General features: G+C 63.6%; 42 protein-coding genes, 2 tRNA genes and 1 riboswitch (1 of these 45 running past the window's edge). Of the genes, 11 read left to right on the top strand and 33 right to left on the bottom strand.

What is annotated here, in order from left to right; genetic code table 11:
• Positions 1–632: IS1634 family transposase (locus IEX97_RS02960; RefSeq protein WP_188881036.1), on the bottom strand; the 632-nt coding region annotated here is incomplete at its 3' end.
• Positions 633–766: 134 nt separating this feature from the next.
• Between IEX97_RS02960 and IEX97_RS13990 the strand changes: the two genes are divergently transcribed.
• Both IEX97_RS13990 and IEX97_RS02950 read left to right on the top strand, forming a co-directional pair.
• A complete protein-coding gene (locus tag IEX97_RS13990; RefSeq protein ID WP_188881035.1) occupies positions 767–1,129 on the top strand; it encodes a hypothetical protein in 363 nt (120 codons plus the stop codon).
• Complete coding sequence (locus IEX97_RS02950) at positions 1,126–2,637, top strand: glycosyltransferase family 4 protein (protein WP_229776298.1); 1,512 nt, start codon at positions 1,126–1,128, stop codon at positions 2,635–2,637. Before IEX97_RS13990 ends, IEX97_RS02950 begins: the two co-directional genes overlap by 4 nt.
• On the opposite strand, the gene IEX97_RS02945 is transcribed toward IEX97_RS02950, so the two are convergent.
• From IEX97_RS02945 to IEX97_RS02920, 7 genes are all read right to left on the bottom strand, one after another.
• Entirely contained in the window at positions 2,618–3,478 is an 861-nt protein-coding gene (locus IEX97_RS02945) for an undecaprenyl-diphosphate phosphatase (protein ID WP_188881034.1), read from the bottom strand. The genes IEX97_RS02950 and IEX97_RS02945 overlap by 20 nt on opposite strands.
• Positions 3,479–3,911: 433 nt before the next feature.
• Positions 3,912–3,998: transfer RNA gene (locus IEX97_RS02940), tRNA-Leu, on the bottom strand.
• A gap of 286 nt (positions 3,999–4,284) precedes the next feature.
• Positions 4,285–5,229 carry a cysteine synthase A gene (gene cysK / locus IEX97_RS02935; protein ID WP_188881033.1) on the bottom strand — a complete coding sequence of 315 codons (945 nt, stop codon included), beginning with the start codon at positions 5,227–5,229 and terminating at the stop codon, positions 4,285–4,287.
• A gap of 126 nt (positions 5,230–5,355) precedes the next feature.
• Positions 5,356–5,652, bottom strand: coding sequence for a type II toxin-antitoxin system HicB family antitoxin (locus IEX97_RS02930; RefSeq protein ID WP_188881032.1), 297 nt, complete (start codon positions 5,650–5,652; stop codon positions 5,356–5,358).
• Between the two features lie 32 nt (positions 5,653–5,684).
• Positions 5,685–5,762, bottom strand: a complete 78-nt coding sequence (locus tag IEX97_RS13985) for a type II toxin-antitoxin system HicA family toxin (RefSeq protein ID WP_373289381.1) — start codon at positions 5,760–5,762, stop codon at positions 5,685–5,687.
• A gap of 145 nt (positions 5,763–5,907) precedes the next feature.
• Complete coding sequence (locus IEX97_RS02925) at positions 5,908–6,939, bottom strand: zinc-dependent alcohol dehydrogenase family protein (protein ID WP_188881031.1); 1,032 nt, start codon at positions 6,937–6,939, stop codon at positions 5,908–5,910.
• Positions 6,940–6,956: 17 nt separating this feature from the next.
• On the bottom strand, positions 6,957–7,526 hold the full coding sequence (locus tag IEX97_RS02920) for an FAD-dependent oxidoreductase (RefSeq protein WP_188881030.1): 570 nt from the start codon (positions 7,524–7,526) through the stop codon (positions 6,957–6,959).
• A gap of 213 nt (positions 7,527–7,739) precedes the next feature.
• Here IEX97_RS02920 and IEX97_RS02915 point away from each other — a divergent pair, with 213 nt between their 5' ends.
• A complete protein-coding gene (locus IEX97_RS02915; RefSeq protein WP_188881029.1) occupies positions 7,740–8,543 on the top strand; it encodes a TrmH family RNA methyltransferase in 804 nt (267 codons plus the stop codon).
• A gap of 194 nt (positions 8,544–8,737) precedes the next feature.
• Here IEX97_RS02915 and IEX97_RS02910 read toward each other — a convergent pair whose 3' ends face one another.
• From IEX97_RS02910 to IEX97_RS02890, 5 genes are all read right to left on the bottom strand, one after another.
• On the bottom strand, positions 8,738–9,094 hold the full coding sequence (locus IEX97_RS02910; protein ID WP_188881028.1) for a cytochrome o ubiquinol oxidase subunit IV: 357 nt from the start codon (positions 9,092–9,094) through the stop codon (positions 8,738–8,740).
• A gap of 1 nt (position 9,095) precedes the next feature.
• Entirely contained in the window at positions 9,096–9,728 is a 633-nt protein-coding gene (locus IEX97_RS02905; RefSeq protein WP_373289380.1) for a cytochrome (ubi)quinol oxidase subunit III, read from the bottom strand.
• A gap of 3 nt (positions 9,729–9,731) precedes the next feature.
• On the bottom strand, positions 9,732–11,702 hold the full coding sequence (gene qoxB, locus IEX97_RS02900; RefSeq protein ID WP_188881027.1) for a cytochrome aa3 quinol oxidase subunit I: 1,971 nt from the start codon (positions 11,700–11,702) through the stop codon (positions 9,732–9,734).
• A gap of 19 nt (positions 11,703–11,721) precedes the next feature.
• Positions 11,722–12,711, bottom strand: a complete 990-nt coding sequence (locus IEX97_RS02895; protein ID WP_188881044.1) for a ubiquinol oxidase subunit II — start codon at positions 12,709–12,711, stop codon at positions 11,722–11,724.
• A 248-nt stretch (positions 12,712–12,959) separates the two neighbouring features.
• Complete coding sequence (locus IEX97_RS02890; protein WP_188881026.1) at positions 12,960–13,646, bottom strand: MgtC/SapB family protein; 687 nt, start codon at positions 13,644–13,646, stop codon at positions 12,960–12,962.
• A 464-nt stretch (positions 13,647–14,110) separates the two neighbouring features.
• On the opposite strand from IEX97_RS02890, the gene IEX97_RS02885 reads away from it, so the two are divergent.
• Positions 14,111–14,557, top strand: coding sequence for an acyl-CoA thioesterase (locus IEX97_RS02885; RefSeq protein ID WP_188881025.1), 447 nt, complete (start codon positions 14,111–14,113; stop codon positions 14,555–14,557).
• 78 nt (positions 14,558–14,635) lie between these two features.
• A tRNA-Val gene (locus tag IEX97_RS02880) sits at positions 14,636–14,710 on the top strand.
• Between the two features lie 150 nt (positions 14,711–14,860).
• Here IEX97_RS02880 and IEX97_RS02875 read toward each other — a convergent pair.
• Positions 14,861–15,949 carry an alpha/beta hydrolase gene (locus IEX97_RS02875; protein ID WP_188881023.1) on the bottom strand — a complete coding sequence of 363 codons (1,089 nt, stop codon included), beginning with the start codon at positions 15,947–15,949 and terminating at the stop codon, positions 14,861–14,863.
• A gap of 141 nt (positions 15,950–16,090) precedes the next feature.
• Here IEX97_RS02875 and tpx point away from each other — a divergent pair, with 141 nt between their 5' ends.
• Entirely contained in the window at positions 16,091–16,615 is a 525-nt protein-coding gene (tpx, locus tag IEX97_RS02870; protein ID WP_188881022.1) for a thiol peroxidase, read from the top strand.
• Positions 16,616–16,663: 48 nt separating this feature from the next.
• Here the strand turns inward: tpx and IEX97_RS02865 are convergent, their stop codons facing one another.
• The 7 genes from IEX97_RS02865 to IEX97_RS02835 form a co-directional block, all read right to left on the bottom strand.
• Positions 16,664–17,329: an SCO family protein gene (locus IEX97_RS02865; protein WP_188881021.1), complete on the bottom strand. Its 666-nt coding sequence runs from the start codon at positions 17,327–17,329 to the stop codon at positions 16,664–16,666.
• 184 nt (positions 17,330–17,513) lie between these two features.
• Positions 17,514–20,057: a beta-mannosidase gene (locus IEX97_RS02860; RefSeq protein ID WP_188881020.1), complete on the bottom strand. Its 2,544-nt coding sequence runs from the start codon at positions 20,055–20,057 to the stop codon at positions 17,514–17,516.
• A gap of 268 nt (positions 20,058–20,325) precedes the next feature.
• Positions 20,326–23,544, bottom strand: a complete 3,219-nt coding sequence (locus IEX97_RS02855; RefSeq protein ID WP_188881019.1) for an MMPL family transporter — start codon at positions 23,542–23,544, stop codon at positions 20,326–20,328.
• Positions 23,537–24,025 (bottom strand): MarR family winged helix-turn-helix transcriptional regulator, encoded by a 489-nt coding sequence (locus IEX97_RS02850; protein WP_188881018.1) that lies wholly within the window; start codon positions 24,023–24,025, stop codon positions 23,537–23,539. Before IEX97_RS02850 ends, IEX97_RS02855 begins: the two co-directional genes overlap by 8 nt.
• Positions 24,026–24,091: 66 nt before the next feature.
• Entirely contained in the window at positions 24,092–24,979 is an 888-nt protein-coding gene (locus IEX97_RS02845) for a YitT family protein (protein ID WP_188881017.1), read from the bottom strand.
• 85 nt (positions 24,980–25,064) lie between these two features.
• Positions 25,065–26,138: a Gfo/Idh/MocA family protein gene (locus tag IEX97_RS02840; RefSeq protein ID WP_229776296.1), complete on the bottom strand. Its 1,074-nt coding sequence runs from the start codon at positions 26,136–26,138 to the stop codon at positions 25,065–25,067.
• 14 nt (positions 26,139–26,152) lie between these two features.
• Positions 26,153–26,899, bottom strand: a complete 747-nt coding sequence (locus IEX97_RS02835) for a sigma-70 family RNA polymerase sigma factor (RefSeq protein ID WP_229776295.1) — start codon at positions 26,897–26,899, stop codon at positions 26,153–26,155.
• A gap of 281 nt (positions 26,900–27,180) precedes the next feature.
• Positions 27,181–27,270, bottom strand: a riboswitch (cyclic di-GMP riboswitch).
• Positions 27,271–27,368: 98 nt separating this feature from the next.
• On the opposite strand from IEX97_RS02835, the gene IEX97_RS02830 reads away from it, so the two are divergent.
• Positions 27,369–28,100: a YoaK family protein gene (locus IEX97_RS02830; protein WP_188881015.1), complete on the top strand. Its 732-nt coding sequence runs from the start codon at positions 27,369–27,371 to the stop codon at positions 28,098–28,100.
• Here IEX97_RS02830 and IEX97_RS02825 read toward each other — a convergent pair.
• From IEX97_RS02825 to IEX97_RS02795, 7 genes are all read right to left on the bottom strand, one after another.
• Positions 28,088–29,143 (bottom strand): anthranilate phosphoribosyltransferase, encoded by a 1,056-nt coding sequence (locus tag IEX97_RS02825; RefSeq protein WP_188881013.1) that lies wholly within the window; start codon positions 29,141–29,143, stop codon positions 28,088–28,090. The two genes, IEX97_RS02830 and IEX97_RS02825, sit on opposite strands and share 13 nt — an antisense overlap.
• 63 nt (positions 29,144–29,206) lie before the next feature.
• Positions 29,207–30,046 carry a carbohydrate ABC transporter permease gene (locus tag IEX97_RS02820; protein ID WP_229776294.1) on the bottom strand — a complete coding sequence of 280 codons (840 nt, stop codon included), beginning with the start codon at positions 30,044–30,046 and terminating at the stop codon, positions 29,207–29,209.
• A gap of 12 nt (positions 30,047–30,058) precedes the next feature.
• Positions 30,059–30,979 carry a carbohydrate ABC transporter permease gene (locus IEX97_RS02815; RefSeq protein WP_229776293.1) on the bottom strand — a complete coding sequence of 307 codons (921 nt, stop codon included), beginning with the start codon at positions 30,977–30,979 and terminating at the stop codon, positions 30,059–30,061.
• Between the two features lie 88 nt (positions 30,980–31,067).
• On the bottom strand, positions 31,068–32,330 hold the full coding sequence (locus IEX97_RS02810) for an ABC transporter substrate-binding protein (protein WP_188881012.1): 1,263 nt from the start codon (positions 32,328–32,330) through the stop codon (positions 31,068–31,070).
• Between the two features lie 108 nt (positions 32,331–32,438).
• A complete protein-coding gene (locus tag IEX97_RS02805) occupies positions 32,439–34,718 on the bottom strand; it encodes an amylo-alpha-1,6-glucosidase (protein WP_229776292.1) in 2,280 nt (759 codons plus the stop codon).
• Between the two features lie 164 nt (positions 34,719–34,882).
• Positions 34,883–35,887: a LacI family DNA-binding transcriptional regulator gene (locus IEX97_RS02800; protein ID WP_188881011.1), complete on the bottom strand. Its 1,005-nt coding sequence runs from the start codon at positions 35,885–35,887 to the stop codon at positions 34,883–34,885.
• Between the two features lie 187 nt (positions 35,888–36,074).
• Positions 36,075–36,629 (bottom strand): DJ-1/PfpI family protein, encoded by a 555-nt coding sequence (locus tag IEX97_RS02795; RefSeq protein ID WP_188881010.1) that lies wholly within the window; start codon positions 36,627–36,629, stop codon positions 36,075–36,077.
• Between the two features lie 246 nt (positions 36,630–36,875).
• Here IEX97_RS02795 and IEX97_RS02790 point away from each other — a divergent pair, with 246 nt between their 5' ends.
• The 3 genes from IEX97_RS02790 to IEX97_RS02780 all read left to right on the top strand — a co-directional run bounded on the left by IEX97_RS02790 (position 36,876) and on the right by IEX97_RS02780 (position 38,562).
• Positions 36,876–37,685: a DUF2935 domain-containing protein gene (locus IEX97_RS02790; protein WP_188881009.1), complete on the top strand. Its 810-nt coding sequence runs from the start codon at positions 36,876–36,878 to the stop codon at positions 37,683–37,685.
• Between the two features lie 104 nt (positions 37,686–37,789).
• A complete protein-coding gene (locus tag IEX97_RS02785; RefSeq protein ID WP_188881008.1) occupies positions 37,790–38,116 on the top strand; it encodes a YtrH family sporulation protein in 327 nt (108 codons plus the stop codon).
• Positions 38,113–38,562 carry a sporulation membrane protein YtrI gene (locus IEX97_RS02780; RefSeq protein ID WP_188881007.1) on the top strand — a complete coding sequence of 150 codons (450 nt, stop codon included), beginning with the start codon at positions 38,113–38,115 and terminating at the stop codon, positions 38,560–38,562. The genes IEX97_RS02785 and IEX97_RS02780 overlap by 4 nt, the downstream gene beginning before the upstream one ends.
• Before the next feature lie 30 nt (positions 38,563–38,592).
• On the opposite strand, the gene IEX97_RS02775 is transcribed toward IEX97_RS02780, so the two are convergent.
• Together IEX97_RS02775 and IEX97_RS02770 are read right to left on the bottom strand one after the other, a co-directional pair.
• Positions 38,593–39,870: an aminopeptidase P family protein gene (locus IEX97_RS02775; RefSeq protein WP_188881006.1), complete on the bottom strand. Its 1,278-nt coding sequence runs from the start codon at positions 39,868–39,870 to the stop codon at positions 38,593–38,595.
• 5 nt (positions 39,871–39,875) lie between these two features.
• A complete protein-coding gene (locus IEX97_RS02770; protein ID WP_188881004.1) occupies positions 39,876–40,997 on the bottom strand; it encodes a YheC/YheD family protein in 1,122 nt (373 codons plus the stop codon).
• A gap of 214 nt (positions 40,998–41,211) precedes the next feature.
• On the opposite strand from IEX97_RS02770, the gene IEX97_RS02765 reads away from it, so the two are divergent.
• A complete protein-coding gene (locus IEX97_RS02765) occupies positions 41,212–42,333 on the top strand; it encodes a glycosyltransferase family 4 protein (RefSeq protein WP_188881003.1) in 1,122 nt (373 codons plus the stop codon).
• Between the two features lie 53 nt (positions 42,334–42,386).
• On the opposite strand, the gene IEX97_RS02760 is transcribed toward IEX97_RS02765, so the two are convergent.
• From IEX97_RS02760 to IEX97_RS02750, 3 genes are all read right to left on the bottom strand, one after another.
• Positions 42,387–43,328, bottom strand: a complete 942-nt coding sequence (locus tag IEX97_RS02760; RefSeq protein ID WP_188881002.1) for a 4-hydroxy-3-methylbut-2-enyl diphosphate reductase — start codon at positions 43,326–43,328, stop codon at positions 42,387–42,389.
• A 28-nt stretch (positions 43,329–43,356) separates the two neighbouring features.
• Positions 43,357–44,910 carry a nicotinate phosphoribosyltransferase gene (locus IEX97_RS02755; RefSeq protein WP_188881001.1) on the bottom strand — a complete coding sequence of 518 codons (1,554 nt, stop codon included), beginning with the start codon at positions 44,908–44,910 and terminating at the stop codon, positions 43,357–43,359.
• Positions 44,911–44,990: 80 nt separating this feature from the next.
• Positions 44,991–45,613, bottom strand: partial view of an inositol monophosphatase family protein gene (locus IEX97_RS02750; protein WP_188881000.1) — the 3' portion only. 304 nt of this gene lie beyond the right edge of the window; 623 of the gene's 927 nt are visible here — the last part of the coding sequence; its start codon lies off the right edge, out of view — the gene reads right to left on this strand; its stop codon occupies positions 44,991–44,993.

Genomic DNA, 45,613 nt, shown 5'->3' with positions numbered 1-45,613 from the left:
ATGTATATGGCGTCTTTCAATCGCTCAGCGTCGTACAGCTCCATCATCTTCGCCAGGGTCTTGGCGTTCCAAGTCTTGTCGCTGAGGTTTCCATCCTCGATACTGCCAAACACGGGCAGGCCGCGGCAGGTCCCCAGCCCGAAAATGAACTGCTTCAGGTCGGGCCGCCGATCCTTGGAGAAGCCGTAGGTGATGTGAAGTTGGTCGGCGTCCTCGTATGCGCCGTACACAGAAATCGACGTCGTGTCAAAATGCAGGCAATCCAAAGGGATTTGGCAGTAGTCCAATGCGGTCAAGGACAACTCTGCGAAGACACGGTCCACGCCCGCTTTGTCCAGCGCGTCCAAGGCTCTGCCCAACGCGTCGTCATTCAACGCGTCCGCGGTCACCCCAGGACCAAGAAGCAGTTCAACATCCTGCCGTTCGTAGAATCGTTGCACGTGATACAGGGCCTTCCGATCCGTGAGAATGTTAATGAGCAGCGCCTTCACACGAAGGCCGACGGATAGGCGACAATCCTCCGGTCTGACCGGGACCATGCGATCAATTCGCTCCACCCAGCCCAAACGACGGATGAGTTCAGCAAATACGGGCGCGGCTTTTACAACGAACTGGGACACAGGCTCAATCAACTGGAAATCCTCCGCTTGAAATCCGTCAGTCACGAAAGATTTCGCTGTGCACAGGTTGGATTCCTGTCGAAATTCGTCCCCTGCCCGAAGATCAGGCGCGGAATCTGTGGAACGACGTACGGCACAGCCCGGCCGTGGCGCTCGCCCACTACCTGCGTCACCGCGGCGCCCGCGTCCGGGCGTTCGATCCGACCGTGCCCATTCAGTTTCCGTATCAGACCGAAACCCTCGCCGCCTGCCTGGACGGCGCCGACGCCGTGGCGGTCGCCGCGTGGCAGCCGGCGTTCGACGGCGTCGCATGGCGCGAAGCGCTTGCGCACGCTTGTGCACCGCTGGTGCTGCTGGATCCCAAGCACCGGCTACAGTCCCGCCTCTCGCCTTGCGGGGCCGGCGTGGACGCCGCATCGACCGGATCCTGCATGATCTTGGCCGATCCAGCCTCCGCCACGGTCCAACACGCAGGTCATACCGCGCCCGGCGGGAGGGTTGCCCGATGACACAGCCCCCGCGCAAGCCGAAGCACGTCCTCTTGGTCAGCCACGATTTTCCGCCGGTCGGCGGGATTGGCGTGCAACGTGCACTCAAGTTTGCGCAGTACCTTGGAACGTTCGGGTGGCAGGTGACGGTGCTCACCGCCAAAGACGTCTACAGCGCCACGATGGACCCGTCATTGGCCGCGCTGATCCCGGAGGACGTCCCAGTCCTCCGCGTCAGCGATCCGGTCTCGAAATGGCTGGGCCGTTGGCAACACCGTTTGGCCGGTGACCGAGGCGCAAACGTCGTCCACGGGACAAAGGGCCGGCGCAGCGACGACGGCGCCACCGGCGCCGCCGGCGACGACCGTGCCAGCGGCGGGATGACAACCATGACACGTACACCCAACGGGCAAACCGGCTCTCTCCTGCGCACCCTGCTCGCGCGCCGCGCCCTCCGGTTGTGGAAGTGGGCCAAGGCGCGGCTGCTCATCCCGGACGAAGCGATGGTGTGGGCCTTGCGCGCGGCCTTGGCGGGCAACGTCCTCATCCGCCAGCGCGGGGTGGATTGCATCTACACCACGTCCGGCCCGCACAGCACCCACCTGGCAGGGCTCATCATGAAAGCAGCCACCGGTGTGCCGTGGGTGGCCGACTTTCGGGACCCGTGGACCGACAACCTCCACTTCCATCACAGCGGACTGCGCGCGCGGATAGAACGGCATCTCGAACGGATGGTGTTGCAGCGTGCGGATGCGGTGGTCACGGTGACAGACGGGTTTCGGCGGTTGTTCGAGCAAAAGGATCCGGGACTGCGGGAAAAGCTCCATCTCATCCGCAACGGCGTCGATGAAGCCGACTTTCCCACCCCTTTGTACCGCGAACCCCAAGACGCGGCCCGCGCCCGCGAAGGAAAGCCGCGGTTTGTCTTGTTCTACGCCGGGATCCTCTACCCTGGCCGGTCGCCGGCCGCCTTCCTGCAAGCGGTGCATGACTTGATTCAATCCGGCCGGGTGGCACGCCAAGACCTCCTCATTCAGTTCGCAGGCGTGTTCGACTATCCGGGCCACGACGACAACCGGCGGTTGGTTGCCGAGCTTGGGCTCACGGACGTGACGGAGGTGCTCGGATACATTCCCCGTGTGGAAGCCTTGGCGCGGATGATGACCGCGGACGTCCTCTTGCTCTTCGGCGACCTGTCGCAACAAGCGGGGGATTACGTGCCGGGGAAGCTGTACGAATATCTGTACGCAGGCCGGCCTATCCTCGCCCTGCTGCCGGAAGGCGAAGCGGCGGACATCGTCCGCCGCGAGAAGGCCGGTATCGTCGTGGACCCGCGTGATCCCGCCGCCATCGCGGACGGGCTGCTGCGCATCCTCGATCTGGCCGCGCACGGCGGTTCGACGCCGCCGCGCCGGAAGCTGGCGGACGTCTACACCCGCCGCGGCCAAGCGGCGGCGCTCGCCGCCTGTATGGACGCCCTGTTGAACGTGCGGGCCGTGCCCGCACAGTTCAGAAGTGCCATCCCATGAGCGCCAACACGAACACAACCGCGCCGACCGCAAGACAATAATACGCGAACGGCCGCAGCGCCCGCACTTCGTGGGTCTTGAAGTGGCGCATGAGGAATGCGGTGGCGAGGTACGCAAACACGCCCGCCACCAAACCGCCCAACACGCCGTATGCAAGCATGGTATGCGCGTGATCGTGCACGGCTTTCGGGACTTCGAGCACGGCCGCACCGAGGATGATGGGCGTGGCGAGCAAGAAGCTGAAACGGGCCGCCTCCTCGTAGGACAGCCCGGTGGCCAGGCCGGCCGTCATCGTGATGCCGGAACGGGAGATGCCCGGAATGAGCGCGAGCGCCTGTAACAACCCGATGAGAAAGCTTTGCGCGTAGGACATCCGGTCGATCTCGCCCCGGCCGCTCCGGCCCTGTCCGCTCCGGCGGCGCAACCGGTCCGCGAAGAGCAGGATGACGCCGTTCAACATGAGGAACAGACTGGCCGAGACGGCAGAGGGGAATAGTTGCCGCAACTTGTGCTCGAGGAGCTTGCCGAGAATCGCCGCCGGAATGGTGGCGACGACGATGAGCGCAAACAAGCGCCGGTTGGCGCGACGCACGCCGCTTGGTTGCCCGCCCAAGCCCAGCACCGCGCCAATCAGCTCAATCCAGTCGCGGCGGAAGTACCAGAGGAGCGCGATGGCGGTGCCAAGGTGCAACAACACGACGAACGGAAGAAATTGATCCGATGCGGTGAGGTTGGTCCACCCCAACAGATACGGCATGATGACCGCGTGTCCGACGCTGCTGACCGGGAACATCTCGGTGATGCCCTGCACCAACGCAGTGAACAGAACTTGGACGACCATGCGAAGCCCCCTTCTCCGTGCGTGATTTCCGCTTGCGTGTCCACCTGCGCTGCCAGCCGCGAGCATTCCACTTCTACTGCCGCGTGCATTCCACTCCATTATAGTTGGAGTTTCCAAGATGGACGAGTTTCATTGGATAGAAGTCTACGCGAACCCCGTAAAGAAAGCGTGACGGTTTTGTAAAGATGAGGTAAGAAAGAAGATCAAAGAGATCCGGGAGAATCCGTGTCCAGAAGTTTTCGGAATGGTTGATGGAGCGGGTCTGGAATCCGTGATCGAGGATGACCGAAACGGGTGGCCAAAGGTTTCCGCACTGTGCGTGCAGCCGCGTGAGGCCGGGGTGGGAGGTCCGTGTTCACCGTCGGCACAAGCGCAGACCCCACCCTGTATAGAGGGCAAAGGGCGGGGGCTGGTCGCCCCCGCCTGCGCCATGTGGTGCCGGGAACGGGACTCGAACCCGTACGGGCTTTCGCCCAGAGGATTTTAAGTCCCCTGCGTCTGCCGGTTCCGCCATCCCGGCGTGAGAAAAACGGGGCGACGAGAGGGGATGTTCTCCATGAAGGGGCCGTGCATCGCCAAGTTTGCGGCGCTTCGGATTTGTCCCAACCATCGCTTGGTTCACTTTTGCGCTCAGGAGCAGTGTAACACCCCGGATGAAGGGCCGTCAACGAGGGGCTGTGCAGGAGGTGCCGTGGATATGGCTGTGGACAGGACCAGATGCCCGCGGCGTGAACGCGGGGCCACCCCATGGGTAACCCCGTGTCGTGCCCGAGAGGACAAACGCCGTGGGTTAAGGATAGGGTACTTCACTCGGTTTGGAACAACGGGGTCGACAGGTAACGCTCGCCGGTATCCGGCAGGATGACGACCATGGTCTTGCCGCGGTTCTCCGGCCGGTTCGCCACCACGGACGCTGCGTGCAGCGCCGCACCGGACGAGATGCCGACGACAATGCCTTCCTCCCGCGCCAGTTTCCTGGCCGCTGCGAACGCGTCTTCGTTCGACACCTGCACCACTTCATCATAGATGGATGTGTTGAGCACATCCGGGACGAATCCGGCGCCAATGCCCTGGATCTTGTGGGGGCCAGGTTTGCCGCCGGAAAGCACCGGGGAATCGGCAGGTTCCACCGCGATGGCTTGAAAGCTCGGCTTACGCGCCTTGATGACCTCGGCGACGCCGGTGATGGTGCCACCCGTGCCGACGCCGCTGATCAGAATGTCCACCCGGCCGTCGGTGTCTTCCCAGATCTCTTCCGCCGTCGTTTGGCGATGGATCTCCGGATTGGCGGGATTTTTGAACTGTTGCGGCATGAACGCGTTCGGGATGGTTTCCAGGAGTTCTTGCGCCTTTTCAATGGCGCCGCGCATGCCTTTGGCTCCGTCCGTCAGCACCAACTCTGCACCCAGTGCCGAAAGCAGCTTCCGGCGCTCGATGCTCATGGTCTCCGGCATGCAGAGGATGCAACGGTATCCTTTGGCAGCGCAGACGAACGCGAGCGCGATCCCGGTGTTGCCGCTGGTGGGTTCGATGATGACCGACCCTGCGCGGATGAGCCCTTGTTGTTCCGCGGCTTCAATCATCGCGAGTCCAATGCGGTCTTTCACGCTGCCGAGCGGGTTGAAGTACTCGAGCTTCCCCAATACCTCGACGCCGCTTTGGTCGCTCAGGCGTTGGAGCCGGACCAGCGGCGTACGTCCGATGAGCTCCGTGATGTTATTGGCGATTTTGGGTCTTGGTGCATACGGCATCTGAACACATCCTTTCGCCCAGTCTTGATGACCTCCGAAGTGCCCTTGACCATTCAGCACCCACGTGCCTCTTCCAGTATAATGGGCTCAGCCATAAGTTCCAATATACCAATCGGACTAGTATATTTAGCGCCTTCGTCCAGGCACACTACGATATGGTGGCATCCAAGCTTCGACGAAAACGACGCGCTCGTTGTCCTCAAGCGGGAACTTAGCATCCAGCGACGGTGCAGGTATCTCATCGCCTTCTTCTTCCGAAACCGCCAAGTAACCAGCCAAAGCGTCACGGGCCATGCGGTACGCTTCCTCGACGGTGTTACCGCAAGTGATACATCCTGGTAGATCCGGAAAGTATACTGAAATCCCATCGTCGTCGAACCGAAACACAGCCGGATACAAGTAACGGTCAGGCAGTTTGCCCATCCCGATGGGGCCTCCTTTCGCAACAGACAGGATCATTTCAATCCAGCCTGCTTCAGTATGCTGTTGACCACGAAAGCGGGCAGGTTTTTGACCGGGTGCGGTACTGTCACCTTGCCCGGATCTTTATATCACGAATCATCTATTACGTAAAATTCAGATTGAATCAAACATGCTCATGGTCGGCAAATCTTATAGCGCGCCCCAGAGCCTTAGGGGCGCGCCATGTGGGTCATGGAGATGCTGATTCGCTTGGCCTCAATCCCAAGTCAATACCACCTTGCCGCACTTGCCGCTGGCAAACGTCTTGTAAGCCTGATCCGCTTCCGTCAGCGCAAACCTGTGCGTGACGATGTCCTCGGGATGCAACCCTTTCCGCACCAGATGCTCCGCGAGCTCTTCCATCTCGGCCAGTCCGCACACCCAAGACCCGTACAGCGTGAGCCGTTTATGCAAAAGGAGGGGGCTGGGCTCGAACGTGACCGTTCCGCCCTCCCCCAAATACACCACGCGTCCCCGTTCGCGTGCGGCTTGCAAACACAGCAGTCGGCCTTGCGGGCTTCCTGAGCAGTCGATGGCCACTTCGGTGCCTTTGCCGCGCGTCAGTGCCATGATCTGTTCCAACGTCTGGCCGTCCGCCGGCAACGTGTGTTGGGCCCCGATGCGCCGGGCCAGCGCCAGCCTCTCGGGCACCAAATCGACCGCAATCACTTCGGCCCCGCTCGCCATCGACAACATGACCGCAGCCAGTCCGAGGGGGCCAAGGCCCACGACGAGGACGCGATCGCGCCCGGAAATTCCCGCACGAAGCACACCTTGATACGCGGTACCAAAGCCGCACGCAATCAAAGCCCCGTCCACGTAACTCAGCTCATCAGGCAGACGAATGAGCGTGCGCGCTTCCGCCAACAGGTAATCGGCATGTCCGCCATCCCGCTGCCAGCCATATGCAGCGCGTTCCGGCGAGGAGCAGCTGATCATGTGTCCGCGCCGGCATTCGCGGCAATACCCGCACCCCGCAATGTGATACACGATCACTCTGTCCCCGCGTCGGAAGCCGGTCACACCCGGACCCACTTCCTCAATCTGCCCCGACGGCTCATGCCCCGCGATGACGTTCTGATAACGTTCCGCACCAACACCCACATGCTCACGATAGATGGCTCGCAGGTCGCTGCCACACAGTCCTGAAGCCTTCATCTTGACCAGAACTTGACCGACTCCGGGTTGCGGGACGTCGAATTCCCGAATTTCGACGCGCTCATGGCCAGGCAGAACGACTCCGTACACTGGGCGCACCTCGTTCCTCAGTTTCCTGGCTTGTACACATCGTGATCGACATGACGGGTCCCGTTCAGCTCACTGATGACGTTGACGGCCACCTTCGCGCCGTCCCCCGCGGTGATGATGGTATGCACGCTCACGCCGGCGATGGTCCCGGCGGCCCAGATGCCGGGGATGTTGGTGCGGCCTTGGTTGTCCACCTCGACGATGGTCTTGATGCGCGGCTCCGTGCCTGGTTTTGTCCTCAGGCCAATCTTCTCCGCCAGGTCCGTGTACGCGCCGGTCGCGATGATCACATGGCGCGCGGTGAACGTCCCTTGGTCGGTTTCAATCTGGAGGCCTTCGGGCGTTTGGCTGACATGGGTCGCCTGTGCCTTGATGATCTCGGCGCCAAACTTCTGTGCCTGTTTTTTTCCGGTCTCGACGAGATCCGGCCCGCTGATTTGCGGGATGCCATAGTGGTTTTCAATCCAGGCACGGCGGGTGATGCTCTGGTCGTTGTCGATGACCAACGTCCGCTTGCCCGCCTTGGCGCAAAAGATGGCGGCACTCGCACCGGCGGGGCCGGCTCCGATGATGGCGACGTCGTACATGCGGATTCCTCCTCGTGTGTCGAAGCGAACATCGGGTGCCGCTCGACGTGGATGGGCACTCCATCTGTTGATTATACATCCATCCGTTTGCAAGCATCCCGGCAAGCATAGTACAGTCTCATCGTGGCAGGTCAGCATCCTGCGTGCTGGCCGCGCCCGCAGACACCGGGCGCCTTTGTGCAGTGTGGACGCGATTCGGAAAGGAGATGGCACATGCGCGGCAGCGCTACCCCGCCGCCATCGTGTCCTGCGGGACGGGACGCCTGGTGGTGGCAGCTCGTGGAACTCGGCTTGTTGCGTGCAGAGGAGCATTGGCTGGTCGAGATGTTCCGCCCGGAGCGGGTGATGCGGATGGTCGAGGTATTACGGCACCGCACGCGATACATCTCCGTCCTGCTGGAGGCGGTGGACGACGGGCACAACCAAGCGGCAGTCCTGCGCTCCGCCGATGCGTTTGGCGTGCAGAACGTCACGGTGGTGGCGGGTCAGCAACCGTTTGCACCGAACAAAAAGGTCACGCAAGGCGCGCACAAGTGGCTCACCATCCGCCAGGAGCCAAGCATCGCCACAGCCGTGCAACATCTCAAGGCGCAAGGATACCGCATCTGCGCCACGTACCTCGGAGAAGGCGCGGTACCCATCGACGAGATGGACCTCTCGCAACCCACCGTGCTCGTCTTTGGCAATGAACACCGCGGCATTTCCGAGGCAGCGGCAAACCTGGCCGACGGCAAATTCTTCATCCCGATGTACGGCTTTGTGCAGAGCTTCAACATCTCGGTCGCCGCAGCCCTGGCCTTGCACGACGCCACGCGGCGAGCGCGGCAGACAGCGGGAGACCGGTACTTCCTCACACCTGCGGAACGACGGAGCGTCTTCCTGCAATGGGTGATGCGCAACCTGCGGGGAGAACTTCGGGAATACGCGGCGAAGCACCTGTCGGCTGCCGATGGCGGCATGGACGCGCAACCCGTGATGGACGCGGAACCTGTATGGGAAGACGAGGAAGACCTTTGACCCATGACCTCCGACCCTGCAGAACACCGCCGAAACCCACGCTGACCCGGCACAGCACCAGCATGAACCACCCCCACTCGAGCCGGTCGGCACCCGCTTCGCCGTCGTGTGCAGACTCGGAAACAAACCACAGGCGGACGCGATGCTTTTGCGCACCACGTCCGCCTGCATGCCCTTGACGTTTCCTTTGCCCGTTACTGCACCTGATAGTGGAACGACATAATCCACATCGACATCAGTGCAATGGCGAAGGTGAAGATGAGCCCGAGCAACAACGCCATGGAGTGCCACGGCGGACCGTCGCCCTCCGTCACGTGCATGAAGAAGAACAGTTGCACCACAATTTGCAACCCCGCCAAGATGATGAGCACGAGCATCAGCGGCCCGAGCGGCATCGCCCGCGTGAGCGCGAGCCAAAACGAAATTGCCGTCAGCACCAAGGACAGGATGTAGCCGGCGATGTACAAGCCCGCCCCGTGCTTGTGCTCCTCTTCGCCGTGCGCACCCGGCCCGGGGCCGAAAGCGGTGTGTTGTCCTGAAGCGTTCGCCACGTTACATCACCACCCCGGAGAGGTAGACGATGGTGAAGATGAACACCCACACCACGTCGAGGAAATGCCAGTAGAGATTCACAATGAACACCTTGCGCGCCGTGATGGGCGTGATGCCGCGGCGCAAGACCTGAAGCAGCGTCAGGAACATCCACACAATACCGACCGACACGTGGCTGCCGTGCGTTCCGACCAAGGTGAAGAACGAGGACAGGAAGGCGCTGCGCTGCATGGTCGCGCCTTCCAGGGCGTCCTTCACGAACTCCTGGGCTTCCAGCGCGACGAACGAGAGCCCAAGCAACATGGTGACGGCGAGCCAGCCGATGAGTTGCCCTTTCTTGCCGTTGCGCATCGCCAGCGTGGCCAAGCCGCCCGTGAAGCTGCTGGTGAGCAGGATGAACGTCTCCGCCGTGAACCCGGGGACATCGAACAATTCCCGCGGCGTCGGGCCCCCGTCCGTATGGGTCCGCAGGACCAAATAGGTGGCGAACAAGCACGCGAACAGCAGCATGTCGGTCGCCAGGAACAGCCAAAATCCCAAGATCCGCAACGACTGATGAACATCCCGGTACTCCATCGGGAGGTGCCGGCGGGCACCGGACGCCTCATGCAGGTGATGCTCCATCACAGCCATGGCTCACAACCTCCCCAGCGCCGCTTCCGTATGCTGAACCTCTTCCACCGGGATGTGGTACTCGTCGTCGTACTCGAACGCCCGCGCCACCATGCAGGCCACCACACCGAGCAGCCCCAGCACCGCCAGCACGTACCAGTTGAAGACAAACCCGATGCCGGCGACGAAGAACGCCACGCCCATCAGGAACGGGCGGCCGGAGTTTTTCGGCATGTGGATGGGCTGGATCTCTTCCGGACGCGGCCGCAGTTCCTGGGTCCGGCCTTGCTGCTTGAGCACCCACCAGTAGTCGCGGTCTTCCACCGTCGGGATGACGGCGAAGTTGTAGTGCGGCACCGGCGACGGCAGCGACCACTCGAGCGTGCGGCCGTCCCACGGGTCGCCCGTCAGGTCCCGCTGTCCATAGCGGATGCTGTAGATGATCTGCGCCACCATGAACAAGAACCCGATGCCCATCAAATAGGCGCCGATGGTCGAGATGAAGTTGAGCGTGCCCCAACCGAGATCGGCCGGGTAGGTGTACATGCGGCGCTGCATGCCCATGAACCCGAGCGCGTACTGCGGCATGAAGCAGACGTAAAACCCGATGTTGAAGAACCAGAACGCCCACCGGCCGAGCCGTTCATCGAGCAGGAAGCCGAACATCTTCGGCCACCAGTAGTACATGCCGGCGAGCATGCCGAACACCGTCCCGCCGATGAGCACCTGGTGGAAATGGGCAATCAGGAAGTAGCTGTTGTGATACTGGTAGTCGGCGGGCGCCACCGCCAACATCACGCCCGTCGCGCCCCCGATGGCGAAACACGGCACAAAGGCGACGGTCCACAGCATCGGCAGCGACATCCGGATGCGGCCGCGGTACATGGTGAACAGCCAGTTGAACACCTTCACGCCCGTCGGGATACCCACGGCCATGGTCGCGACGGCGAAGAACGTGTTCACGTCCGCTCCGGCGCCCATGGTGAAGAAGTGGTGCACCCAGACGAAGAAGCTGATGACGCTGATGGCCATCAACGCGACGACCATCGAACCGTACCCGAAGATGCGCTTGCGCGCGAACGTGGCCACCACTTCCGAGAACACGCCGAACGCCGGCAGGATGACGATGTAAACCTCCGGATGCCCCCAGATCCAGAACAGGTTGATGAACATCATCGGGTTGCCGCCGTGTAGGATGGTGAAAAAGTGCGTCCCGACGATGCGGTCGAGCAAAAGCAGGGCCAGCGCCACCGTCAAGGCAGGGAACGCGAAGATGATGACCACGCACGCCGCCAACACCGACCAAGTGAACAGCGGCATCCGCATCAGGGTCATCCCGGGCGCCCGCATCTTGAGGATGGTCGCCATGAAGTTGATGCCGGTGGCAATGCTGCCGATACCGGAGATCTGCAAGCCTAAGAGATAGAAGTTCTCCCCCGGCCCTTTGTCAAACGCGAGCTCGGACAAAGGCGGATAACTGGTCCACCCCGCGTCCGGCGACCCGCCGAACACGAAGGAGATGTTGAACAACAGTGCCCCGAAGAAGAACAGCCAGAAGCTGATGGCGTTCAAGTACGGGAACGCCACGTCGCGGGCGCCAATCTGCAGCGGCACCGCGATGTTGAACAAGGCGAAGATGAACGGCATCGCCATGAACAAGATCATGATGGTGCCGTGCGTGGTGAAGATCTGGTCGTAGTGCTCCGCGTCGAGAAAGTGGTTGTTCGGCAGCGCCAGCTGCGTCCGCATGAGGAGCGCATCCACACCGCCGCGGAAAAACATCAGCAGTGCACAGATCAGGTACATGATGCCGATCTTCTTGTGGTCGACGGTGGTCAACCACTCGTCCCACAGCCACTTCCACTTCTTGAAGTACGTCAATACGGCCACGATCCCGATGGACGTGAGCAAGATGAGCACATCCGACATCCAGATGAGCGGTCCCTCGTTCCACATCAGGTACGTGTCCGCGAAGTGGCGAAATCCTTCCCACATGTCCACTCGCCCCCTTGCGTCACTCGCCGTGGCCCATGGCCATCTTCATTCCGGCCGCCGCATGCTGCGAAGCGGACGACTGCCCGGCCGGGTGCGCTCCCGCCGCCGTACCGCCCGTCGCGGCACCGCCTTCTGGTTCGGTCGACTCGGACATGCCGGGCATATCGAGCATTCCGTCCATGTAACGGCCGCCCTCCGCCCAAATGGTCGCGTTGAACAAGCCTTTCGGGAACGACGAGTACGCCGCCCGACCCATGACACTCGGCTGCTTCAGGCGCTGATAGCCCGCCTTTGTCAGCGGCGGCGCCGTCTGTTTCACCCGCGCCACCCACTGGTCAAACTTGTTCTGCGAGGTTGCAATCACGTGGAACTGCATGTGCGCAAATCCCTTGCCCGTGAAATTGGCGCCATGACCATAGTAGGTTCCCGGGCGATCCGCCTGCAGCCACAGCCGCATCGCCATGCCGGGCATGGTGTACTCCTGACCGCCGAGCTGCGGTACCCAGAACGAATTCATCGGCGCGTCCGACGTCAGGACGAACTGGACGGGGACCCCGGTCGGGATCTCGCAATAATTCACCGTCGCAATCCCTTGATCCGGATACTCGAACAGCCATTTCCAGTCGAGTGAGGTCACGTCGATGGTCAACGGCTTGACGTCGCTTTCCGGAGGTTTCGTCAACGCGAACGTCGTCTGTCCGGTGTAAAAGCCGAGGATGCCGATGATGACAATCGGCACACCCCACCACACGACTTCGAGCCACTTGCTCTCCGACCACTCCGGCTTGTACGGCGCGTGATTATCCGGTTTATCCCGATAACGCCAGACAATGTAAAACAACAACACCAAGACAGGAATGACCACGATGCCAATGAGAATCGCTGAGAGAATGATGAGACGCAATTCGGTCCGGCCGACCGGTCCGGCTGGATGCAGGACCTGGTATTCCGGCCCGCAGCCGGTCACAAGGACGAGTGCAGCCAGCAGCAGCCAACGCCATCGCCGCATGCCCGTCCATTGTCCTCGCGTCACGCTGGCACACCCCTTTCCCAACCGTGGCCGCCGGATGGCACAAATCGACCATCGACGGCGCTCCAGCCGATCTGAGCGTACTGCGCCGGTCGGGGTGCGGGCAGACACAAACCACTCATTGGCCATAGTCCATTCGGACCAGTACATGAGACGGAATCTTGCAAGAAAGGTGAGATTTCCTCACTCGTCATGCCGGACGGGCGGCATGTCCGCCGAAGGCTGCTTCATGAACCCAGCACATCCACGCTGACGACACCGGGCAAGTGGGCGACGGCGTCAAACAGATCCGTCACGGCGGCACGGCGTTCCACCAAGCACACGACGGTGAACTCCCGGAAAACCTTGTCGCCGCTCGGGGTGTTGCGGACCCGCTCGACGCGGCACTCGAGGACGGGCAGCTGGCCGAGCACATCGGATGCACGCACGCCTTCGGCGAGACGGATGGTCATCGTCACCTCTTTCTCGCGCAGGACGTGCGGACCCCGTCGCTGCAGGACCCAAGGCACCAACTCCACGCTGATGAGCAGAAGCACGACGCCAAACAGCGCCTGGGCGTAGAACCCGGCCCCCACCGCGATCCCGATGCCCGCCGACGCCCACACCATGGCCGCGGTGGTCAAACCGGAGATCACTTCGTTGCTGCGGCGCATGATCACGCCCGCGCCAAGAAAACCGATGCCGCTGACAATCTGTGCCGCCAGGCGCATCGGATCGGTGCGAATGACATTCGTTCCTGCTCCCGCAGGAACCAACGAGGCATCTACGGACACGATGGTCAAGAGGCAACTGGCGATGGAGATGACCAGGCAGGTGCGAAGCCCGAGGGGTTTGCGTTTCATTTCCCGTTCCAGGCCAAGCAACATCCCGAGCGCAGCTGAGACGACGAGTTTGAGGATGTCGTGGTGATACACGGTCGCGCGCCTCCGTCTGCGCGGCGCCCGTGCCAACGGATGCGGCACCCTGGCGCCGCGCGGGTGGTGATTCTATCATCCCACACGCGCGGCCGGGGCTCAATGACGTTCCGGGTGTACGACGGCCCGCTTGTCTGCCGGTTTAAGCCAGCCAGTGCCGCAACCGGCCGACGATGAGCACCGCCCCCAATACCAGCACCACCCCGACCATCACGGCCATCCACACCTGCGTGATACGCGACGGCCTGTCCTTGATCATCCTCATCCCCCCGCATGGCGTCCGTCACCGGATAGCTATGCGCGCACACGCGCGTTTTGATGCGATCCCGGCCACGCCGACACAGTCCCGGCGAAGTGCACCGCCATGGCAGGCGCAGCGAAACCGTCCCGGCAACCGCCCGCAGATGGTATACTTGAAGTCGGTGCCCGCCATCGGTGCGGCGATGCAAGCGGAGGTGACGCGAATGACGGCGACCGTCACGATGCAGGTCGAGGTCCGTTGGGGCGAGTGCGATCCCGCCGGCATCGTCTACCACCCTGTGTACCTCGACTGGTTCTCCACGGTGCGGATGCATTTTTTGCGCCGCTTCGGCGTGCCGTACATGCAAAGCCTGCATGACGCCGGCCTGGTCATCGTCGTGCTGTCGGCCACGTGCTCATATCACAAAGCCGTCCGCGCCGAGGACGTCGTGACGGTGGAGGCGACACTGCGGTCGTTGACACGGACCCGGCTCGTGTTCACATACCGTGTCCTCGATACGGCGGGTGACGTATGCGCAACCGGGAGAACGGAACACGCGTTTCTGGATCTGGAGCGCAAGCAGCCCGTGAATGTGGCGAAGCGGTTCCCCGCGGTATGGGACCTGCTGCAGCGATTGCCGGTGGCACCGGAGCCGCCATCGAGGGGTTGACTTGGTTTCCCACCGTGTGCTAAGATTACTCCCGTCGCTGGCGCCGGTCGTTCCGGTGCGGACCATGAAGCGGATCGCGCGGCTGTAGCTCAGAGGGAGAGCACCACCTTGACACGGTGGGGGCCACAGGTTCGATTCCTGTCAGCCGCACCATATCGGAATGTCTGAATGTCTGAGAAGCCTTGTGCAACAAGGCTTTTTATTTTTACTGCGGCCTTTGCCGCCGCCGCGTCCGTGCGCACGGGCGACCACGCGGACGGGCGACAAGGCGCGGCGGGCGACAAGGTACGGCGGGCCGTTCGTTCATTCTGCCTGCTTCCCACCCTGTGCGCCGCTCGGCCGCGTGACCGCTTCCATGCCGGACAGGCCGCCCGCCGGCCGCGGCGTAAGGAGGGAGCGCTCCAAAAACGACGCCACTTCCTGCACAACGCGGGCGAGATCCGGTTCGAGCGGCCCGCCGCGCGCGATGAACTCATGATCGCAGTGCCGGATCCACAAGAGCTGCACCGGATCCCCCGCCACCCGCAGCCGCGTGTAGAACGCGACGGAGATGGACGGCGGGTCCACCTGATCGCTATCCCCCTGCACAATGAGAAACGGCGGCGCGCCGGGGTGGACGTACGTCACGGCGCTGGCCGCGCGGATGACGGACGGCGTGAAAACGCCGAACACAGGGTTCGGGGTGCGGCCGTGTCTGCGCACCCACACCTGTGCTTGGTGGCTGCGGTCGACCGGACCGAACATGTCGACGACCGCCGCCACCGTGCTGGGCACGCCGGGATACGGACCGCGATCGAACCCAGCCGCCGGTCCGGCGAGGCCGGCGAGACTGGCGAGCGCACCCCCCGCGCTGTCGCCCATGACGGCAATCCGCTGTGGGTCTAGCCCCCACGCGCGGCCGTGGACGCGCAAGAAGCGGATGGCGGCTTTCACGTCCTCCATCTGCGCCGGCCATGGATACCGTGGCGCCAACCGGTAGTCAATGGACGCAAACGCAATCCCGTGCGCCACCAGGTCCCCCTCAATCCTGGCCAGCACCCAGTTGCGGGGCGCAACCCAGTCGGGTCCGATGACACCGTTGCCGTGCATGAGGCTGCCGCCGTGAATGTAGAGGACCACCGGGTGCGGACCAGATGCCGGTTTTGCCGGCAAAAACAAGTACATGGTGCCGCGAAAGCCGCCCAGGTCTTCGTAGGTAAGCTCATGCCGGGTGCCGCGCAACGCGGCATTCCACAGGTGCCACGGCCAACCGCGCACGCCCGCCAAGGCAGCACTCCACGCGAATGCGGGCATTGCTCCCCCGCCCGCACCACTCACCAACATGGCGGCGCAGGCGACCATCGCGCCCGCCACGGCACGCCACACCTGCACCAAGCCCACCATCCTCCGCATCAAGGTATCCCCGTTCATCGTGGCCGCTGGGACCTGCCGACCGACCTGCCCGGGCAGGACACGGCGCATCCCCGGTTTGTGGTATCATGGGATGGAAAACCCCGCCGTGGGGGAGACACTTCTGCCAAGGAGGCGACGATGATGACCACAGAACGCACCGGCGTGGTGACGTTTGCCGGGAATCCTGTGACGTTGATAGGCCCGCAGATCCAGGTCGGCCAGAAGGCACCCGATTTCGAGGTCCTCGCCAACGACCGGTCCAAGGTTCACCTCTCCGATTTTCACGGCAAGGTCAAGCTCATCAGCGTGGTACCGTCCCTCGACACCGGCGTCTGCGATGCGCAGACCCGCCGGTTCAATCAAGAAGCAGCCGGACTCGGAGAGGACGTCGTGGTCCTCACCATCAGCGCCGATCTGCCGTTCGCCCAGAAGCGGTGGTGCGGTGCGGCCGGGGTCGATCGCGTCATCACGCTGTCGGACCATTACGACATGTCGTTCGGCCGCGCCTACGGAACGTATATGAAAGAACACCGCTTGGAATGCCGCGCCGTGTTCGTCGTCGACAAGGACGACCAAGTGACCTACGTCGAATACGTGCCGGAGGTCACGCAGCACCCGAACTACGAAGCCGCGTTGGCGGCCGTGCGGCAAGCGGCCGGGAAGTGAGGCGGGCAGAGAGCCCTAAGGCCGCGCAGACCGCGGGTTTAGGGCTCTTCAAACGCCCCACCGCATCCGTTCAATCAACCCTTGGATGTCTTGCACCACCCGGTCGGGATTCAGGTCCGCCCCAACATATTCGGCGCGGACGTTGCCGTTCTCATCGACCAAATCCACCTGCGACGTGTGGCCAATCTGCCCTTTTGGCCCGCTTTCCGTCACGATGCCCCACCGACGCAACATCGCCGCCGTCTGCGCCGGCGTCGCGCGCAGAAAGTACCAAGCGCGTGGATCGGCATGAAAATGCCCGGCGTACGTCCGGATGACCGCGGGCGTGTCGCGCGCCGGATCGAGCGTGACCGCGACCAGCACCACCTGCCGGCCGAGTTCCCCCGACGCTCGCAACCGGTCTTGGATCTGTTCAAAACGGTACATGGTCAGCGGGCAAACGTCCGGGCAGTGGGTGTAAAACCAGGTGATGACAAAGATCTTCCCGCGCAGGGTGTCGAGGGTCACGGTCCGGCCGTCGAGGTCCTGCGCCTGAAACCCCGGTGCCTGTTTCAGGACCGGCAGCGATCCGCCCCCTTCCCGCACGATGTAGCTCAGCCCCCAGGCGATGGCGGCCACCAATCCGGCACTGAGCAGGTAAAACGACCAGCGCAGCCATTTGCGCGCGGGGTGTCCCCCCGCCGACTCAGTCGCCACAGGCGTCGGTGCATGCATGTGCGTTCACCCCTCCTCGCCGCGGCGGATGTGGAAAGGGGTACCATGGCCTGTCGCCCAACTCCGACTTCTCGTTTCATTCTATCTCATTTTGCTGCCGCTGTGGCAAGCAAAACGCAGCCCCGCACGGGGGCTGCGCTTCGGGTGGCACGCTGCCGCGCTTGCTGGTGATGCACGTTGCGGCTTACAAGCGGACAAAGTCGGCCATCGACCGGACGGTGACATGACCGGGCTGGGCGGGCATGAACGTCCGCGCACCAGGCTGCAGGGTGAGGAACACCACTTCTTTCTCCCGGCCGGGGACGAGATCGAAGAAGTTGTCGCTGAAGACGCCGTCCACCTCCGCCGCCAGCCACACCTGCTTGGCAAGCACATCGGTCGCGAGGACGAAGCGGACACCATCGCCGTCCCGGATTTCCCGTACCGAGATGTTCGGCACCGACAGAGCCAGGTCCTTGGCCGGGACGAAGTAATGCTCTTTCTCGTCCACCACCGCATCGCCCTGCTCCAGGGTCGCCACCAACACGATGCGATCCGCCGGCCCCAGCGCCAAAAGGTGCGATTTGCGCAGCGACACGGCCTTGACCACCGCACCCGGCGCGACCGCGACCGCTTCGGCTCCTTCCTGCAGCACCTGGCCGGCAAAGTCCAGCAGACGCCAACGCAGGTGGCCGGTCATCGGCGTCAACACGTCCGAGACGACGTACACGTCGACCGTTTCCGCGCCCGTCCCGTCGATGTTGACCGCCACCGGGCGGTAGCAACGCTTGGCGTAGTACTGCGTCGCCTTCCAGCGGCCGAAGTAGTCGATGCTCGACCACGACGCCACCGGCCAGCAGTCGTTGATCTGCCAGTAGAGGCTGCCCATGGTGAACGGCTTCTTGCGCCGGTGCGCCTCGATGGCCGTCTTCATCGCTTCCGCCTGCAACACCTGGCTGACGTAGAGGAAGGACGGAAAGTCCTTCGGCTCCTTCATGTAGATGTCCATGTATTCCTTAATTAAGAAGTTGCCGCGGCCGTTCTTCTGGTGGGCCAGCATGACCTCCGAGTCGAGCCGAAGGTCGGATTCTTCCGCGTACGCCCGCACCGACTTGTACTCGGGGAACGACTGGAACCCGTACTCGCTCATGAAGCGGCCGATGTTGATGTTGTAGTTCTCAAACGGCTCGACCGCGTGCCAGACACCCCAGTAGTGGATGTCGCCGCTGGTCGTGCGGTTGGTCGCGTGCTGGCGGGCGTCGTTCGTCCAGGCGGCCATCGGCGAGGACGGCCAGTAGGGTGCGCCCGGCGCCAAACGCTGCACCGCCTCCGGCAGAATGCGGTGGAAGATGGCCTCGTAATCTTGCCAGATCTTCTTCCGCACCTCCGGCGGGTACTGTTGCTTCCATCCCCACCCCAGGCGCTCGTCGTACTCCGCCCACGCCACGTCGATCTCGTTGTTCCCGCACCACAGCGCAATGCACGGGTGGTTGCGCAGCCGGCGGATGTTGTCTTCCGCCTCCGCCGCGACGCTCGCCAAGAAGTGTTCGTCGCCCGGATACATGCTGCAGGCGAACATGAAATCCTGCCAGACGAGGATGCCGTACTCGTCGCACAGGTCGTAGAAGTCATCCTGCTCATAGATGCCGCCGCCCCACACCCGCAGCATGTTCATGTTCGCGGCCGCGGCGCTCGCCACCTCGTGCCGGTAGCGTTCGTAGGTAACTTCCGTGATGAAGCTGTCGTTCGGGATGTGGTTCGCCCCGCGGGCAAACACCGGCACCCCGTTCAATTCAAAGTAAAACGACGTGCCGTGCTCGTCCGGCTCCTGCACCAAGCGCAACCGCCTAAGCCCTGTCCGCACCGACCGCTCGGCAAGCACACGCCCGTCCGTCGCGACTTTTGCGTGGAAGGTGTACAGGTACGGTTCGCCGAGGCCATTGCACCACCACAGGCGCGGTTGGTCCATCACAATGTCGACCCGCACCCGGTTCACGCCGGGCGCAAGCTGCGCCTTGACCGCAGCGCACGCGCCGTCGGTGCTGACCGTGACGTCCGCCGCGATGGCCCGGTCCGCCTCGACCTCCACCCAGGCCGTCAACTGCGCCCGCTCGGCGGTCACGTCCCGTTGTTCGATGAACAGGTCCGTGATCCGGCAGTCCGCCCAGCCCTCCAGCCAGACGTCGCGCCAGATGCCGCTCGTCACGAAGCGCGGTCCCCAGTCCCAGCCGTAGTGGTACGGCGCCTTGCGAGCAAACACGCTGATGCGCTTGTCGCCGAGACCCCCGAGTTCCGATTGATCGTTGACCGCGGGCAACCCGTAACCGAGCCGGTTCAGCTTCGGCAGGTCCACCTTGACCGGGGAATGAAAATACACCCGCAGGTGGTTGCCTGTCTCCTGCAGCAGGTGCGTCACGTCGAGGCGCCATGTGCAGAACATGTTGTCCGCGCGCAGGACGAGCTCGCCGTTCAGGTAGACGTCGGCATACGTGTCGAGCCCGGCAAACACCAGTTCTTTGTGTGCCATCCCCCGTACGTCGGGCGGCACGTCGAACGTGGTTTCATACTCCCAATCCTGCTTGTCGATCCACTGCAGCCTGCGCTCGTTCGTGCCGTAAAACGGATCCGGGATGCGCCCGTTGCGCAATAGGTCAGTGTGCACGCACCCGGGCACCTTGGCCGGCAACCAGCCGGTCTCCCCTTCCCCCCGAAACCGCCACTCGGTCAAAACCGCTTTCGTCGTCGCCATGCTGTCCTCCTCACGTGCCGCCTTCCCCGCGCGGGACACCCGATGCGCCGGTGGATGGAGCGGCAAGCCCAGATTCGCCGGTTGGCTGTCTTGACAGCTCGAGCCAAATTCGCAGTGAATTATACCGCGATCGAAACCGGATTCATAGTCCAAATCCCACTTTCTTCACATCCCTGCCCATCAGGACAGCCGTTCCGGACAAGTCTGGTCAGGCCAAGCCGCGGCCCAGGCCCGCGGGCGAGCCGCGGGCCGTCGCATGCGGAGACGGTCATGTCAGTTCAGACGCAGGCGTGGGGGCAGGCGGCGAGGGATGGGGCGGCTCAGCGGCCGGTTGCACCTGGAACGGCCAACCATGGCCGCGCCCGATGACCGCCGCGCACGCCGGGACGAACCAGGCGAGCGCCACGGCGGTGTACACAAACAGCCCGACGACCACCGACAACCCAATCTCTTCGATGCTGGCGATCCCGGTGACCAACAGGGAACCGAACGTCCCCGCCATGATCACGGCCGCCGACAGGATGACCCCGCCCATCCGCCGCATGCTCTCGCGCATCGCGGCGAGCGGGGATAAGCCGCGGCGCATCTCTTCGTCAAACCGCGCCATCAGGAAGATGCTGTAATCCACCCCGAGCGCCACGAGCAGCAGGAACGCGAAAAACGGAACGGACCAGCCGATGGCGGGGTGGCCAAACCAGCGCGTGGCCAGTTGTTCCACCACGGCGATGGTGACGTAGTACGTCCCCGCGAGCGACACCAGGATGTAGAACGGCGCAAGCAACGAGCGCAGCATGGCGGCCAAAAGCAGGAAGATGGCGGCGAAGACGATGGACAGCGACCGCAACAAATCCCCTCCGGACAACCGGTTCATCTCGGCCTGCAGCGCGGTGGTTCCGCCCACGTACACCCGGCCGTGCCGGATGGGGCTGACAGCCAGGCCACTTTCGACAGCCTGACGGATGTTCGGGATCTTGGCGATGGCCTGCGCCGAATAAGGATTTTCGCTCAACACCACCGTGAATTTCGCGATGTGCCCGTCCGGCGAAATGTAGGCGTCCATCGCCCGCCGCACGCCCGGGTTGTGGTCCAGGGTGTCCTGGGACACGTAGAAACCCGGGTCTCCATCCTGCTGCGCGCGGGCGGTGCTGCGCAAGTACGACGCCACCTGACCGACGCCGGCGCCAAGCTGCCGCGCGGCCGCACCAGCGGCGGAAAGCCCGCTCGTGAGCGGCCCGGCGGACGCTTCATACTGCGCCAGTCCGGCGGCGACACGCCGGCTGCCGGCCGCAAGCACACCTGCGCCCAGGGCCGTCTTCGCCGCGCCGGACGCCCATGCCTCCGCACCGGACGCCACCTGGGCTGTCCCGCCCGCCACCTGTGCCGCCCCTGTCGCCAATTGGGCGGACGTGCTGGACAACCGGGCCATGCCGCCGCCGGCCGCCTGCGCCCCTGCGCTGAGCCGATCCATCCCCGCCGCAAGCGACTGCGCGCCGTGGGTGAGTGCGCTGGCCGAGGCGGCGGCAGTCTGGCTGCCGGCAGCCAGTTGCTTCGCCAACGCCATGATCTGTTGCCACGCCGGGTCGCCCGCTGCGTCCGGGTGGGCGGCCGCCCAGGCGGCAAGGGCGTCCGCGAGCCGCGCGACCCCTGCGGCCGTCTGCTGCTCGGCTTGCGCCATCCCGGCCAAGTGACCGGCCACCTGGTGCGCGGAGGCGGCAGACGCCGCCACGCCCTGCTGCAATTGCTGGAGCGCGGCGTTTTCCTGCTGCAGCGCGGACGTGAAGCGACGCAGGCCACTGGTCAGCGTATCCGCGCCGGACGCCGCTGCAAAAGCCCCATCTGCCAAGCGTCGGCTGCCTGCCGCGAGCTCTTCCGCCGCCGTGCGCAACGCATCCGCGCCGTTTGCCACCTGGTCCGCCCCGCGCCGCAAGGCCGCCAACCCCTCATCTCCTTTGACCCCCGCTTGCGCACCGCCCTGCAAGCTGGCCGCCAACTTGGCCAACCCTTGCTGCACGTGCGTCAAACCGTCCGCCGCCGCTTGGTTCTGGCGCGCCAGATGGAACCATGCCACCGGTTTGCCGAGCGGCTGCGTCGCACTGTCGACCTCCGCCACCCCGGAGACGGCCGCCAACGACCGCGTCACCTGGTCGATGGTAGCCATCCCTTGCGGGGAGCGCAGATTAGCCGAAGTCTGAAGCGCAATCTGGACCGGCATCGCGCGGCCGGCGCCGAACGCCTGGGCCACCTGGCGGAAGCCTTGCACCGACGGCGCCGCCGGGATGTCTTGCATCGGATCGAAGGAGCGGGCACCGGTGGCCGCGAGCGCCACCGGCGCGAGCACAAGGACGCATGCGAGCACCACGCGCCACGGGTAGCGCGTGGCGATGCGGCCCGTGAAATCCCAGAACCGCGACGGCTTATGCTCGCTGCCCACCGCCGGCTGGCGCGGCCAAAACAGCGCGCGGCCGAACACGCCGGCGAGCGCCGGCAGAAACGTGAGACACATCAACAAGGTGACCAGAATGCCGATGGCCACGCCGACCGACGAACGGTACAAGCCGAAGCGGGCGAAGTACAGCACCGCGAACGACACAAACACCGTCGCCGCGCTGAACACGACCGTCTTGCCCACGCCTGCGACCGCGGCGGCGAGCGCCTCACGATGGCTGTGTTGGCGCGTCAGTTCCTCCCGGAAACGGTTGAGGACGATGATGCTGTAATCCGTTCCGGCGCCGAACAGGGTCGCGACCAAGAACGTCTGGGTGAAGGTGGACACCGGCAGGCCGTGTTCGGCCGCCCACGCCACGAACCCTGCCGAGATGAAATACGAGAGCCCGATGGCGCAGAGCGTGACGAGCGGGGCCACGAACGACCTGAACACCGCAAGGAGGATGGCCAAGAGCAGCGCCACCGTCACCACCGCGGTCCGGTCCGCCCCCGCCTGCGACAGTTGGATGTCGTCTTCTTCAATCGCCACGTCCCCGGTGAAATAGATGCGCGCATCCGCCGGATGCCGGGCGAACGCTGCCCGCAGATGCGCCAACGTCTGCGGAAGATGCGGGTCCGTCACATCGGACGGCAAACCCAACAAGGCGATCTCGGTCGTCCCGTCACGGCTCTTGAACGTCTGTGCGGTATCTTGCGCCACGTTCTCCGCATGCTCCACCCAGTTGACACCGTACGCCTGTCGGTGACGGGCTACGTCCTCCAGTACGCCGATGAACGCACGATGGTCCGCGGCGGTCAACCCGTGCGGATTGCGGATGGCGACGATGAGCGTGCTCTGGGCCTGGTGCGCCGGATCGACCCGGTTGAGCAAGTCATGCGCCGTGATGACCGGCGACGAATCGGGAAGATACGTCGTCTTGTGGTGAGATACCACCTCCGGCAGCCGCGGGAACCATAAGCCGACGACGGCCGCGAGCGCCAGCCACGCGGCGATCACTGCCCACGCCCAGCGCGTCACCAGGCGGATGTACGCGTTAAACAAGCTCGTTCCCTCCCTCCGGTCGGCCGGATGCGATGTGGTCCAACACAAGGATGGTCCGGTGCATGAGGTGCACCGCCGCCGCCGCGTCCGGTTCACCCAAGTGCATGGCAATCTCCCGCCACCGCGCCTGGCTGCGCTGGCGCAGCGCTTCGGCCACCCGTTCGCCGGCGGGTGTCAGCCGGAACCACATCACACGCCGGTCGCGCGCATCCGGATAGCGTTCCACCCAGCCGCGCGCGATCAGCCGTTTCGTAAGATTGGTCACCGGTCCGGAGGTGATGCCCATCATCTCGCCGATCTCCGTCGCCGTACACGGCCCGTGCCGGCGCAGGTTGTGCAACAGGAACGCCTGCGCCACGCTCATCCCGCGGCCCGGCAGGTCCCGCACAAACCGCAGGAGCTTCACGGCGAGCAACGGCAACAGGTCGCTCACCTCGGCGGCAATCCGGTCCCAAGCATCTGTCCGTTCCCCTGCGTCCATACACGCCTCCCCCCATCTTGGCTTGAAGTATACCCGACAATATCTTCACCGCGAAGATATTACCTATCAATGGATGTTGCGTTTTTTGAACCGGCCGCCGCGAACCTCGGCGATGGGTGCAATGGCGAGAAACGCATCGGGATCGATGTCTTCGACGAGCGACTTGAGTTTCGCCTCTTCGAGTCGAGTGATCACGGTGAACAATACTTTCTTGTTATCCCCGGTAAACGCGCCTTCCCCGTGCAGCAAGGTGACGCCACGCCCCAGCCGGTGCAGCATCGCTTCCGCAATCTCCTGGTAGCGATCGCTGATCACCCAGATGGACTTCGTCTCCTCAAATCCTGTTGTGACGATGTCGATGGTTTTAAAGGCGATGAAATACGCGATGAGGGAATACATCGCTTGGTTCCAGCCAAACACGAAACCAGCACTGCCGAGGATGAACACGTTGATGAACATAACGATCTGCCCTATCGACCAAGGCGAGCTTCGATTGACGAGGATGGCGATCACTTCCGTTCCGTCCGATGAACCGCCGGCCCGGATGATGAGGCCGACGCCCGCTCCGAGGATAATCCCGCCAAACACCGCGGCGAGCAGCGGATCGTCCGTCAAACCCGGAACCGGAACCAACAAGGAAGCAGTGAAAGAGAGGACCGTGATCGAAAAAAACGTGGATACGGCAAACGTCCGTCCAATCTGTTGATAACCTACGAGCAGAAATGGCAGGTTGAGGGCAAACAGAAACAGCCCGAGGCGCATATGCGTGAAGTGAGACAGAATGATGGCGATGCCGGTGATCCCGCCGTCGATGATGTTGTTGGGAACGAGGAAGATCTCTAAGGCGACTGCGGCCAGCACCGCGCCCAACGCCATAAAACATCCGCGCGCCAACCACTTCCATCGGTGGACACGACGCACCTCCGACTCCACATCAGATCGAACTTCTGGCATTCTCCATCTCCTTCCTCACACTGATACTGAAGATGACAAGTCTCACCCATTGTTCCTCCTTGAGGAACTCTCATCCACAGGTTCCTCACACCCGCACCGCAGCGATGATCTCCTGAAACAATTCCAAATCTGCGATGGAGTCTTCAATGGAGGTCTTGACAGGATGGCCTTCGGTGATGCAGCGGTAAAACGCCTTGAGCTCACAGGTATAAGGGTCTTCGAACGTGGGCCGCACCACCGTCTCGCGGTAGGTCGTCCCGTCGGTGTCGGCGAGATGGAGCGTCGTCGGCAGGTGGCGGATGTACGGGGTGTTGTATTGGACGCGCAGGGAACGGCGCGCTCCGTAGACCTCGATGTGGGCGTCGAACCGCCCCTGTTCATCGACACCGGTTTCGAAGGTGACATAAAATCCGTCGTAGGCAAACAACGCCACGATGTACGTCCCGTGCTGCCAAGCGCGCGCCGCAACCACCCGCCGCGGCGTGCCCAAGAGCTCGCGCATCGCCGACAGGTCGTGGCTCGACAGTCCGCACAACTGACGGTACGTCCGGTACACCTCCGCCGGCAGACGGGCACCGAACGCCGCAACGGCCATCGCGTCCGCGCGCCGGGCGCGATCGACAAGGGCGTCTTCCGGGATATCCGCCGGCCGGAACACCACGCTCGACTGGTCGATGAAAAACCGGTTCGGGCCGATGATGTCGCGCACGCGGGCGTAACGGATGTCGCCCAGCTGCGGCAGGTGTTCTTTCGCCGCGATGAACGCGGGCGCATACCGCCGCATGTACCCGACCATCACCTGCCGCCCGGCCCGGTCGCGGGCCGCCTGCATCGCGCGCGCGTCCGCCAGGGTCAAACACATCGGCTTTTCGACAAAGACGTGCTTTCCCGCCTCGAGCGCCGCGATGGCGGTCTCGGCGTGATACTCGTCGCTGTTGAGCACAAACACCGCGTCGACGTTGGGCGAGCGCACGAGTTCGTGCAGGTCGAGATACCGCTCGGGCACCTGGTAACGCTCGGCCATATACGCCACGAGGCTCGGCGAGATGTCACAGACGGCCGTCACCTCATACATGTCGGTGAGCGCCGACAAGATGGGCAGGTGAATGACCTGCGCGACCTCGCCGAGTCCGACGACCCCCACCCGCAACCGTTGCATCCGCACAACCCCCGTCATCCGCCCTGCACGGCGGCATGCCGGCCGCCGGCAGACGGTTCATCGTACAAGCAGGCCAGCAGCTTGCGCTTGATCCGCTGCAGCGCGTTGTCCACCGATTTCTTGGTCCGCCCCAGCTGCTGGGCAATCTCGATATAGGAATACCCTTCGACAAATAGTTTCAGAACCCTGCGCTCCAACTCGGTCAGCATACCGTCCATCGACTGTTCAAGCCACACGCACAGATCGGCGACATCCGTCCAAGCGGCCGCGCGCGGGTCATGGATGAGGACCGCGTCCTCCGGCGTCGGCATGCGGGTGTCGTACACCACGTCCATCAGGGTACGTTCGTCCTCCGGGTCGTGACACAGCGGGGCATCGAGCGAGAGGGCATCGTTCAGCGGCGCGTGCTTGCGGCTGCTGAACACCTTGACCGCCTCGATGATCTGGCGCGTGATGCATAAACGGGCGAAGGAGCGGAACGGCAGGCGACCCGGGCGGTAGTCGCGGATGGATTCGTAAAACCCAATCATCGCTTCCTGCACCAGGTCTTCGAAGTTGGCGCCCGCGAGGAAGTACATCCTGGCTTTGCTGCAGATAAAATCCCGGTAGCGCGCGAACATACACGACAGCGCTTCCGCGTCGCCTGCCTGCGCCGCGGCGACCAACGCTTCATCGCTCAACGCGTCGAGTTCCGGCGGCACCTGGTTGGATTTGAACCGCCGTGCCGATCTCGCCTCGGCCAAGTCCATGACCTTCTCCAACGCCATACCCTCCTTCAGGGGTTCCGTCTACGGTGGCCGGTTCTTGGCTGATGCGGCGTCATGTCGGGAAGAGGTCGATCGACACGGGTACCGTGATCGTGAAGGATGAGGGGTTGGGCAAACCGCGCCCCGTCGGGAGGGGAAAAGCAGGAGAGAAAACGGCTTGTCTCCCGTACAGTCAGACCGAACGAACCAGGCGGACCGCACCTCCATCACGTTCCGAACGAAGGGCGGCCGTCTGACAAAGCCCATCGGCGACGACCCACCAACCCTTGCCTGACAGTGGCAACCCGGCGATCGTAGACGCCTTTTGCGTCCGTAGACCCGTGGTTTTGCGTCCTAGCGTTTCCGCTAGTTTGCCTTTTTCACTGCGTGGATCGATATGCACAATGCAGGTAGAATCTTGTTTCGTAGTATATTATCAACCAGAGTTCGACAGATTTCAACAACTCGGCGAGGAGAGATGCCGTTGGCCACCCATAAAGAAAAACCAGCTTCATCGTTTCCCTTGCGCCACGCCCTCTTGATCCTGATGAGCCTTGTCGCAGGGTGCGTGGACGCCATCGGTTACCTTTCGCTCCAACACGTGTTTACGGCCAACATGACGGGAAACATCGTGCTCCTGGGGCTCGCCGTCGGCCAAGCCCACTTTGCCTCCGTGCTCCGCTCCCTGCTTGCCCTCGCCGGGTTTGTCGCAGGAGCGCTTTTGGCGGCGGCCATCGTGCACCGCAAGCCGCAATCCGGGCTCTGGCCTGCGACCGTCACCCGGGCGCTCTGGGTGGAGACAGGTTGGCTCGTGCTGTACGCGTTCGGACTGCACGCGTTGCACCGCGCACACGTGTCCCACCCCGGCCTGTGGCTCATGGCCGACATCCTCCTCGCCGCGCTGGCCATGGGTATGCAAAGCACCGCCGCGCGGCGCATCGGCGTCGCCAACATCACCACCACGGTCGTCACCAGCACCCTCGCCATCCTCCTCGAGGACCTGGCCGTCAAACTGCGCCTGGCGAAGAGCGTCCCCGTGCCCCCTCATCACACCGTCGACGCCGCGGCGCGCTTCATCGCCATCCTCACCTACGGCGGCGGTGCTGCCATCGCTGCCCTGGTCCCGGCCGCCGGGCGCGGCGCGCTGGTGGTGTGCATGGTGTTCGTCCTCGCCGCCGTCTGCATCACCGCCACCCGCTGCCTTCACGGCCGGTAAGCGGCGCACACCGCCTGTAAGTGCGCGAGCCGCTCCCGCGCCCGGCCGCTCCCCAGCGCCTCGCGGGCCAGCGCGACACCTTCCCGGACGTCCTCGGCTCGCCCGGCCACCCAAAGCCTGAGGCCGGCGTTGAGGATGACCATCGCCTGTTCCCAGTCCGCCTCACCGCGCAAGACGGCGCGGATCCGCTCCGCTTGCTCCTTCGCTCCCCATAGGACGCGCGGACACGCCGCGGCCACCCCGAGCGCCGCCGGCTCCACCCGCCCCTCCTCGACGCGGTCCCCTTGAATGACGTAAAGCAGGCTGTCGCGGTGCACCGGCACGTCCTCCGAACCGTCGACGCCCTGCACCACGGCTGCGCGCCGGTAACCGAGACGAGACACGAGCGAAGCGGCCGCCGCCGCGGCCGCCCCGTGAAACACGCCGGCGATGGTGTGCGCGGCGCCGCCGAGATTGAGAAACTTCTCCGCCGTGTTCAGTAAGGTCCGCATGCCCAGTTCCTGGCGGACGCGGCGCAACCGGGCGAGCGGCGGGCACCAGACCTCCGTATCCAGATACACCAGCCCCGTTTCCACCAACACCCGGGAGGCCCCGGCGGGATCGGCCGGGAAGGCAAGCCCGAGTTCATGCAGCACCTCCGCCACGGTGACGCCTTGTTTCGGAGGAAGTGTCGCGCTGCCGTGCAAGATGACCGGCACGCCCGCGGCTGCCAGCACCATGCCGGCCGCCACCGTCGCCATGAAGGAGTGCGACCGGCCGTCGTACGGCCCCGCGCAGTCGATGGCCTCCGGACAAGCCGGCACCATGCGCTGGCTGCGATCCCGCAACGCGGCCACGAAGGCTGCCAACTCGTCGGCACTTTCCCCTTTGACCCGCTCCGCCAGCAAAAACGCCCCCAGCTGGGCGTCCGTGCACATCCCGTCGCAGATCAAGTCCGCCGCTTGGCGCGCTTCTTGATAGGTTAAATCGCGGCGCCCCTTGGCACCGCGCCCCACTTCTTTCAGATACGGTGTCAACCCGCGGTCGGTCATGGCGCGTTTCACTCCCGTCCTCATCCTGCCAGGACAGCGGCGGAAGATCAAGGCAAGCCGCGCGTATCGCCTGCGTTACTTCATCCCGGACGTGGCAATTCCCCGGACAAACTGCTTCTGAAAGATGAGAAACACGATGACCATCGGCAACGTCAGCAGGATGGAACCGGCCAACACGCTGTTCCAGTACGCGTCGTATTGCCCGTAGAACGAGTTGAGGCCGACGGGCAACGTGTACATGTCTTGCTGGGTTTCCAGCAACAACGGCCAGAGAAACGAGTTCCAGTTCCCTTGAAACGTAAGGATGGTCTGGGCGGACAACAGCGGTACCGAAAGCGGTAAGTAAATGCGAAAAAAGATGCCCCAGTGCGACAACCCGTCGATGCGACCGGCCTCCTCCAGTTCTTTCGGCATGCCCAGGAAAAACTGACGGGACAGGAAGATCATGAACGGGCTCATGAGAAACGGAACGGTCAGGCCTTGATACGTGTCGATCCATCCTAATCGCGCAAGCAAAATGTAAATCGGGACCAAAAGCACCTGACCAGGGATCATCATGATGGCCAAAAAGCAGTAAAATAAGAGACCGCGTCCGGGAAACCGCAGCCTGGCAAACGCGTACCCGGCCAACGTATTGACGACCAAATTGCCCAGGGTGACGATGAGCGCCACGAGAAAGCTGTTGAACAACCAACGCCCGAACGGAAACTGTTGAATGATGTACGTGTAGTTATGCAGCGTCAGCGTCCGGAACGGCACGAACACGCTGAACACTTCCGACGTCGGTTTGAGCGACGTGTACACCGACCACAGATAGGGTACCAGTGTGATCACCGCGTACACGCATGCCACAAGGTACATGAGCGCCCGCCCGGGTCGGAAGCGTGCGGAACCAGCCATGGAATCCGTGCGCACCGTCGTCCCCCCTCACTCTTCTCTGCCGAGGATCCATTGCTGCAACAGCGTGAGCAACAAAATGATGACGAACAGGAAAAAAGCCATGGCCGAAGCGTATCCCATGCTCATATCGCGAAACGCTTTGTTGAAGATGTCGAGAACCACGGTCATCGTGGCTCCCGCCGGCCCCCCATCCCCCCGGGAGATGACATACACCGTATCGAACACCTGGAACGTACCTATCATCCCCATGACGATGACCAAAAAGGTCGTTCGCCGCAGGAGTGGAATGGTGATATAGCGCAACATCTTCCACCCGCTTGCCCCCTCGATGGCGGCCGCTTCATAAATCTCGTCCGGGATCTCCTGCAATCCGGCGAGATAGATGATCATGAACTGGCCAGCCGTCGACCAGATGGCGATCATCATCACCGCGGGCAATGCGAAGGTGGGGTCGTTCAGCCAGTTCGGACCCTGGATGTGAAAGAGCGCAAGCAACTGGTTGAGCAGACCCGTGGGATTGAAGATGAAGATGAACATCACGCTGACCGCGACGGTGGACGTGACGGTCGGCAGGTAGTAGGCGATGCGAAAGAACGTCTTGCCGCGAATCCTGTCCACGATGAGCGCCAAACCAAGCGATAACGCCGTCTGCACCGGTACGACCCCGACGGTGTACAGAAACGTGTTCCACAACGCCTGCAGAAACACCGGATCGACAAACAAATGCAGGTAGTTGTCCAAGCCGGCCCACGAGGCGTTCTGCGGGTCCAGGTACGAGAAGTGAAAGAAACTGATGTAGAACGAGAACAGGATGGGACCCAACAGGAAAACCACCAACGACACCAGCGCGGGCATCAGAAACAGATAACCCGCCAGCGCCTCGTCCACGCTGCTCCGCTTGAACCAGCGTCGGCGAGCCGCTGGTGCGGCAGCCGCATCCAAACCCACCTTGCTTCACCTCCGTACCACGAGGGAAGTGCGGGGCGCATTCCGCTGCGCCCCGCAACCAAAACCTTGGCCATGCCAACCCATTGGTTTAATAGTTTTTCTGGGAGTTCAGCGTCTCTTCCGCCGTTTGCAGCACCAACTGCGCGGATTGGTGCTTCAGCACGCCCGTCTCAGCCGCCTTGTTGATGGCGTTGATGAAGTCTTGTCCGCTGAGCCCGAATTGGTACGGATACGCGTCCTTGACGCCATCCAGGAACGCCTTGTAGTTCGGCCAGTTCTTCAGGAATAACCCCTCTTCGCTTTTGCGGGACGGAATGGCGAGCCCGCTTTTCGCTGTCATCGCGAGTGCCTGCTTCCCGGTCATAAAGAACAATAACTGTGCCGCCGCGTCCGGGTTCTTGGTGGATTTGGCCATCTCATAGGCCACCGTATACACCATGTTGGCCGAACGCCCGTTCAGCGACGGGAAATCGGTGATCTCATATTTCATCTTGGGCGCGGTCTGCTGCATGAACGGCACAATCCAGGCACCCTCCGCGGTCATCGCCACTTTGCCCTGGGCAAACGCTTCGCCGCCCCAACTGGCGCCCTGATTGTTCGGCGCCACCAGATACCCTTGTTCTTGGTTCTTCAAAAACCAATTCATGCCACGCACGTTGCTCGGCACATTGATGGTGATGGTGTTTTTGTCCGCGTTGTAAAAGCTGCCGCCAAAGTCGACGATGAACGGGTAGAAACGCGCCACGTCGATGGGGAAGGAAAGCGGTACAATGCCTTTGGCTTTCAGCTTGGCAGCGTCTGCCGTAAACTCCTCCCACGTCTTCGGCGGATGTTGAATGCCCGCTTTGGCGAGCAGCGCGGGATTCGATTCGAGCGCCAAGGTGTTATAGTCCTTGGGCAAGCCGTAGATCTGTCCCTTCCATGTGAACGCCTTCAACAGGTTGGCATGAAAGTCAGACAAGTCCACATGGTACTTTTTGATCAGGCTGTCGAGCGGCATGACGACGCCTGCCGCTTCAAGCTGTTGCGCGTACGACGAATCCACGTAGAAGATGTCTGGCGCCGTGTGGGCGGCCAACATCGGCTGCAAGGCTTGCAAATAGTTCCCGGTGATGACCCGGATGGAGACGTGGATGTTGGGATGGATCTTTTGAAATGCCTTCAATTGATCTTGGACCAACTTCGTCTCCGCCGGGCTGGACGACCACATCCCGAGCGTGAGATTGACCACAGGGTCGTGGGTGCGATGTACCGTTTTCGCTTGGGATGCGGCAGCCTCTCCGCCCAGCAGCGCGATCGCGCTGACAGACAGCAGCGAGCTGATGGCCAGCAAGCGTTTCTTCGTCAACATGTCCCTTCCTCCTTTGGCGATGTGCGGCCCGAAGTGATGGACCTGTGTGTCTCCACGAGATGAGCACCGACATTGACCCGCACTGCATGCTGCGAAGTGAGCGTGTGATCAGATACCCGCTTCGGCCAGCCAGGGCATCCCCCCTTTCACGCCCTGTTCCACCCGGCAACCGGTCGTGTTTTCGAGCACCTTCACTTGGGTGCGGCCGAACGGATCGCGCCGCAGGTCGAGCGAGAGGTTGCCTTCTCCAAGCCGGATGCGTTGCACCAGCAAGCGGTCGCATCCCTCAGGCAACACAGGGTGAATGAAGACACGGCCTTGCGGGACGTCCGGTTGCATGCCGAGTACCGATTGGAGCACCATGGCCGGTGTCGCCGCCGCCCATGCCTGCGGAGAACATGAGACGGGATACGGGACCGGGTGCGGCGCTTCGCTGGCCGAAAGCCCGCCGAACAACTCCGGTAAACGGCGCATCTCGAACTGAGCCGAGACGCGCAACAGCGCCCCCGCCAGTTTCGCCACTGCACCGGACAGGCCGTATTGAGCAAATCCGGCGAGGATGATGGCGTTGTCATGCGGCCAGACGGTGCCGTTGTGATAACTGAGCGGATTGTAGCGGACTTCGCGTGTCGACAAGGTGCGAATGCCGTAGCCGCTGAACATGTCCGGTTGCAACAGGCGATCCGCCACTTGGCGCGCCACGTCCGCCGGTAACACACCCCCCCACAGGCAGTGACCCATGTTGGAAGCCGCCGTGCCGATGGGCCGCTTCTCGGCATCCAAACCGAACGCGACCAGCCCCTCGCTTGCCAACCAAAACGTTTCCAGAAAGCGGGCAGCCAACTGCCGGGCGCGCCGGTGATGCGCCTCGGCGCGGTCAGGGGCCCCGAGCAGACGGTAGATGCGTGCCCACGCTGCGTGGGCGCGGTGAGCGTACGCCTGCACCTCGCACAGGGCGACGGGAGGCTCGGCCAGACGCCCGTCGACGTGGGAGACCGCGTCGCCGGAGTCCTTCCATCCTTGGTTGGCAATCCCTCGTTCCGCTTCCCGGAAGTATTCAATCCATCCGTCCCCGTCGCGATCGCCGTCGTGATCCATCCAGTGAAACGCGCGTTCCACCACCGGAAGCAAGGCACGGATAAATGCCAAGTCTCCGGTCCAAGCCAGATATTCCGCCGCCAGGCACAGAAAGAGCGGCGTCGCGTCCACAGACCCGTAATACGGTCCAAAAGGCAGCTCTCCGATACGCGTGAGCTCACCGACGCGCAACTCATGGATGATCTTTCCGGGTTGCTCATCCCGCCGTGCATCCCGCGTCACGCCTTGCAACGCGGCCAGGGTGGCCAGCGTACCGCGCGCGATGTCCGCCCGGCAGATGAGGATTTCCAACGCCGTGATCAAACTGTCGCGTCCAAACGGCACAGCGTACCAAGGCACACCCGCGACCGGGAACGGACCATAGCCGAGATGGGTCAACAGCATGCGCACGTCCCGCATGCCCCGCTCATACCAGGATGCGAAACCTTCGTCACCATCCACGCGCGGGACGCTGTCCATCCAGTCCGCGTATTGCTGCGCCATACGCTCCGGGCTGCCGCTGACCCACGCCCGGTGCGACGTATGTTCCTGTGACGCATGCACAGCGCCGTTCGGGAGGTTCGGGTGCAGGCGGCCGGCGACCTCAGGACGCACACGCAAGAACCACCTCCGTTTCCCGCGTGCCGGGACCGCGATGCCAAACGACAGTTGGCCGGCAGCGTGATCGACGGATGTGGAGACTTTTCGTTCCTCCCGCGCATCCTGATGCGCATCGCGCTGGGCGTTGACGCCGCTTTCATCCTGTACGTCTTCTTCCTCCGGCAAGACGTGCAGATCAAGGGTCGTCTTGCACGCCACACCGTCCAACGCCACGTAGGAAAAGACCAAGGAAACAGAAGATTGCGCGCATGAGATGGTGCGGTGCAAGTCTGCAGGCGAATAACCCCTCACTTCGAACAGATCGCGAAAATCGGCCGCCACCTGATAGACCATGTCCAACGTGATGCGCTCGTTGGAGAAGTTCTCGATGATCCCCTCTTCAACCAAATCGTTTCCAGTCACAAACCGGCGCCGCGTCAAAAAAAGCGTCTGTTGCGAAAGGTCCGCCTGATTCCCGCAGCCGCCGCTGCTGTAACGGTAGACTGCCTGATAATTGGCCGATGTATCGGCATGAAGGAGCCGCCAGGACACATCGCGCACGGAGAACGTCAAGCGGGAGAGCATACGTGTATCGCGCGTGTACAGGCCGTATCCAAATGAATCCTCCACCGGATCAGGCACTTCGCCGTCCGGGCGGCACACGAGAAACAAGTCGTCTTCCTTGATGACGTGAAAATGCATCTGGTTCATTCCTTCCTGTTCTTCCTGACGAATCAACGCACGGCGTAACATGCGGTGGAACATGCGGTGCGCCCAAGATCCGTCCGTCTGGATCTGCCGCCGTATCCAAAACGTTTTCGTTTTGGCAGCCACCTCTGGCCATGGAAAATATTGCGAACGGTGCGTGGTCATCCTCACGAGGTCTGCCGCACCACGAGTTCCGGCAACAACGTTCGCCCCTCGGGCATCGTCTTTCCTTCCATCATGCCGACCAACATCTCGGCAGCGGTCGCCCCCATCTCGTACCGTTTCTGCCGGATGGTCGTCAATTGCGGGGATACGATTTCCGCGAGCTCGATGTCGTCGAATCCAACCACCGCACACTCCTCCGGGACCTTGACGCCCGCTTCCCGCAAATGGTGCAAACCTCCGATGGCCATCAGATCACTTGCAAAAAAGACGGCGGTCATCTCAGGATGCGCGGTTCGCAGCAACTCACAGCCTTTGCGTCCGCCTTCCACCGTGTAGTCCGCTTCATAGACCAGCTCGGGCCGAAACGGAATGCCATGGCTCTCCAGCGCCTCGCGGTACCCGCGCAACCGGTCATGGCTCACCGCCGCCTGGCTGTGCCCGTTCACGAAACCGATGGTACGGTGCCCTTTGCCGATGAGATGCCGCACCGCCAGCTTGGCTCCGTAAACGTTATCGGAGGTGACGTACCCACACGTCGCGCTGACCAATGGAATATCGATCACGACGCTCGGCAGCGGCGACTCGACAACCTCGTGCAGATACGGATCGTCCAAGCGGAGATTGATCACAATCACGCCGTCCAACCGCCGCTCGGTGCAAAAATCCAAATAGGAAATCTCGCGCTGCCGGGTGGTCGTGGTATTGACCAGGATGAGGTCGTATCCGAGTTCCGCGAGCCGATCCTGGATCCCGTAGAGAATTTGCAACATGAAATAGTGCCAGATCCGCCCTTTCGACAAATCGGAAACCAGGAATCCGATGGTCCGCGTCTTTTGTGTCACAAGGCTGCGCGCGACGGCGCTCGGGCGGTAGTTCAGCTCTTCCGCAATCCGGAGAATGCGCTGGCGCGTCTTCTCGCCGACATCCTTATGTCCGTTGAGCGCCCTGGAGACCGTGGTGATAGACACGCCCGCAGCCCTGGCGACGTCGCGGATGGTGACGGGCATGTTGTCTCCCCTCTCCCTAGCACATCTCTCTTTCTATTTGCCTTGAATGTACCTGAAAACGTTTTGGAATGCAAGAGGCAGAAAACAACAGGCGGCCCGCTCCGGTTGGTCAGGGCCGCCCGACGACAGAAGCCAACTTCCCGTCGACATGGTGTGACCTTTGGCAGGTCTCCCATCAAGGCTCACATCAACGGTGATTGAGCAAGCGCAGAAACTCCCGCATGAACCCTGGCAGATCGGGCCAAGCGTGACCAGAGACCAGGTTGCCGTCCACGTGCAGCGTCTTCTCCACGTATCTGGCACCCATACCCTCCACCGACGGTTTGCAGGCGATATACGCCGTCATTTCACGGCCTTGCAACAGGTCGCGCACCACTTCCAGCACCTGTGCGGCATGACAGATGGCCCCCACCGGCTTGCCGGCTGCGAAGAAATGCCGGACAATCCGCGGGACCTCGGGATGCAAACGGATATACTCCGGCGCCCGTCCGCCCGGAATGATGAGCCCGTCGAACACCTCCGGCTGGACCTGCTCGAACGCTGCATGCGCCTCGATAAGATATCCCGGTTTTTCCGTGTACGTGTCCCAGCCTGTAAAATCATGCACCACTGTGTGCAACTTCTTCACGGACGGCGCCGCGATCACGGCCTCGACCCCTTCTTCCAGCAACCGATAATACGGATAGTACACCTCCAGCGCCTCGACCGCGTCCCCGGTGATGAGAAGGACCTTCTTCGGCATCGTGCACCCCTCCATTGGGCATGGGATTGGCTGTGGATGACACCCCTGGCTGAGATATCCTGATCATATCACATCGAGAACGATCCACGGCACAGGTGGATGCGAGACCATGTCCAGCCAAGCGGATGGGATGTACGCACAACCGGGACCGCGGTGACGCGCAGCCCACAGTTCTGCTCGATTTTTTAGGCAGACACCCTCTTTGCGCCGACGACATAAGCTGTCACGAGAGAGAGGTGTCATGGCATGACCCAGTCGAACTTCAGGGCGGTCGCCCTCGCTGAGCACGCGTTCTGGCTCCAAGTCCTTGGCGATCACGCCCGTTTCATCTATGACGCACTGTCCCCCAGGGAGACAGCCGAAATCGCGCGAGCCAGGCAGTTCATCGACACGTTCGACAGTTTGCTCTCACAAGCCCGTGCACCCGGCGGTTCAGACCCGCTCGACCTGTCGCGCCAGGCGCTGACGGTAGCCCAGCACCTCTGTGCATTCAAGCTTCACCTGCTGCGCCGTCACCTGCAAGACGAGATCCACATGCAGTTGCCACCGACGTTCCTCAACCATATGGTCAACGAGAACGAAGAGTACCTGCGCATCCTGGCGCACCTCACCCAAGGACAGGAACCCCCGCCGGCGCACCCAGTGCACCACCACCTGCTGTGGTTGCTCGACGCCGCCGGTCACGCCGCCACGCTTGCCAACCTGTTCGATGGCACGGAGAAGGACCTCATCGCCAAAGCTCGGCAATTCACGTCCCACTTTGAGACATACTATTTGAAGGCTGTCGAAACCGCCGGGTATCTGCGCACACAACTGCAAACGTTCCCTGCCCTTGCGCGGCTCAACCACCAGGCTGCGTTAGAAATCGGCTTGTTTCGAGCCTTTCTCGATGAGATCCGCGATCTCGAACTCTCCGACGCCCTGCTGGCTTCCCTGGACGCCATCATGCCTGACCACATGGCCCGCGAGGAGTGCTATTACCTGCATCAACTGGCAAGGGCCGGGACCTTGCCCGCTCCTCCCTGCAATCCCGCCCATCCCCGCACGGAAGATTGACGTTGCGGGGCTGCCGAAGCCCGCACAGCAGCGTGCGCAGCATCATTCACCGGCCTGTCTCATACGTTGGAGTGAACGCTCCGGTACAGGACGGTGGCTCGGCCATGTCGTTTTGGGCGAACCTCACAGTGTACTTTTTTGTGGCCATGGGATCGGTCATCGGTGGGGCAATGGTCGGGGGTATCGCCGCCGTGCTGGTGTCACTGCCCCCGGCGACCATGATGGTCAGACTGGCGGAACAACTGAAACTCTGGGCCTTGGTCAGCACCCTCGGCGGCACGATGGACACCTTGCACGTCATCGAAACGGGGGTGCTCGGCCGGGCGTGGCTGCCTGTCGGCAAGCAGCTCATGTACATCATCGCAGCGTTCTTCGGGTGTCAAACCGGATTCATCCTGGTCACATGGCTGGCGGGCGGTGAAGGGAAGTGAGGTGGACGAAAGCGGCGGCCCTGTTCGCCGTCGGTGGTCTCACCGGCGCGGCGGCGATGAACACCGTCGCAAGCCAGCGGCTCAATCGCTTGTCCCTCGACCTGACGGAGCTGACCATGCAGTACGACGGCCTGTTGCGCGAATACCACAATCTCATCGGCATCATGGACCAGCCGGCGCAGGAATTGCGGGTCCAAGGGATTCGAGTCGAGGCGAGCGCCCCCGACACGTTCGCCGAGGTGCACGCCATCCAGTCGGTCAAACACCGGCTGGCGTTCCTCATCGGATACCCGGTCAAGTCCCTCGACGCCACCATCCTCTATCAACTGGTCGACGGATTGCCGTTTCGCGTGGACGACACACCGTACCAAGTCCGTGTGCAAGCCATCGTCATTGCCGAGACGCTGTTCGTCCGCGTCTCCGTCCACGAGGCGAAGCAGGTTTGATGCCGTAAAAACAGGATGCACGCCGTAAAGTCAGCGCAGGATGACGTCCGCCAATGCCTTCGGCGCCCGGTTGAGGACTTCGGCTCCTTCGTCGGTGATGAGCACCAAGTCCTCGACACGTACACCGAACTGTCCCGGCAGGTAGATCCCCGGTTCGATGCTCATCACCATACCGGGCATGAGCCGTTCCTGGTTCCCGGCGGCCACAAACGGAGGCTCGTGAATCTCCAAGCCGACGCCATGTCCGGTCCGGTGCGTGAAATACGCACCGTACCCCGCCCGTTCAATCACCTGCCGCACTGCGTCATCCACTTCTTCGGCAGGTACGCCGGGACGGGCGGCGGCGATGCCTGCCGCTTGCGCCCGCAGCACACACTCGTAAACGTCCACCATCTCCCGCGTCGGCTCGCCGAGGAAAAAGGTGCGGGTGATGTCGCTGCAATACCGCCGCCATACGCCGCCCGTATCGACGATGACCGCCGCCGGCCCTGCGGGGAGCACGGAAGCGTCCGGTTCGTGATGCGGCATGGCGCTGTGCGGACCCGCCGCGACGATAGGCGTAAACGACAACCCTTCCGCCCCCTCTTCCTCCCACACCGCGGCCAACCAGCGGGCGATGTCCCGCTCGCTGCGCCCCGGACACAGCACCTCGCGGACGCGTGCCATCACGCGGTCGGCGAGGGCCGAGGCGTAACGCACGCGCGCAATCTCGTCCGCTTCCTTGACCGCCCGCAGCCCGTAGAGCAAGTCGTCCGCCACCACCACGCGCGGCGCTCGCTCCTTGCGGCCAAGCCACGCGAGCAGGTGGCGGGAAGGCCATTGCCCGTCCACCGCGACGGTCTGAGACGTTTCCGCCCATGCTTCCGACCGTTTTTCCGCCCAAGCTTCCGACTGCTCCCCGGAACACAGAGGCGCGGCGCTGTCCTCGCCACGACCCGCCCCGGCCGGCGCACCATCCGCAGGAAGCCTGCCGGTGCAGGCTGCAACCCACGCCGCGTCGAGCGCGGCGTACGGGTCGTCCCCGTCGCGCCACATGACGAGCGCAATCCCCTCCGCCGCTGCGGGTGAAGCCTCCGCTTGAAACATCGCGTGCACCGCCCACGCAGCCCCGCGCGCACTGAGGACAAGGGCGGAGAGGCGCTCTCCGCTCTCCAACCAGACGCCGGTGAGCCCGTAGATGTGCGCGGGCGAGGTGACGATGGCAGCCGCCCAGCCGCGCGCGTCCAACGCCGCCTGGACACGCGACCGCCGCACCGCGAAGGACCTCGCGTCTTTCCTTTCCGCTGTGACGCGATCTCGTTCCTGCATGCCGTTCACTCCCTGCATTCCTCGCCGTCTGCCCGGCTCGGTATCTCGTACGCCGTACGCCACAGGTAGGAAGCAAACCCAGCCAGCTTGTGCATGAATGCGTCCAACTCCGCATCGGTCAGGATATCCCTTCCCGGCCGGCCGTTGCAATCGTAGACGTACGCCGTGCCATCCAGGGTCACGCCGACATCCACGCCGAGCAGACCGAGTCGCGGCACGCGGTCTGCCAGCGCCCGGCACGCCGCCGACGCCGCGCGCTCCACGCGAGCGAGATCGACCACAAGACCTGTGTCTTGCAGCCAATCCCCCGCAGCGCCGCCGGTGAGCGATACCGCGGTGCCGCCTGCGTGGAGGTTGGTCAGCACCGAACCCCGGGCCGCGACGCGCGCGGTCACCGCCGTCAGCGTCCAGTCTCCCGTCGCGTCGCGCTGCAGCGTCACCCGGAAGTCGACCTTTCTTCCGTCGCGGGTGGAGACGAGGGGCAAGTCCTCTTGCAACATGAACCGCCGCCTTGTGCATGCCCGCGCCGACCACGATATGATGCCCGCCCGCGTCCATGTCGTGTGCAGCGCATGGCCGAAAAACCGCGGTGCCACCACCCGGTACTGTCCCGGACCGACGCGCTCCACCCTGGCGATGTTGCGGCCGCCGGAACCGACGGTCGGTTTGAACCAGACGCAAGGTGCGTGCGCGAGCGCCCGCAACACTGATCCCGGCCCGGTCGCCGGCCAGGTGCGCGGCACGGAGAATGTGCTGTCCGCCTGCGCGGCGGCAAGCCAAGCGTACAACACGTCCTTCGCGGGCAGCACAGGATTGAAGCATGGAATGCGGTCAGCATCCAGGCGCCGCAACAAAGTCCGGTAGCGGCCGGCGCAGGCGCGCAGATCCGCCAGGTACATGCCGTCGTAGACCACGGCGCGCTGCAGCGCTGCCACGCCCGTTCGCCAACCCGCGCCAGGTTGGTAATGCCAACCGGAAAATTGCCGCACCCGCCATGCGATCCGCTCCGGGGTGGTGACCCAGAGCGGCAATCCGATGCGCACACACGCTTCGGCCAAGGCCATAAACGCCCGCCGGCGCCGCGGATGGCCGGCATCCGGCGCCTGCCCCGTGATGGCGACAATCACAGAAGGCCCTCCCACGCTGCGAGATCCATGGATCCCTTCAGCGTATGCAGACAAGGCGGCCATCGCCTCGCCATCGCCACGGATGAACCGGTTCACATGAACCGGTTCGCATGAACCGGTTCGCCTCACTGCCGCACCGTTTCGCCGCACCGCGGCCGGCCGGAACGCGTAAGGTAGAGCAAAGAAAGATGGCCAACCGGAAAGGAGGGTCACCATGCGCATCGCCGTGATGGCCCCGGAAGACTTGCCGGTGCCGCCCGTGCGGGGCGGATCGGTCCAGATCTACGCGGACGCCCTGACCCGGGCGCTCGCGGCCATGCCGGGGCTCGAAGTGACACTGCTCGCACCCCGCCCGGCCGCAAGCGGTGCGGACGCCCCGCCTGAACACGGCGGGGAATACGGGCGGCGGTTGGTGCACCTGCCGGGCGGGGCTCCGTTTCTTTCGGCCGCCGCAGCTTATCTCGCTGCCTGGGAACCGGATTGGATCCAGGTGGAGAACCGGCCGGCCTGGGTCAACACGTTGCGTGCGCTCGCTCCCCGCGCACGCATCCTGCTCAATCTGCACTCTCTGACCTTTCTCGGCCCGCGCCACATCCATCCCATGGCTGCCCGGCAAGCCTTGTGCAGCGCGGATGCTGTGGTGCTCAACAGCCGGTTTCTCCTGCGCGCGGTGACGCGCCGCTTCCGGCTCCGGACCGCCGCATGGCACCCGGTCGTAATCCACCCTGGGGTGGACCTCGTCCGGTTTGCGCCGCCGGACGCCCATGTTGCGAAGCGGCGCACGCGGCTGCGCATCGTCTACGTTGGCCGGGTCGTCCGCCAAAAAGGGGTGCATGTGCTGTTGACGGCCGTCCGCCGCCTCCACCGCCTGGGCATCCCCGTGCATGCAACCATCATCGGGCGCGCCCCGCCCTGGGAGCGGGCCTACGCCGCGCGTATCCGTCGGTTGCTGCGCGGCCTGCCGGCCCGCTGGATCGGCTTTGTGCCGCCTGCGCGCCTGCCCCCGTACCTCTGGCAACACGACGTGCTCGTCTGCCCGTCCCAAGGCCCGGAGGCGTTCGGGCTGGTGAACGTCGAGGCGATGGCGGCCGGCCTTGCGGTGGTGGCGAGCCGACAGGGCGGCATCCGCGAGGCGGTGGGGGACGCGGGCGTGCTCGTCGCCAAGTTTCGGCAGCCCGAGGCGTTCGCCGCCGCGTTGATCCGGCTCGCGCGGCGCCCGGACCAACTGCGCCGGCTCCAGCAGGCGGCGCGGGCGCGCGCGCAGGCGTTCACCTGGACCCGGACCGCCGCACGGTTTGCCGCCATCTACCGCGCACCCCGCGCCCGTTCGCCGTGAGTTGCTCAACCGGGCGCCCGCGGTTTCAACGCCCAGCGGCTTCACCAGCAGCTTCAACGCCGGCGCGCGGCGGGGAGCAGTTTCGCCGGGTCCACCGTGCGTACGGGCGTCCACGTGGCCGGATTGTTCTCGTCGAACTGCTCCAGGTACCGGATGACCTCGTTCGTGATGGGCGTGGGTGTCGACGCGCCGGCCGTCACCGCCACCTTGCGCACGCCGCGCAGCCACTCCGGCCGGATCTCGGTGACGTCCGCCACGCGGTACGCTTTCGTCCCCGCGATCTCCTCCGCCACCTGCGCCAGGCGGTTGGAGTTGTTGCTGCGCGGATCGCCGACGACGATGCACAAGTCGGCCCCGCGCGCCTGCTCCGCCACCGCCTGCTGACGCATCTGGGTGGCGAGGCAGATCTCGTTGTAGACTTCCGCCTGCGGGTACTTGCGGCGAACGGCTGCCATCAACTCGGCGGTGTCCCACTGGCTCATCGTGGTCTGGTTGGTGACGGCGATCTTCGCGCCGTCGAGGTGCAAGGCCTCGACATCATCCAGGTTCTCCACCAGGTGGACGTGGCCCGGCGCGACCCCCAACGCCCCTTCCGGTTCCGGGTGGCCCTTGCGCCCGATATACACGATCTCGTAACCTGCCGCCACTTTCTCCCGGATGAGGTCGTGGGTGCGGGTGACGTCCGGGCAGGTGGCGTCGATGATGTGCAGCCCCCGTTCCGCGGCCCTGCGTTTCACTTCCGGCGACACCCCGTGCGCCGTGAAGATGACCGTGCCTTCTTGCACCTGTTCCAACAAGGCCAGACGGTTGGGCCCGTCCAGGGTGATGATGCCTTCCCGGGCAAACGCGTCGACCACGTGCTGGTTGTGGACGAGCATGCCGAGGATGTAAATCGGCCTCGGCAGCGCCGGGTCTTCCGCAGCCCGCCGCGCCAACACCATCGCGTCGACGACACCGTAGCAGTACCCGCGCGGGGTGATCTTGATGACCTCCATCCGTCATCCCGCCTTTCGTCGTCCTGCTTCACGTTTGCGGCCGCACCGGCCGCATCTGATGAAGCAGGCGCTGTTTCAACTCCCACAGCGGCAGCGACAAATCCACGTGGTAGATGTGCGGATTGATGGGGCGGCGCACCTCGGACGAGAACTTGGCCAGGCTCTCCTCCACCCGCCGGCGGATGGCCGCGATGTCCGGCAACTCGTAGACCAACTGGCCGCCGAGGAACACAGGGACCAACAGCGGTTCCACCTGATAATCCTGAATCACCTTGCGCTTGTATGTGTGAACCGGATCGAACAGTTCCAGCGGCTCGGCAGGGTTGAGGTCCGGCTCATCGTCAAGGGCGATGAGGTCGGCGGAAGCCTGGCCGTCCACGTACAGGCGCAACACCTTCTTTTTTCCGGGATTGGTCACCTTCGCCGCATTTTCCGACACCTTGATGCACGGCTGCAGGACCCCGTCCTCCTCCTTGGCGGCCAGCTTGAACACACCGCCGAGCGCCGGGCAATCGTAGCTGGTGATGAGGTGGGTGCCCACGCCCCACGCGTTGATCTCCGCACCCTGCAGGATGAGGTCGCGGATGGTGCGCTCATCGAGATCGCTCGAGGCGATGATCCCGACGTACGACAACCCGGCGGCGTCCAGCATGGCGCGCGCCCGTTTCGACAAATACGCCAAGTCGCCGCTGTCGATGCGCACCGCGCGCAGCCGGTACCCGCGCGCCTCCAGCTCCTTGGCGACGGTGATGGCGTTGGGGATGCCGCTGCGCAGGACGTCGTACGTGTCCACCAGGAGCGTGGTCGCGTCCGGGAACGCGTCCGCGTAAGCCCGGAACGCATCGATCTCGCTTGGGAAGCTCTGGATCCAGCTGTGCCCCTGCGTGCCGACCACCGGGATCCCGAACGACTGACCGGCCAACAGGTTGCTGGTGCCTGCACAACCGGCGATGTACGCGGCGCGCGCCCCGAACACCGCCGCATCCATGTTCTGCGCCCGGCGCAGCCCCATCTCGAGCACGGGCGCGTCCGGGTGGCGCGGGTCGCTGCGCGCCGCCTCCACAATCCGCCGCGCCTTCGTCGCGATGAGGCTCTGATGGTTGATGAACGTGAGCACCGCCGATTCGACCAACTGCACTTCGGCCAGCGGCCCCTCAAAGCGCAGGATGGGCTCGTTGGGGAAGACGACCGTGCCTTCCGGCACCGCGTACAGGTCCCCTGTGAAGCGGAACTCAGCAAGCCAAGTGAGAAAATCTTCCGGAAACTGCCGCAAGCTGCGCAGGTACGCAATCTCCTCCGGACCGAACCGGAGGTGATAGAGGTACCAGACCACCTGTTCCAATCCGGCGGCGATGACGAAGCCGTTGCCGCACGGGTTGGCGCGATAGAACAAGTCGAACACCACCCGTTGGCGGTGCTTGCCCGCACGGAAGTGGCCGTACATCATGGTCAATTGGTAAAGATCCGTCAAGAGCGGCACCGACCTGCCTCGGTAGACGGGCAGGGCGGATATCTCCTCGATGCGCGCCTGCGCGCGCGCCTTGATCTCTTCCTCGGCTCCCCTCGCATGTCGCAACGCCATGAACGCCCCTTCCCAATCCTTCCGCTCGCCCGCCGCGCTTGCCGCGCCGCGGCATCAGGCGTTCACCACGCCCCAGGCGTTCACCACGCCCCGGGACGACCGTCTTCTTCGCCGCGGAGGGCGGCATCCAATGCCTGTGCGAGCTCGGGCCTTCCACAGACTAGAATATCACGTGCGGCAAGGTGATACGTCCCGCCCCCAATCTGTTGCACATGGCCCCCTGCCTCCGTCACCAAACAAACCCCGGCGGCCAGGTCCCACGCATTGAGGTCGTATTCCCAGAACGCGTCCAAACGTCCCGCCGCGACATACGCCAGGTGCAGCGCCGCGCTGCCCAGGGCGCGCAGGTTCTTCACCCGTCCGGTGAGCCGCATGCCGGCGGTGAGCGTCTGATCCCGCGCCGCCTGGCGTGAGGGAAAACCGGTCGCGACGATGGCGCCCGCGAGCGACGCCTCTGTGCTTGCGCGCAAGCGCAGCCAACGCGCGGCCGCTTCCGCGAGCGATACGGGCGTCTCTGCCGCACACCACTGCGCCGCCTCACCCGCTGTCAGGCGCCAGGCGCCGGTGCCGCGCTGCGCCAAGAACACCTCACCACGGTACGGGTCGTACACCACCCCGCATTGTACCTCGCCGTGCTCGGCGTAGGCGATGGAGACCGCGGAGAGCGGCATGCCGTAGACAAAGTTGGTGGTGCCGTCGAGCG

Source organism: Paenalicyclobacillus cellulosilyticus (assembly GCF_014647315.1).
GTDB lineage: Bacteria > Bacillota > Bacilli > Alicyclobacillales > Alicyclobacillaceae > Alicyclobacillus_J > Alicyclobacillus_J cellulosilyticus.
This window is presented reverse-complemented; position numbering and strand designations above follow the sequence as displayed.

Bases quoted from the DNA above. Each gene is read 5' to 3' on its own strand.
- IEX97_RS02950 (WP_229776298.1), top strand. From the start codon at position 1,126: ATGACACAGCCCCCGCGCAAGCCGAAGCACGTCCTCTTGGTCAGCCAC.
- IEX97_RS02945 (WP_188881034.1), bottom strand. From the start codon at position 3,478: ATGGTCGTCCAAGTTCTGTTCACTGCGTTGGTGCAGGGCATCACCGAG.
- cysK (WP_188881033.1), bottom strand. From the start codon at position 5,229: ATGCCGTATGCACCAAGACCCAAAATCGCCAATAACATCACGGAGCTC.
- IEX97_RS02930 (WP_188881032.1), bottom strand. From the start codon at position 5,652: ATGGGCAAACTGCCTGACCGTTACTTGTATCCGGCTGTGTTTCGGTTC.
- IEX97_RS02920 (WP_188881030.1), bottom strand. From the start codon at position 7,526: ATGTACGACGTCGCCATCATCGGAGCCGGCCCCGCCGGTGCGAGTGCC.
- IEX97_RS02915 (WP_188881029.1), top strand. From the start codon at position 7,740: ATGCGCGGCAGCGCTACCCCGCCGCCATCGTGTCCTGCGGGACGGGAC.
- IEX97_RS02905 (WP_373289380.1), bottom strand. From the start codon at position 9,728: ATGGCTGTGATGGAGCATCACCTGCATGAGGCGTCCGGTGCCCGCCGG.
- qoxB (WP_188881027.1), bottom strand. From the start codon at position 11,702: ATGTGGGAAGGATTTCGCCACTTCGCGGACACGTACCTGATGTGGAAC.
- IEX97_RS02895 (WP_188881044.1), bottom strand. From the start codon at position 12,711: ATGCGGCGATGGCGTTGGCTGCTGCTGGCTGCACTCGTCCTTGTGACC.
- IEX97_RS02885 (WP_188881025.1), top strand. From the start codon at position 14,111: ATGACGGCGACCGTCACGATGCAGGTCGAGGTCCGTTGGGGCGAGTGC.
- IEX97_RS02875 (WP_188881023.1), bottom strand. From the start codon at position 15,949: ATGCGGAGGATGGTGGGCTTGGTGCAGGTGTGGCGTGCCGTGGCGGGC.
- tpx (WP_188881022.1), top strand. From the start codon at position 16,091: ATGACCACAGAACGCACCGGCGTGGTGACGTTTGCCGGGAATCCTGTG.
- IEX97_RS02865 (WP_188881021.1), bottom strand. From the start codon at position 17,329: ATGCATGCACCGACGCCTGTGGCGACTGAGTCGGCGGGGGGACACCCC.
- IEX97_RS02860 (WP_188881020.1), bottom strand. From the start codon at position 20,057: ATGGCGACGACGAAAGCGGTTTTGACCGAGTGGCGGTTTCGGGGGGAA.
- IEX97_RS02850 (WP_188881018.1), bottom strand. From the start codon at position 24,025: ATGGACGCAGGGGAACGGACAGATGCTTGGGACCGGATTGCCGCCGAG.
- IEX97_RS02845 (WP_188881017.1), bottom strand. From the start codon at position 24,979: ATGCCAGAAGTTCGATCTGATGTGGAGTCGGAGGTGCGTCGTGTCCAC.
- IEX97_RS02840 (WP_229776296.1), bottom strand. From the start codon at position 26,138: ATGCAACGGTTGCGGGTGGGGGTCGTCGGACTCGGCGAGGTCGCGCAG.
- IEX97_RS02810 (WP_188881012.1), bottom strand. From the start codon at position 32,330: ATGTTGACGAAGAAACGCTTGCTGGCCATCAGCTCGCTGCTGTCTGTC.
- IEX97_RS02805 (WP_229776292.1), bottom strand. From the start codon at position 34,718: ATGAACCAGATGCATTTTCACGTCATCAAGGAAGACGACTTGTTTCTC.
- IEX97_RS02800 (WP_188881011.1), bottom strand. From the start codon at position 35,887: ATGCCCGTCACCATCCGCGACGTCGCCAGGGCTGCGGGCGTGTCTATC.
- IEX97_RS02795 (WP_188881010.1), bottom strand. From the start codon at position 36,629: ATGCCGAAGAAGGTCCTTCTCATCACCGGGGACGCGGTCGAGGCGCTG.
- IEX97_RS02790 (WP_188881009.1), top strand. From the start codon at position 36,876: ATGACCCAGTCGAACTTCAGGGCGGTCGCCCTCGCTGAGCACGCGTTC.
- IEX97_RS02785 (WP_188881008.1), top strand. From the start codon at position 37,790: ATGTCGTTTTGGGCGAACCTCACAGTGTACTTTTTTGTGGCCATGGGA.
- IEX97_RS02775 (WP_188881006.1), bottom strand. From the start codon at position 39,870: ATGCAGGAACGAGATCGCGTCACAGCGGAAAGGAAAGACGCGAGGTCC.
- IEX97_RS02765 (WP_188881003.1), top strand. From the start codon at position 41,212: ATGCGCATCGCCGTGATGGCCCCGGAAGACTTGCCGGTGCCGCCCGTG.
- IEX97_RS02760 (WP_188881002.1), bottom strand. From the start codon at position 43,328: ATGGAGGTCATCAAGATCACCCCGCGCGGGTACTGCTACGGTGTCGTC.
- IEX97_RS02755 (WP_188881001.1), bottom strand. From the start codon at position 44,910: ATGGCGTTGCGACATGCGAGGGGAGCCGAGGAAGAGATCAAGGCGCGC.